At 42.9% G+C, this 57671-nt stretch carries 60 protein-coding genes (1 of these 60 only partly in view); 8 read left to right on the top strand and 52 right to left on the bottom strand.

Annotation, left to right across the window (positions count from 1 at the left end):
• On the top strand, window positions 1–183 hold the end of the coding sequence (locus ACEZ3G_RS01835; protein WP_432423773.1) for a VOC family protein. Its footprint begins 243 nt before the window's first position; 183 of the gene's 426 nt are visible here — the last part of the coding sequence; the start codon falls outside the window, past its left edge; it ends in the stop codon at window positions 181–183.
• 92 nt (window positions 184–275) lie between these two features.
• On the opposite strand, the gene ACEZ3G_RS01840 is transcribed toward ACEZ3G_RS01835, so the two are convergent.
• From ACEZ3G_RS01840 to ACEZ3G_RS01900, 13 genes are all read right to left on the bottom strand, one after another.
• The gene (locus ACEZ3G_RS01840) at window positions 276–4106 is read right to left on the bottom strand and encodes an Ig-like domain-containing protein (protein WP_432423774.1); all 3831 of its coding nucleotides are present in this window, start codon (window positions 4104–4106) and stop codon (window positions 276–278) included.
• A 306-nt stretch (window positions 4107–4412) separates the two neighbouring features.
• The gene (locus ACEZ3G_RS01845) at window positions 4413–5384 is read right to left on the bottom strand and encodes an aldo/keto reductase (protein WP_432423775.1); all 972 of its coding nucleotides are present in this window, start codon (window positions 5382–5384) and stop codon (window positions 4413–4415) included.
• Window positions 5381–5578 (bottom strand): hypothetical protein, encoded by a 198-nt coding sequence (locus ACEZ3G_RS01850; protein ID WP_432423776.1) that lies wholly within the window; start codon window positions 5576–5578, stop codon window positions 5381–5383. The genes ACEZ3G_RS01845 and ACEZ3G_RS01850 overlap by 4 nt, the downstream gene beginning before the upstream one ends.
• Window positions 5575–8991, bottom strand: a complete 3417-nt coding sequence (locus ACEZ3G_RS01855) for a HEAT repeat domain-containing protein (RefSeq protein WP_432423777.1) — start codon at window positions 8989–8991, stop codon at window positions 5575–5577. Before ACEZ3G_RS01855 ends, ACEZ3G_RS01850 begins: the two co-directional genes overlap by 4 nt.
• 20 nt (window positions 8992–9011) lie before the next feature.
• Window positions 9012–9869 carry an alpha/beta hydrolase gene (locus ACEZ3G_RS01860; RefSeq protein WP_432423778.1) on the bottom strand — a complete coding sequence of 286 codons (858 nt, stop codon included), beginning with the start codon at window positions 9867–9869 and terminating at the stop codon, window positions 9012–9014.
• A gap of 95 nt (window positions 9870–9964) precedes the next feature.
• Entirely contained in the window at window positions 9965–10975 is a 1011-nt protein-coding gene (locus ACEZ3G_RS01865; RefSeq protein WP_432423779.1) for a glycoside hydrolase family 43 protein, read from the bottom strand.
• Window positions 10976–11022: 47 nt separating this feature from the next.
• A complete protein-coding gene (locus tag ACEZ3G_RS01870) occupies window positions 11023–11640 on the bottom strand; it encodes a DUF2306 domain-containing protein (RefSeq protein WP_432423780.1) in 618 nt (205 codons plus the stop codon).
• A 5-nt stretch (window positions 11641–11645) separates the two neighbouring features.
• A complete protein-coding gene (locus ACEZ3G_RS01875; RefSeq protein WP_432423781.1) occupies window positions 11646–12017 on the bottom strand; it encodes a VOC family protein in 372 nt (123 codons plus the stop codon).
• Between the two features lie 208 nt (window positions 12018–12225).
• A complete protein-coding gene (locus ACEZ3G_RS01880; protein WP_432423782.1) occupies window positions 12226–13956 on the bottom strand; it encodes an alpha/beta hydrolase-fold protein in 1731 nt (576 codons plus the stop codon).
• A gap of 1212 nt (window positions 13957–15168) precedes the next feature.
• Window positions 15169–16053, bottom strand: a complete 885-nt coding sequence (locus tag ACEZ3G_RS01885; RefSeq protein WP_432423783.1) for a bifunctional 5,10-methylenetetrahydrofolate dehydrogenase/5,10-methenyltetrahydrofolate cyclohydrolase — start codon at window positions 16051–16053, stop codon at window positions 15169–15171.
• Between the two features lie 25 nt (window positions 16054–16078).
• Window positions 16079–17416 (bottom strand): signal recognition particle protein, encoded by a 1338-nt coding sequence (gene ffh / locus ACEZ3G_RS01890; RefSeq protein ID WP_432423784.1) that lies wholly within the window; start codon window positions 17414–17416, stop codon window positions 16079–16081.
• A gap of 193 nt (window positions 17417–17609) precedes the next feature.
• Window positions 17610–18083 (bottom strand): hypothetical protein, encoded by a 474-nt coding sequence (locus tag ACEZ3G_RS01895; RefSeq protein ID WP_432423785.1) that lies wholly within the window; start codon window positions 18081–18083, stop codon window positions 17610–17612.
• Between the two features lie 84 nt (window positions 18084–18167).
• Window positions 18168–19928, bottom strand: a complete 1761-nt coding sequence (locus tag ACEZ3G_RS01900; protein WP_432423786.1) for a hypothetical protein — start codon at window positions 19926–19928, stop codon at window positions 18168–18170.
• A gap of 106 nt (window positions 19929–20034) precedes the next feature.
• Between ACEZ3G_RS01900 and ACEZ3G_RS01905 the strand changes: the two genes are divergently transcribed.
• The 3 genes from ACEZ3G_RS01905 to ACEZ3G_RS01915 all read left to right on the top strand — a co-directional run bounded on the left by ACEZ3G_RS01905 (window position 20035) and on the right by ACEZ3G_RS01915 (window position 24074).
• Window positions 20035–20547, top strand: a complete 513-nt coding sequence (locus ACEZ3G_RS01905; protein WP_432423787.1) for an RNA polymerase sigma factor — start codon at window positions 20035–20037, stop codon at window positions 20545–20547.
• A 109-nt stretch (window positions 20548–20656) separates the two neighbouring features.
• A complete protein-coding gene (locus tag ACEZ3G_RS01910) occupies window positions 20657–21568 on the top strand; it encodes a FecR family protein (protein ID WP_432423788.1) in 912 nt (303 codons plus the stop codon).
• Entirely contained in the window at window positions 21549–24074 is a 2526-nt protein-coding gene (locus tag ACEZ3G_RS01915; protein WP_432423789.1) for a TonB-dependent receptor, read from the top strand. The genes ACEZ3G_RS01910 and ACEZ3G_RS01915 overlap by 20 nt, the downstream gene beginning before the upstream one ends.
• A gap of 25 nt (window positions 24075–24099) precedes the next feature.
• Here ACEZ3G_RS01915 and argS read toward each other — a convergent pair whose 3' ends face one another.
• Window positions 24100–25881, bottom strand: coding sequence for an arginine--tRNA ligase (gene argS, locus ACEZ3G_RS01920; RefSeq protein ID WP_432423790.1), 1782 nt, complete (start codon window positions 25879–25881; stop codon window positions 24100–24102).
• Window positions 25882–26002: 121 nt separating this feature from the next.
• On the opposite strand from argS, the gene ACEZ3G_RS01925 reads away from it, so the two are divergent.
• The gene (locus tag ACEZ3G_RS01925; RefSeq protein WP_432423791.1) at window positions 26003–26428 is read left to right on the top strand and encodes a hypothetical protein; all 426 of its coding nucleotides are present in this window, start codon (window positions 26003–26005) and stop codon (window positions 26426–26428) included.
• Window positions 26429–26454: 26 nt separating this feature from the next.
• Here the strand turns inward: ACEZ3G_RS01925 and ctlX are convergent, their stop codons facing one another.
• From ctlX to rpsL, 38 genes are all read right to left on the bottom strand, one after another.
• Window positions 26455–27384, bottom strand: coding sequence for a citrulline utilization hydrolase CtlX (gene ctlX, locus ACEZ3G_RS01930; protein ID WP_432423792.1), 930 nt, complete (start codon window positions 27382–27384; stop codon window positions 26455–26457).
• A gap of 15 nt (window positions 27385–27399) precedes the next feature.
• Window positions 27400–28314 carry a dimethylarginine dimethylaminohydrolase family protein gene (locus ACEZ3G_RS01935; RefSeq protein WP_432423793.1) on the bottom strand — a complete coding sequence of 305 codons (915 nt, stop codon included), beginning with the start codon at window positions 28312–28314 and terminating at the stop codon, window positions 27400–27402.
• A 98-nt stretch (window positions 28315–28412) separates the two neighbouring features.
• The gene (locus ACEZ3G_RS01940; protein WP_432423794.1) at window positions 28413–29699 is read right to left on the bottom strand and encodes a citrate synthase; all 1287 of its coding nucleotides are present in this window, start codon (window positions 29697–29699) and stop codon (window positions 28413–28415) included.
• A gap of 122 nt (window positions 29700–29821) precedes the next feature.
• Window positions 29822–31363, bottom strand: a complete 1542-nt coding sequence (locus ACEZ3G_RS01945) for a glycogen synthase (RefSeq protein WP_432423795.1) — start codon at window positions 31361–31363, stop codon at window positions 29822–29824.
• Between the two features lie 132 nt (window positions 31364–31495).
• Entirely contained in the window at window positions 31496–32788 is a 1293-nt protein-coding gene (eno, locus tag ACEZ3G_RS01950) for a phosphopyruvate hydratase (RefSeq protein WP_432423796.1), read from the bottom strand.
• A gap of 113 nt (window positions 32789–32901) precedes the next feature.
• The gene (carA, locus tag ACEZ3G_RS01955) at window positions 32902–34017 is read right to left on the bottom strand and encodes a glutamine-hydrolyzing carbamoyl-phosphate synthase small subunit (protein ID WP_432423797.1); all 1116 of its coding nucleotides are present in this window, start codon (window positions 34015–34017) and stop codon (window positions 32902–32904) included.
• 91 nt (window positions 34018–34108) lie between these two features.
• Window positions 34109–34642, bottom strand: coding sequence for a 50S ribosomal protein L17 (gene rplQ, locus ACEZ3G_RS01960; RefSeq protein ID WP_432423798.1), 534 nt, complete (start codon window positions 34640–34642; stop codon window positions 34109–34111).
• Window positions 34643–34709: 67 nt separating this feature from the next.
• Complete coding sequence (locus ACEZ3G_RS01965; RefSeq protein ID WP_432423799.1) at window positions 34710–35702, bottom strand: DNA-directed RNA polymerase subunit alpha; 993 nt, start codon at window positions 35700–35702, stop codon at window positions 34710–34712.
• 19 nt (window positions 35703–35721) lie between these two features.
• Window positions 35722–36327 carry a 30S ribosomal protein S4 gene (gene rpsD / locus ACEZ3G_RS01970; RefSeq protein ID WP_432423800.1) on the bottom strand — a complete coding sequence of 202 codons (606 nt, stop codon included), beginning with the start codon at window positions 36325–36327 and terminating at the stop codon, window positions 35722–35724.
• A gap of 91 nt (window positions 36328–36418) precedes the next feature.
• Window positions 36419–36811, bottom strand: coding sequence for a 30S ribosomal protein S11 (rpsK, locus tag ACEZ3G_RS01975; protein WP_432423801.1), 393 nt, complete (start codon window positions 36809–36811; stop codon window positions 36419–36421).
• A gap of 13 nt (window positions 36812–36824) precedes the next feature.
• Window positions 36825–37199: a 30S ribosomal protein S13 gene (gene rpsM / locus ACEZ3G_RS01980; protein ID WP_432423802.1), complete on the bottom strand. Its 375-nt coding sequence runs from the start codon at window positions 37197–37199 to the stop codon at window positions 36825–36827.
• Between the two features lie 2 nt (window positions 37200–37201).
• The gene (gene ykgO, locus ACEZ3G_RS01985; protein WP_073370549.1) at window positions 37202–37318 is read right to left on the bottom strand and encodes a type B 50S ribosomal protein L36; all 117 of its coding nucleotides are present in this window, start codon (window positions 37316–37318) and stop codon (window positions 37202–37204) included.
• A 20-nt stretch (window positions 37319–37338) separates the two neighbouring features.
• Window positions 37339–37554, bottom strand: a complete 216-nt coding sequence (gene infA / locus ACEZ3G_RS01990) for a translation initiation factor IF-1 (protein WP_013305172.1) — start codon at window positions 37552–37554, stop codon at window positions 37339–37341.
• Between the two features lie 95 nt (window positions 37555–37649).
• Window positions 37650–38996 carry a preprotein translocase subunit SecY gene (secY, locus tag ACEZ3G_RS01995; RefSeq protein WP_432423803.1) on the bottom strand — a complete coding sequence of 449 codons (1347 nt, stop codon included), beginning with the start codon at window positions 38994–38996 and terminating at the stop codon, window positions 37650–37652.
• Window positions 38997–39005: 9 nt separating this feature from the next.
• Window positions 39006–39458 (bottom strand): 50S ribosomal protein L15, encoded by a 453-nt coding sequence (rplO, locus tag ACEZ3G_RS02000; RefSeq protein WP_432423804.1) that lies wholly within the window; start codon window positions 39456–39458, stop codon window positions 39006–39008.
• A 10-nt stretch (window positions 39459–39468) separates the two neighbouring features.
• On the bottom strand, window positions 39469–39648 hold the full coding sequence (rpmD, locus tag ACEZ3G_RS02005; protein ID WP_432423805.1) for a 50S ribosomal protein L30: 180 nt from the start codon (window positions 39646–39648) through the stop codon (window positions 39469–39471).
• A gap of 11 nt (window positions 39649–39659) precedes the next feature.
• Window positions 39660–40184 (bottom strand): 30S ribosomal protein S5, encoded by a 525-nt coding sequence (rpsE, locus tag ACEZ3G_RS02010; RefSeq protein ID WP_432423806.1) that lies wholly within the window; start codon window positions 40182–40184, stop codon window positions 39660–39662.
• 9 nt (window positions 40185–40193) lie between these two features.
• A complete protein-coding gene (gene rplR, locus ACEZ3G_RS02015) occupies window positions 40194–40550 on the bottom strand; it encodes a 50S ribosomal protein L18 (protein WP_432423807.1) in 357 nt (118 codons plus the stop codon).
• A gap of 12 nt (window positions 40551–40562) precedes the next feature.
• Window positions 40563–41105 (bottom strand): 50S ribosomal protein L6, encoded by a 543-nt coding sequence (rplF, locus tag ACEZ3G_RS02020; protein WP_432423808.1) that lies wholly within the window; start codon window positions 41103–41105, stop codon window positions 40563–40565.
• A gap of 19 nt (window positions 41106–41124) precedes the next feature.
• Window positions 41125–41523 carry a 30S ribosomal protein S8 gene (gene rpsH, locus ACEZ3G_RS02025; protein ID WP_432423809.1) on the bottom strand — a complete coding sequence of 133 codons (399 nt, stop codon included), beginning with the start codon at window positions 41521–41523 and terminating at the stop codon, window positions 41125–41127.
• A 68-nt stretch (window positions 41524–41591) separates the two neighbouring features.
• The gene (rpsN, locus tag ACEZ3G_RS02030) at window positions 41592–41861 is read right to left on the bottom strand and encodes a 30S ribosomal protein S14 (protein ID WP_047246265.1); all 270 of its coding nucleotides are present in this window, start codon (window positions 41859–41861) and stop codon (window positions 41592–41594) included.
• Between the two features lies 1 nt (window position 41862).
• The gene (gene rplE, locus ACEZ3G_RS02035; RefSeq protein WP_432423810.1) at window positions 41863–42414 is read right to left on the bottom strand and encodes a 50S ribosomal protein L5; all 552 of its coding nucleotides are present in this window, start codon (window positions 42412–42414) and stop codon (window positions 41863–41865) included.
• A gap of 2 nt (window positions 42415–42416) precedes the next feature.
• Complete coding sequence (rplX, locus tag ACEZ3G_RS02040) at window positions 42417–42731, bottom strand: 50S ribosomal protein L24 (RefSeq protein WP_432423811.1); 315 nt, start codon at window positions 42729–42731, stop codon at window positions 42417–42419.
• A gap of 10 nt (window positions 42732–42741) precedes the next feature.
• Window positions 42742–43110 (bottom strand): 50S ribosomal protein L14, encoded by a 369-nt coding sequence (gene rplN, locus ACEZ3G_RS02045; RefSeq protein ID WP_149274837.1) that lies wholly within the window; start codon window positions 43108–43110, stop codon window positions 42742–42744.
• Window positions 43111–43112: 2 nt separating this feature from the next.
• Entirely contained in the window at window positions 43113–43373 is a 261-nt protein-coding gene (rpsQ, locus tag ACEZ3G_RS02050; RefSeq protein ID WP_432423812.1) for a 30S ribosomal protein S17, read from the bottom strand.
• Window positions 43374–43386: 13 nt separating this feature from the next.
• Window positions 43387–43578: a 50S ribosomal protein L29 gene (gene rpmC, locus ACEZ3G_RS02055; RefSeq protein ID WP_432423813.1), complete on the bottom strand. Its 192-nt coding sequence runs from the start codon at window positions 43576–43578 to the stop codon at window positions 43387–43389.
• A 12-nt stretch (window positions 43579–43590) separates the two neighbouring features.
• Window positions 43591–44016 (bottom strand): 50S ribosomal protein L16, encoded by a 426-nt coding sequence (rplP, locus tag ACEZ3G_RS02060; protein ID WP_432423814.1) that lies wholly within the window; start codon window positions 44014–44016, stop codon window positions 43591–43593.
• A 19-nt stretch (window positions 44017–44035) separates the two neighbouring features.
• Window positions 44036–44758 (bottom strand): 30S ribosomal protein S3, encoded by a 723-nt coding sequence (gene rpsC, locus ACEZ3G_RS02065; protein ID WP_432423815.1) that lies wholly within the window; start codon window positions 44756–44758, stop codon window positions 44036–44038.
• Window position 44759: 1 nt separating this feature from the next.
• A complete protein-coding gene (rplV, locus tag ACEZ3G_RS02070) occupies window positions 44760–45167 on the bottom strand; it encodes a 50S ribosomal protein L22 (protein ID WP_432423816.1) in 408 nt (135 codons plus the stop codon).
• A gap of 3 nt (window positions 45168–45170) precedes the next feature.
• A complete protein-coding gene (rpsS, locus tag ACEZ3G_RS02075) occupies window positions 45171–45449 on the bottom strand; it encodes a 30S ribosomal protein S19 (protein WP_138656055.1) in 279 nt (92 codons plus the stop codon).
• A gap of 13 nt (window positions 45450–45462) precedes the next feature.
• A complete protein-coding gene (rplB, locus tag ACEZ3G_RS02080; protein ID WP_432423817.1) occupies window positions 45463–46287 on the bottom strand; it encodes a 50S ribosomal protein L2 in 825 nt (274 codons plus the stop codon).
• 9 nt (window positions 46288–46296) lie between these two features.
• Window positions 46297–46587, bottom strand: a complete 291-nt coding sequence (gene rplW, locus ACEZ3G_RS02085; RefSeq protein WP_432423818.1) for a 50S ribosomal protein L23 — start codon at window positions 46585–46587, stop codon at window positions 46297–46299.
• Between the two features lie 6 nt (window positions 46588–46593).
• Window positions 46594–47223: a 50S ribosomal protein L4 gene (rplD, locus tag ACEZ3G_RS02090; RefSeq protein WP_432423819.1), complete on the bottom strand. Its 630-nt coding sequence runs from the start codon at window positions 47221–47223 to the stop codon at window positions 46594–46596.
• A complete protein-coding gene (gene rplC, locus ACEZ3G_RS02095; protein WP_432423820.1) occupies window positions 47223–47846 on the bottom strand; it encodes a 50S ribosomal protein L3 in 624 nt (207 codons plus the stop codon). The genes rplD and rplC overlap by 1 nt, the downstream gene beginning before the upstream one ends.
• A 229-nt stretch (window positions 47847–48075) precedes the next feature.
• Entirely contained in the window at window positions 48076–48381 is a 306-nt protein-coding gene (rpsJ, locus tag ACEZ3G_RS02100) for a 30S ribosomal protein S10 (RefSeq protein ID WP_007094989.1), read from the bottom strand.
• An 11-nt stretch (window positions 48382–48392) separates the two neighbouring features.
• Window positions 48393–50522, bottom strand: a complete 2130-nt coding sequence (fusA, locus tag ACEZ3G_RS02105) for an elongation factor G (protein WP_432423821.1) — start codon at window positions 50520–50522, stop codon at window positions 48393–48395.
• A gap of 3 nt (window positions 50523–50525) precedes the next feature.
• A complete protein-coding gene (rpsG, locus tag ACEZ3G_RS02110; protein WP_432423822.1) occupies window positions 50526–51002 on the bottom strand; it encodes a 30S ribosomal protein S7 in 477 nt (158 codons plus the stop codon).
• A gap of 23 nt (window positions 51003–51025) precedes the next feature.
• Window positions 51026–51400, bottom strand: a complete 375-nt coding sequence (rpsL, locus tag ACEZ3G_RS02115; RefSeq protein ID WP_031445118.1) for a 30S ribosomal protein S12 — start codon at window positions 51398–51400, stop codon at window positions 51026–51028.
• A 408-nt stretch (window positions 51401–51808) separates the two neighbouring features.
• On the opposite strand from rpsL, the gene ACEZ3G_RS02120 reads away from it, so the two are divergent.
• From ACEZ3G_RS02120 to ACEZ3G_RS02130, 3 genes are read left to right on the top strand one after another with little or no spacing between them, the layout of a single operon-like run.
• Window positions 51809–55036: a SusC/RagA family TonB-linked outer membrane protein gene (locus ACEZ3G_RS02120; protein ID WP_432423823.1), complete on the top strand. Its 3228-nt coding sequence runs from the start codon at window positions 51809–51811 to the stop codon at window positions 55034–55036.
• 29 nt (window positions 55037–55065) lie between these two features.
• The gene (locus tag ACEZ3G_RS02125; RefSeq protein ID WP_432423824.1) at window positions 55066–56712 is read left to right on the top strand and encodes a SusD/RagB family nutrient-binding outer membrane lipoprotein; all 1647 of its coding nucleotides are present in this window, start codon (window positions 55066–55068) and stop codon (window positions 56710–56712) included.
• 20 nt (window positions 56713–56732) lie between these two features.
• Window positions 56733–57671, top strand: a complete 939-nt coding sequence (locus tag ACEZ3G_RS02130) for a hypothetical protein (protein WP_432423825.1) — start codon at window positions 56733–56735, stop codon at window positions 57669–57671.

The raw sequence follows: 57671 nt of genomic DNA on the forward strand, positions 1-57671 counted from the left end.
TGGGATACTTTTCAGGTTTTTGCAAAAGAACTTGAAGCAAAAAGAATCGATTTCATCATCAAGCCCTATGTGCGTTTTGAAGGACAGGTCGGCGAACAGGCAACCATGTTCTTTTTAGACCCTGCAGGAAACGCCTTGGAATTCAAGGCCTTTAAAGATATTGGACAATTGTTCGCAAAATAGCGAAAAACGTTCTAAAATGAATTTTGTAAAAATCCGTCCGTCTTATACCGCTTCATAAATAATCTTTTTTTTGCGAAAACCTCGACCATGGATTATCTGTTTACAATAAAGGCCTTGGCATCTCGGTGTCCATCCGACTCAAAAGTGATATAATAAACCCCATTGGAAAGGGTGCTAACATCGATTTCCTCAAAAGCACCATGTTCCATGTCAAAAACCTTGCCCGCCAATTTTTGTCTAAGGCTATTGAACAACGTGACACTTACTTCGGTCGATTCGTATGTCCGTAAATCAACATTCAATTGACCTTCGGTCGGGTTAGGGTAAATGATAGGCTCAAAATCAGCTTCTTCCAATTCTTGAACGGTTATTTCAGAAATGTCGGTAAAACTGCCTTCAGTAGTCGTTACCGTTATCGAAACCGAACCTTCGGAAAGCGCAGTTACGTTTCCTTCTGCATCTACCGTGGCAATGTTTTCATCACTCGTCGACCATACCACGGAGCCGTTGTCGGCATTAGCCGGCGATATCGTTGCATTCAAACTTAAGGTCTCACCAACATATAAAACTGCAGTGGCCAAAGAAACACTCACTCCAGTAACGTGCACAACGTTATTATTCACATTAACAACTGTTGTCGCACTAAAACCACCATCATTGGTCGTAACCATAATTGAAGCGGTACCTTCAGAAACGGCGGTCACCAAACCATTGCCATCGACCGTAGCGATACTTGCATCACTGGTAGACCATACCACGGAGCTATCCGTGGCATTTGACGGGGCGATTATTGCCGTAAACCCTATGGTCTCATCTTCTGCCAATGTTACCTCATCAGAAGCCAAACTGACCCCACTTACTTGTACAATGCCATCAGAAACCGTAATTTCCCGAGTTGCGGTAAATCCTCCATCATCGGTCGTGACCGTGATTGTCACCGTACCTTCCGCTATTGCGGTTACGCGTCCGTTTGCGTCGATTGCGGCAATATTGGGATCGCTTGTACTCCATGATACCCCCGTATTACTGGCATTGGTCGGGTCTATCAAAGCGGTCAAGTCAACATTTTCCCCAACATTCAAAACAAGTTCACCCGATGAAAGGGATACACCGGCAACCGCAATAGTACTTAAACTCGTAAACCTCCATCTCATGAAATCAGAGCCGTCGTTCAAATAAGTCTTTATACTCGCGCCGCTCGAGGTCGAATTATTCTCAACCCCTAGATATAGGCCATTGCTCTTGCTTTTGATCGCATATTCGTCGTTTCCTAAATATTCAACGGCCCATAATTGATTGACATTACCATGGTACGGGTACTGCAAGACATTAGTTCCCGAACTTTGTCCATCTTGTTCTACATCCAAATAATAGCTACTATGTTCCGCCTCGATCGTAAAAAAGCCACTTTCCGCTGACTCGAACATAAATTGCTGGCTAGTTGCCCCACTCAAGTCAGACTGTATAATATCGGCCAAAGATTCGGTTGAGGAATCGAAAACATCCATCACCAAACCACTTCCTACGTTTGTCAATCGATAACTTCCCTGTTGTATACTTGTGGTACCAGTATTTGGGTTCAACTGATCGATCCACTCCTCTATCAGCGCAACCGCTTTTTCATCCACTAAATTCTTGGCCAGCGGCGGCATCATTATTGTGGTATTCACCGAATTCGTCCTATGGTATAGTATTGACTTCGAGGCATCTCCGGGCACGAGTATTTTTTCACCTTGAACACCTATTGGTGTGTTTGTGCCAGCGGTCAAAAGACCGGTTTGTTCCAAAGTATTGAACAATCTTAGGTCAAACTGCGCTCTTTCACCTGATCTACCCGGACGATGACAGTAGGCACAGTTAAGGTCTAGATAAGACCGTGCTTTTTCATCCAAGGTCGCCGTTGGATCGTTCATGGCTTTGTGTGTTTGATATTGTGCCGCCTTGGCATCGTCGATACTTTCATTCAATATGCCCAAATGGCTCAGCGTGACCAATTGGTTTGCATCGATACCTGTTTTATCATAAACGATATTTTTGTTGAGATATCTCGTTCTAGGGCCTAAACTACCACCGGTATCATGGCAGGCAAAACATTCGGGGCTATTGGGGTAATGCCATACCTGGGTTCGCGTGCTACCATCTTCTTTGGTAACCGTTATTTGCTCATCCAAACTGTCGTACAATAGAACAGCATCTGTGCCTTGTTCGTTCCATTTATAAACTAAATAGTAATAAGATTCGTCTTCAGCCTTTATGACCAGTCTTGTTTCCAATCTTCTGATTACAGAAGGATTGCCCTCATCAACCGGCAGCTCAAGATGCTTGATCAAAACTGAGCCCACAGGAAATTCCCAATCGCCGTTCTCCGAAAACTCAATTTGCTCTTCAGGGGTATCATGAGTTCCATCGTTCGGTATTGCCATCCATCGTCTTTTCAAGGCCCCATCAGACCAGAATGCCTCTGTCATGTCATAAGGGATAACCCCATCATTTGGTGTCAAAGTCAACAGGTCTTCAAATATTCCAGTTTGTGACAAAAGCAGTGGAACTTCCGAAAAATTCCCAGAGTTCTGGGTAAGTCTGTATAAGTAAACACCATCGCCCTCACTCAATAAATACAATTCACCACTTTGATCCTCTCCAAAAGAGATGATATCGGTCGGTGAAAACTGGGTCAAAAACTCGTATTCACCCGTTGCGGTGTCCACCGCCCAAATCTCTTCGCCCACACCATAATCTGCGCAGATATATTTACCGTAGAAATCGGGCATTTCATTGCCTCTATAGACAAACCCACCAATAATGGCGTTGGCATCGGCACGTGGAAAGGCGACCAAGGGATGCTCATGGGGCATACCATTGTACATGGTTGTACATTGACTTGAACCTCCGGCAATATTCCCCTCAAATATGGGCCAACCATAATTCTTACCTTTTGAAACAACATTTATTTCTTCATGGGTATTCTCACCGATCTCACCGATGTACATTATTCCTGTCTCGCGGTCTTTGGTCATTCTATGCGGATTTCGGTGTCCTAACGTATAGTATTCCTCAAAGTTCTCGCCAGTAGGGCTCAAAAACGGATTATCATTTGGAATAAAATAGCCCACCCCTGAAAGCTCATCGCTAAATCGTGAAGCTTCGGGCATTTTTCGAATAGGTGCATGACTACGCACGGGATCCATATCGACATCGATACGCAATACCCCACCATCCAAATTGCCAGCTATATCTTGAGGTTTACTGTAGGCACATTGATCTGCGGTGGCAATATATAAGAAGCCGTCATCGCCAAAGACCATTCCACCACCCCTATGTGTCGATCCGTACATTCTCATCTTCATCATTGTCAGGTCTGAGCCCGGCACCATTTCATAGGTTACGGGATTTACCTCGATTCTCTTCAAGATTAGAAAACTGCCCCAATAATCTTCAAGGTTGCAGCCAAAGCCACTCAAAAACGCATTGGGATAATGTCTCCCTTGAGCGTCTTTGGTCGTGTACCACATATACATATGGTTCTTACCTGCTTGACCAAACTCCGGATGAATGGCCAGACCCAAAAAGCCACCATCCCAAACAATACCCACCTCATCGGAAAAATCGGCTACCAAATTCTTGCTACTAACGGCATCATCATTTTGGAACCAATACACAATACCATTACGCTGCCCCACCACCAATACATTAGTGTTCGGTATTGGGGAAAAGGTAAGCGGCGAATCAAAACTAAGGTTCGGAAACGCAATTCGATAGGGCTTGTCACTCGTCGGCTGATCCGGAAATATTCCGTTCAAAAATTTACCCATAGGTTCGGGCGAAGTTAAACCAGGACCGGCAAAAAAAGGGATAAAAGACAGAAGACCTATGGCCAAGCCAAATACAAAGAGTCGTTTAATATGTGGGGTAATTATACTCATTTCTTTTATTTAGAAAAATACTTACAGGGTACAACGAACCCTGACTTGAATCGACGAAATTACCACACCTGTTAATGGCCGAAAATGATTTTTGTCATATTGCATCGATTTTCGATATTGTTCGTTCCGTTTTTCGACATACGCCTAAAATCATCGTTATAAGACCAGTATATAAAATAATATACAGCTGAAATTGAAGATTTTCAGGTAGGCACAAAGAATTGTTGGCCTCGATCGCATCAGTGTAGTAATTGTGAGGTACTAATCAAGAGTTCAATTAGCAGGCTGCGCTTTTTTAGAAGTAAATTATTGCGACCATTCGGTGGGTTTGCGATCCCAACGATGTTTTTTTAATTCTTGAAGTAGCTCATGGGAAAGCCCTTGCCCATCACTAATGGCCGTATTGGCCAATACGTTACGGGCCTTTCGCATTCCGGGAATCATGGTACCGACCGTTTTATTCATTGTAATAAAACGCAATGCCATTTCGGCCATAGTCATTCCTTCGGGAATCAACGGTCTCAAGGCGTCGGCATGTTCGACGCTCGAATTGAGGTTCTCGGGCACGAAATATGTACCTCTCCAATCCCCTTCGGGAAAAACCGTTTCTTTGGTCAACGTACCGGTCAAAGTGCCTTCATCAAACGGTACCCGAGCGATGACACCGATATCCATTTCATCACATAAAGGAAACAGTTCGTCTTCAGGGTTTTGGTCAAAAATATTGTATATGACCTGTACGGCATCTAACTTTCCCGTCTTTAGTGCTTTGATTCCATTTTCGGGTTCCCACCGATTTACGCTTACGCCCATTGCGGCAATTTTACCGGCCGCCTTTAAATCATCAATGGCGCGCTGCCATTCTTCTCGGTTGCTCCATCCGTCATCCCAGGTGTGGAACTGCATCAAATCTATCTGTTCAAGACCAAGGTTTTTCAAGGTCTTTTCGGTAAATTCAATAATATGTGAAGTCGGATAAGATTCTTCAAATGTGTACTCAGGTTTTGCCGGCCATTGGAAATTTTTGGGAGGAATCTTGCTGGCCGTGTATAACTTTTTATTCGGATGCCTTCGTACCAATTCACCTAATAGTTCTTCGCTATGACCTTCACCGTAACCCCAGGCCGTATCAAAGAAATTGACACCATTTTCAACGGCCAGATCCAACGATTCGGCGGACTGAATATCGTCAGATTCCTTCCACCCTGCCATGCCCCACATGCCATAGCCCACTTCACTTACCTGCCAATCGACCCTACCAAATCTTCTGTATTTCATTCTTCTTTGTTTCTTTTAATAAATTTTTCCCTGACCACGACATAAATCGCATATAATGCTCCAAAAACAACACCGTTGATTGACTTTTCCATTACCATTTCCTTGCCAAAATCACCTTCGATAATCAAAGCGATGGTTATAAAAAGAACAATGGCCACCAATACCTGAATGACAATTTTTTTCGCCTCCATCATAGGTTTTCTTTCTTAAGACTGGCCAAATATTCGATAACATCGCGTATCTCACGTTTTGTCATGGCACCGGCCATTGAAGGCATGCTGGACATGGAATTTTCACGTTTGCTGATCCGTTCCAAGGCAATTTCCATGGGTTCGGCATCATTCGTACGTAATATGAGTTCGCGGTCGGTTTCCTCGATTAGCACTCCGATTACCTCCTGGCCATCTTTGAGCGTGACAGTCACCGTACCAAAACCTGGTGCCAATCTCGCACTAGGATTGATCAACGCCTCCAACAATTGTTCCCTATTCAGGGTATTTCCGATATTGTCCAATGGAGGGCCTACCTGCCCACCGGCACCTCCCACCGAGTGGCAACGCACACATTGTCCGGTCGAATTATTATTGAAAAAATTGCGGCCCTGCCACCACTCACCACCTTCGAGGGTTTCTTTAAATGCTTCGACCGTGATCCCCGTTGATTTTAAAGCGCCCAAATCGGCAATCAATTTTTCGGATCCAGAAGCTTCGACGGCTTCAATCAAATCTAAAATTACAGCCGAGGATAGCTTTTCTGATTTGGCCTTGGCAATCATCTGGCCCAATACCGGTTCGGTTTTCGTCAATGGCATTTCGCCCAGTACTCCTAAAGCTTTTTGCTGCTCACGTATTGAGCCGTTGACAAAGACTGGATCTATGATTGCCGGTAAATCTTCCTTGGAAACATCTAGTTTTGTTACCAATCCCAGGGCCGTAGTGCGCACGTTGAAATCAGGGTCCTTCATCCCCGCCTGCATGGCTGATTTGATATTGTCGTAATTCAAATTACCCAAGGCCTCCAGCATGGCCGAACGAACTTTCGGCGATTTATGGGCTATCATAATTCTCCGCAATCGGTCGTTATGCGATTCAATTCCCAAAGCGCTCAAGGTTTTCGAAACCGCAACGAGGATATCCTCATCGGCTTCCAACAAAAATTCTGGAATAAGCCCTTCGATCTTTTGTCTTACCGGAGCGGCATCACGTTCTATCTCACCACGATACCGCCCATCTACGCGATCAAGTACCGACGGAGAGGCCCAAGTACCTACCGCCGCCAGAGCCTCACCTTTCAAATGGGCAGGCACCCCCGCCCGTTTTGCAAAAGCAACTAGGTTGTTCAGCTCTTGTTCACCACCTACCCTCAAAGCCGCATTAATTGCCCTTCGCAATAATGGTTCAGAGGTAAATCTTTCTTCGTTCAAAACAGCGGCCAGATCCGGCAAAGCTTGCTCAATGGACCAATCATCATTAATGGCACGTGCCGCCTCGGTAACGATAAATTCGTCTTCATCTTTAAGGAAGCGTGTAATCTCTGGGCTTTGCATTCGACGCAGTGCCAGCACCGCAGCGATACGGAGACTACGGTTGCCGTTCCCTTCCAAAGCGACGATCGGTGATTCTTCGCCGATTCTAGAAAGTGCCAAGACAGCGGCATGTCTCAAATAATTATCCTCATCATTGTTGGCCGCCAACATATCCAAGAGTGGCTGAACCGCTTCTTTATGCTTTATTCTTCCCAGAGCTTGGGCCGCAAAAAACTTCACACGGGCATTCGAGTGTTTAAGCAAGGGTATAAACGAAGCCCCGGCATTGGCATACTTCACATCTCCCAAAACCTTGGCCGCTTGAGCGATAATCTCAGAATCTCCATTTTCAAGAAGATCCAATAGAATTTCGGCAAGGTCATTATCAGTGCCCGCAAGCTGCCCGATACCCCAGATACTATGTATCTGTGCGTATTGATCGTTCGACTTTTCAAGTACTTTTTTAAAAGTCTTAAAACCTTTGTTTCCTCGCTTCGCCAATTCAAATTGTGCTTTTTGGCGAATGCGCATATCGGCATGTGAAAGCAATTGGGCCAAATCGTCACGTGATTGATCCGAATAATCAAGGGTCATCAACCTTTCTGTTTCTTTCCTTTCCGCTTCCAGGTCGTTATTTTCATCGGAAACATCCAATTTCCAGACACGTCCATAATTTTTGGTATTCCAACCATTGATCCAATCGGCCAAGTACAATGCCCCATCAGGTCCGAAACGTATTCCGGTGGGCAACACACCGCTCAAAATATCTTCTTCACCATCGAGTTCAAACGTTGCACCTTTTTGTTTGAGCCCGAAAGACCATATATGGGAATTGGTGGGGTTACCCACGAACTCGACCAAAAAGAATTTGTCGAGCCATTTTTTTCCAAGTGCGGTTCCAGGATTGTATATCATTCCAGTAGGACCGTTGTGGTAGTTCTGGATCGGGGGTAGAATATAGGCTGCCTGTCCCTCCCATCTTGGAACATATAGTTTTTCGTCCATCCAAACATTATAGCCATTGTTCATCGGATCGGTATATTTTCCGTATTGCCAATTGGCACGCCAACCCGCATCATGACCTTCCACGATATGCACCAAACGTTCGCTTTCACCCCTGTGGTCACCGTCGTTGTCGGAAGAAATGATATTGCCATAGGCATCGAACACGAACTCATGGGTGTTTCTGAGTCCGGCGGCAAATACTTCGAAATCGCTTCCATCGGGATTTGTCCTGACTATAATTCCTTGATTCGGATACTTATGATTCGTACCATCGGGCAAGGTAATATTGGCCCCAATGTCGCCAATACCCCAGTAAATTTTTCCATCAGGACCTTCAATCGCCCCGGACATGCCATGACCGCCAAACCCGATGTGGACCGCAAAACCATGAGCTAGGGAAGTTTTGGTATCCAAGACCTCATCATCATTTGTGTCGACCAATCGCCACATATCTGGGCCGACCCCTACAAAAACATCATCATCACGAACAAGCAACGCCCCGGCGCAATCGGTAATTTCTTCACTGAAATCATTAAGAATACGGGTCGATTTATCGGCCAAGCCATCGTTATTGACATCATCTAAACGCCAAACCTCCTCTTTTTCAACGGCTAGATCACGCCAATCGTGAATGGTGTCATTGTTCAAATCGGGAAACCACTCATTCTCCCCACTTTTTTCAGGCGCAAAAGTTTCCCTTAAAAAATTGCGCCGATCCTCAACGGTCTGCCAAGAGATGGAAGGGGTCATCCATTGGCGATAGCCACGAATATCGAATTCTGAATTCTTTTGACGATTGGTACGGGTCAAATAGATACTGCCTTTGTTATCGACCGACATTGCCACGGGATCGGGCGCCAATGAATCGGATGCCCAAAGTGTCAGATCTAATCCTTCGGCCACTACTGCCGGAGTATTTTCGCGAATTTCCTTGGCCCTCATCATGCCCGTAAGGGAATCTTCATAAATGACCAAAGGGGTTTCTTTGGGAAGCTTGGGCGTATTGTTACATGAAAGCGCCAAAATCGAGATGAGAAAAAGTGATACTGAAAACCGCATTATTGATATATATTTCATTAGTAATTTTTAATAAGTTCTTAGTGTTGATGAAAGGCGTCGGAAACAAATGAAAGCACCGTCGGAAGGGCATCACGCCAATACGTCCAGCTATGGCCGCCATCGCGGACGCGATATTCATGCGGTATCTCTTTTTTCTTCATTGCAATATGCACCAAACTGTTTCCTTCGTATAGAAAATCATCATCGCCACAGTCGATATACCATCGCACGGACTTAATATCATCAACGGGAACGCTTTCAATGAGATTCAGCGCACTATGCCTTTCAAAATATTCTTTTAACTCGGCATTGGTGTACTTTTCATTGCGTCGTTCGAATTGTTGCTTCAATTGGTCAATAGTAAGCGGCCCTACATATGCACTAAGCGGACAGGCAGAGGAAAAAAGCTCGGGACGATGTAAGGCATACATAAAAGAACCTCCCCCACCCATCGATAGGCCGGCCACGGCGCGGTATCTTTTTTCACCTTTGATACGGTATTTTTCTTCGACATGTGGCATAAGTTCTTCAAAGAAAAAATCCTCATACTTCCAATCGCCAACATTGAAATAACCCATACGGCCCGTATCAGCATCGGGCATTACTATGACCATGGGCGTTGCAGTACCATTTTTAATCGCTTCATCGGTTATTCGTAAAACCTCTCCAAATTGTACCCAGCCCGTATGGTCATCGGTGGCACCGTGCAAAAGGTACAGTACCGGATAGCTTCGCTCGGAAGTATCATAATCGGGTGGCAGGTAAACGGCATATTTGCGCTCACCATTTAAAATTTTACTGTGCATTGACCTATTGTCGAATACCTTGCCAGATTGTGCCAAAAGGGAAATGGGCACTGCCATTAACAAAATCAGTACGGCCGTTAAATATTTCATATTAAAGTGTTTTGAGCAATCAAGCTAACAAGATACTAAAGAAAAAGATATAAGGCGTTTAGAAATGGTGCGCATTTAATGACCTGATCCATGTATCAACGCACTCCTTTGAAAGTCATCTTTACCGGTTTGATCATGCCATCGGCATTGAACTCCATTTTATCCATACAGGTGACGCGATGGTCACGGTCTTCGTTCGGTATGGGTCTACGATGATAGACCATGATCCATTCATCGGTACCGGGTTTGTTGATAACGGAATGATGCCCGGCACCGGTGGCAATGTCGCCCTCTTTTGATTCCAATACAGTTCCGATCCGATTAAAAGGACCCATAGGGCTATCCGACATCGCATAAGCAACCTTATAGGAACCTTCGCCCCAATTACCCTCGGACCACATAAAATAGTAGATGCCCTTTCTTAAAAACATAAAGGGCCCTTCCACATAGCCTTCAGGGGTAATTTCCTTAAAAAGCTCTCCGTTTTCCCAGGGAATGAATCCGGTAAAATCATCATTCAGTTTTCCCAGATTGCAATGACTCCATCCCCCGTAGAAGAAATAATAAGTACCATCGACATCCTTGAACACAAATTGGTCGATTGGCTGGGCATCGTTGTAAAAATCGGAAATCAAAGGTTTGCCCAAATAATCCTCGAACGGCCCTCCCGGACTATCCGCTACAGCGACCCCGATACCCCCATAATGGTTGATATCATTGTTCGGGTCATAAGAAGATCTACCCGGTCTTTGAATATCATTGGCCCCAAAAAATAGAAAGTATTTGTCATTTTTTTCAATGATCGAAGGTGCCCAAAGGGCCTGTCGCAACCATTTGATTTTGGTGGTGTCGAGAATGTTTTCATGTTTTTGCCAATTCACCAAATCTTTAGAGGAAAAAGCATCGAAATGCAGTTGTTTGTCGTAGTCGTCGGAAAAAGTCGGATACACCCAATATGTACCATCAAAAACCGCCCCTTCGGGATCGGCATACCAACCCTCGAAAACGGGGTTACCCGAAGTAACGTCGGAACTTTCGGCCGTTACTATTTTATCTTTTTTTGGGGAATCCTTACATCCAACCGTAAAGAAAAAAATGATTAGCATTGTACAAATCGCGGTTCTTGAAAACATAATCAATCCATGGTTAAACATTAATCGATGATAAGGCCCTTTCTGTGAACCCAAAAATAGGCAAAGACAATATTGGGCACCCAACAGAGCCACGCCACAAAGCGATAGGCCTGTTCAAAATCACCCAGCCCCAATACCAACAATGGCAACCAAATGCGCAGGGTTACGGCGGCAAAACATGCGGCATAACTGTAAATCATCAAGCCCTGGTGCAATTGTAAATCTTTGTTTCGCACCGCGAAATACGCCTTGATCGAGGTATATAGCCATAAGAGGCCCAAACAGATAAAACCCAAGGAGGAAATTATTCCACCAGTTGCGTAAAAAGCGATATAAATGGCACAGACACTACTGATAATGGCCGAAATCACATATATCTTACCAATGTTTCGATGGCGTTTTAGATTGGCATTCCGTAATTTTTTACTGAACTGTGCCCAACCGATCAACAGCGCAACACCGCCAAAAAGTATATGGCCATAGAACCCGATATTCCAAAGTAAATTAGACAGTAAGGCCTCATCTTTCGAAGCCAAAAGTCCGAATTCGCGATCTATCACGAAATACAATAAGGGGTAAAGCCCAATGACAATCGCCAAAAAAACAAAAACGAACCATGCTACTTTATTCGTACCCATCTTTCTTAAACATGTTGGTCGACCAAAATGGTATTGCCATCAGGGTCGGTGATCACAAAACTTGCCGGTCCGGTAGTGGATTCATCGGCCTCACTGGCAAATTGAATGCCGTGGTTCTTTAAGTTTATTTGAATATCGCGCACATCGTCAAATGATTCCAATTTTTGGGCGTTTTCATCCCATCCTGGATTGAAGGTCAAAATATTGTTTTCGAACATACCCTGAAACAAGCCTACAAGGGCATTTTCGTTTTTCATAATGAGATAATTGCGTTCCATAGACCCCGCAAATACGGCAAAACCCAATTTCTCGTAAAAATCTTTTGAAACGGCCAAATCTTTGACCGCCAGGCTAATGGAAAATGCACCTAGTTTCATACATAAATGTTTTAATTTTTAATGGATGACCGCAAACGGTCATAAATAAACACCCGGTCAGGTCGAGCGCAGTCGAGAACTCATTTAAAATACATTAAGTTCAACTACCTCTCGACTACGCTCGAGGTGACACTAAATTATGATTGACGGCGGACAATCATATAATTTTTTGGGAAACGTTTCTATCCTCCATTTTTCAATTAACGCGTCATCGGTATCGCCAACTTGTCAAATCGGCACCCTTGGGAGCACTCTCGGCAATGCGTTTCATTATTTTAGGCACGTACATGCTATTATAACGTAGTCGACTTATGGCATTTGGCTGTTCGGGGTCACCGTTCCAACAGTGTTCGGCCCGATCGCCATAAAGCACTTCACCTGCGTAATAGGGCTCTGTTGTACTTTCCAAAAAATCTTCCATTAAATATACGGCATTGTTCAGGTAATAATTATCCATATCACCACAGTAGATATGGATCTTGCCCTTTAGGTCGTCACCGAGTTTGTGCCAATCACGCTCTAAGATATGTCGCAGGTCGTAATTCTCTTTCCAATATTCAGCTACCCTATGATCAATGTCACCGGTCATTTTGTCCCATAGCCTGACGGGATATCCGTCTTCGCCCTGAGGAGAATAAGTGGCTTCCCAAATATCCCATTGTTGCCCTGATCGCGATCTGTCGCCCAAAACCAGTTCTAAATGATTGCCTTCGCGCAAAGTCGATTGAACCTGCCCCAAATAATTGCGATGACTCGGCACTTCCAACTTTTTGTGCGCACTTTTATAGTAATAGGCATTGTCATCTTCATAAATATTGGTCAGGCAGTATGCCCTAAAATCGATTGGGTCGGGGCATGCGGCAAAACATCCGTTATATTCCTCGGGATATTTTACCTGTACCGCCAAGGCTTCCCAACCTCCTGTAGAACCGCCGTATAAAAAACGTGACCAACCTTCGCCGATACCCCGGAATTTTTTTTCGATATATGGAATAAGCTCATAGGTAATGGCATCGCCATAAGGGCCTTGGCTCGCCGAATTCACCGCATAGGAATCGTCGTAATAAGGTGTCGGATGTTGGATCTCGATTATCAACATGCGCGGAAAATCAGGTTCGTTCCAACGCTTATAAAAATCGTAGGCTTCCTGTTGCTGAATGATGTTATAACCCTCTAAATCAAAACGCTCAGAATATTCGGGTTCCAAATCGGAATCTGGTGGTGTGGTTCGGAATCCTCCAAAATCAGAAGGGAAATGTCCATGAAAAACCATAAGCGGGTATTTGGCCTCAGGGTGTTCTTCAAATCCCTTGGGCAACAAAACATGAGCGCCCAAATACATATCCCTTCCCCAAAATTCGGAGAGTTTTTCGGATCTGATCTTTATATGTTTTACCCATTCGGTGTCTTTGGGCTCTTCGATCGGGGGAATGACCTGATCCATTACCACATCTACATTTTGAATACCCTTCTCGCCCACATTTATCTTGAAAGGCTTGCTATAGAGGTTTCCAGGAGAACGATTCCATTGCTGGCCTTCACCATTGTCCATGGGCAATTTTACCGTATGTCCGGTCGATAGGTCAAATGTCTCGTAAACATGGAGCAGAGCCTGTACGTTGTACTCGCCCGGCGGCACTTTGGAAAGGCTCTCATAAGGAAATCCGAAGATATCAGCGTCAAAGACCTTTTTTTCGCCAGACCTCATCTGGTCTACGTTCATACCGAAAACCAATTGTGTATTCAATCCATCGTTGATTTGAAAGCGGGGTTCTTCTTCATCATTGATCGATAGCATCAGCAACAATCTACCATCTTTGGCCTCGCCACTGGCATTTTCAGAAAAAGAAACATTGATGGAAAAATCAGTATCAGATTTCGATTGGCACGAAACCAAAAGAAAAAAGGTCAAAACAGCAAACTGTAGCATGGTTTTCATAACGGTCGGAATTTGTAGAAAAGGTAACAATTTAGAACGACAACGAAAATACCAAACCCTTAATTCTGACGTTTTAAGTTAAGGTGCCGTACCTATCGAATTGTCAGCGATGAAAAAACTGGTTTGCCTATTATAGTTTTTAGCACCATCATTGCAATAAGCAGTTGGAATACCTATGTATGGTGCTGGCAGTTGGATAGAATTTGGAGGCGGGGTAACTGAAGACCTTCTATTGGCTGACTATAATAATAGCTTGCAAAGGACACTCTCAAAAGCTATGATAGATGGATCTAAGAGGTACTTGCTTAATAAAATTCCAAGAAATGAACTTACTAAGCAATTTATTGGTCAGAATGCGAGCATGGCCTCAAAATATTTTCAGAATAACTACAAGTTAATATATTATGGCCCAAATAATTATACTATAATACCAAAATAACTTACTATTATGATTTACAATTATCTTTTATTAGGGGGTGGGTGTCTTTTATTCAGTTTTCTATGGTTTTATAAAATGCGGAACACAAAGGAATATGGACCAAATCAACTAATTGATGATTTTGCAAAAAAATATAGTCCGTTATTTGAGAAATACAAACAATGGGAAATAGGAGGTATCGACATTCTAGTTGCTATTGTTTTCATTTTTGGAATAATATCTATCTATAATGTTTTAGCAGTACTATTTGATATTCCAGTAGTTTTTGAGAGCTTTTATGATTTTTAATGAAGCCCTATGCATATTTTAAGAATAAATAATATTTACAAATTAGATATAAGTTCTTTCTTTAAAAATTTAATATTCTCGATGAGTCAAATGCTCGTTTTCACTATAATTTTTATTGCTGGTATTTCAAATGAGGGTTATTCACAAGAAAATAAGTACATAGTTGATGAGGTACCATTAAAAAAAGGTTAAAACAGAATACGGTAGCATGGTTTTCATAACGGTCGGAATTTGTAGAAAAGGTAACAATTTAGAACGACAACGAAAATACCAAACCCTTAATTCTGACGTTTTAAGTTAAGGTGCCGTACCTATCAAATTGTCAGCGATGAAAAAACCATTTTGCCTATTATTACTTTTCACCGCCATTATCGCAATGAGCAGCTGCGATTATGACGATAGCAACGATATAGACATTATCATTCCCGGAGATAGTACCCAGGCAAAGGAATCAAAGGACTCTCGCCTCGCCGGTATGGAACAAACTATTCGGAATTGCGGTGCCTTTCCCTGGCCAAAAGGGTGTTTTTCAACAACATGGCAATGGTCATAGGACCTACCCCCCCGGGCACAGGGGTAATATAGGAAGCCTTTTTGCTTACATTTTCGAAATCCACATCACCTGTAATATAGTATCCTTTTTCTTTGGTATCATCGGACACCCGTGTAATACCCACATCGATAATGACAGCATCATCCTTGACCATTTCGGCTTTTAAGAAGTTCGGCACGCCTAAGGCGGAAATGACAATATCGGCCTGTGAAATAATCTGTGTAATATTTTTGGTATGGCTATGCGTAAGGGTTACCGTGGAGTTTCCGGGCCATCCCTTTCTTCCCATTAAAATACTCATCGGACGGCCCACAATATGACTTCTTCCGATAACAACAGTGTGTTTTCCTTTAGTATCGACTTTGTAGCGTTCCAACAATTCAAGTATACCGAAAGGCGTTGCCGGAATAAATGTGCTCATGTCCAAGGCCATTTTTCCGAAATTCATCGGATGGAACCCATCAACATCCTTATCTGGATGTACGGCCATAATCACCTTTTGGGTATCTATTTGATCCGGTAACGGTAGTTGAACAATAAACCCGTCGATATCATCATTCTCGTTAAGTTCTTTGATTTTCTTCAAAAGCTCCTGCTCAGAAGTTGTACTGGGCATTTGCACCAAGGTCGATTCGAAACCCACTTGCTTGCATGACCTGACCTTGCTGCCAACATAGGTAAGGCTTGCACCATCATTACCCACGATTACGGCTGCCAAATGAGGGACCTTCTCTCCATTTTCCTTCATTTTCGCGACTTCGGCGGCAATTTCTTCCTTTATTTGGTTCGCTATTTTTCGGCCATCCAGTAACTCCATATGTACTTTACTTTTGTTTAGCTTATTATCTAAGTCCTTTCATTCCGCCCATCATCTGCATCATCTTTTTTCCACCGCCGCCCTGCATCATTTTCATCATCTTGCCCATCTGATCGAATTGTTTCAACAACTGGTTGACCTCTTGTACATCTCTACCGCTACCTTTGGCAATACGTTTTTTTCGACTGGCATTCAACGTTGAAGGGTTAGATCGTTCATCGGGTGTCATCGAATGGATGATCGCCTCGATATGTTTAAATGCATCGTCGTCGATATCGAGTCCTTTTAGGGCCTTTCCTGCACCGGGAATCATCCCCATCAGGTCTTTGATATTCCCCATTTTTTTGATCTGTTGGATCTGGCTCAGAAAATCGTCAAAACCGAATTTGTTCTTGGCAATCTTCTTTTGGATCTTGCGCGCTTCTTCTTCATCAAATTGCTCTTGCGCCCGTTCAACAAGCGAGATGACATCGCCCATGCCTAAAATACGATCGGCCATACGCGAAGGATGGAAAACATCGATAGCCTCCATCTTTTCGCCCGTGCCAATGAACTTGATCGGCTTATCCACCACCGATTTGATGGAAATGGCGGCTCCGCCCCGGGTATCACCATCCAATTTTGTTAAGATGACCCCATCGAAATTCAATACATCATTGAACGCCTTTGCCGTATTGACCGCATCTTGACCAGTCATGGAATCTACCACAAAAAGTGTTTCTTGGGGTTCGATGGCACTATGGATATTTGAAATCTCGTCCATCATTTTTTCATCGACCGCCAAACGGCCGGCGGTATCGATTATGACTACATTAAACCCTTCTGATTTGGCCTTGGCTATACTGGCTTTGGCAATGGCAACAGGGTCATTGTTCTCACGGTCTGAATAGACTTCAACACCGATCTGCTCACCAACGACATGCAATTGATCGATTGCAGCTGGGCGATATACATCGCAAGCGACCAACAATGGTTTTTTAGACTTTTTTGTCTTTAGGTAGTTCGCCAACTTTCCTGAAAAGGTCGTTTTACCAGAACCTTGCAATCCTGACATTAATATAATCGAAGGCGTGCCCGAAAGATTGATTCCTTCTGTTTCACCACCCATTAATTCGGTCAATTCATCCTTGACGATCTTGACCATCAGCTGGCCCGGTTGTAAGGTAGTCAGCACGTTTTGACCCAAGGCCTTTTCTTTGACCCTGTTCGTAAACTCTTTGGCTATTTTAAAGTTGACGTCGGCATCCAGCAAAGCCCTTCGGACTTCTTTGGTGGTTTCCGCTACATTGATCTCGGTAATCTGCCCATGCCCCTTTAATACGTGTAGGGCCTTATCGAGTTTTTCACTTAAATTATCGAACATCGCTCACATCATTTTTTGAAGAGACGCAAATTTAACAATAACCACGGGAAAGAACGGCGGATGTCATTAAAAATATGTTCTTTCGAAACAAGGCGGCAACGGGTTACGGCTTATTTGCTTTGAGCAACTTGAAAAACCAAAAAAGGGCATCCCATGGGGATGCCCTTTTATATGAAGTGGGGCGAAAAAGGTATTAATTTTTGGTAAAGGTCAAGAAATCGGTAGTGCCATCGCCACCACTGATATCATATAACTCTATGGTAGTCGAAGTGTACTTTTTGATTTCCCAGTCATCTGAAAGCTCTTCAAAGAGGACCGGCGAACTGAATACGATGTTAAAATCGACATCATTTGAACTACTATCGTCATTGCTATTGTCAGAACTTGTAATCGACCATGCACCCGATAGGGCCGTACTTCCATTGCTGACCGCCAAAACCCCATCTTCTTGAAATGTAAAAACATAACCGGCATAATCGGAGGTTTCATCTTTATCTGAATCAAAATAGTAGGTGATCTTCCAATCTCCATTGGCTATCGCCGCTTGGATCTGCGGAATATCGGAAGCGTCGACAATTGACATATTGTCGTCATCATCTTTTGTACACGATTTAAATACCAATACCATCAAGACAAGTAGTGTAAGATTTTTCAAAGTAGTTTTCATATCTTATTGTTAATTTTTATAATGCTCCTTTTTATTGTTAAGTTTTAAAATGCCCCGAGCTTTAAAGTCGGGGCATATATCAATTTATTTTTTCTCAAGTACAAGAATGTTCATTCCGTCAGCATCATTGAAGTGATGCATCTCCAACCTGTTTTCATCGACCTCGACAATCATGTAATCGTTCGCCAACGGATAGTAGTTGCTTTCAGCGTTAAAGGCGATTATCATTTCTAGCTTGCCGTCACTATTGCGATAGACCAACCAACTACCAGTTTCTATAGTTGTACCGTTCGCATTGGTCACAACGATCGTTCCGTCTTGTTTGAATTCAAAATCGTCGTAAGCGTAGGCCTGCGAAATAGGATCGCTATTAACGGATAGCAGGGCAACATTCCAAAGTGAATCGACAAAAAGGTCCCTGATCCACACTACGTCTCCATCAGCTTCATCATTGTCGCAATTGCGTTCCAAGATCAATTCGTAACCGGTACCCGGTATTTCGAACTTCAATCTGTCATCCCTTAAATCGCTCAACGGCCATTCGAAACTTACCCCAGGCTCGTCGCCCATGACTATGGCCATAACCAAGCGGCCCTGCTCGTTGGTAGTGATTTCCCAACTACCCTCGCTCATGACTTCTCCTTTACTCAAGGTTACGATACCCTCGGCCTCAAAACTGAACTCAAAACCTAAAAGTCTTTTAATTTCGTCACCTTCTACCTTGACCTTTTTAATGATCCAATCACATTCCCATAGGATCTCGCGCAAGGTATTCGGATCGTCGTTCAAAATATCACAGGCGTTCTCCATAATAATGCGATTGCCCTCGGTCGTAAATAGTTTTATTTTCTCTTCGGAAATCTCGTACACGAACCAATCGAGATTGAAGTCTACCAAGACATCGAATTCAAGTTTCAGCAATACACGATAATCCGATACATATGTACTCCATGCTCCAGTGATGTTGTTGCCCGCCCGATCGAGTACGTTCACCGAACCGTCTTCCTTAAAGTTCATGATGTATTCAAAGTACTGTTCGGTTTGAATCTGGTTGTCACGCACTACATCTCGGATCAACCACGGGCATTTTACCAAGAGGTTGTCCAACCTTTCTTCGTTAAAATCATCATCGTTGTAGTCATTGTCATCATCTTCATCACAAAGATCTTTGGCCTGTTCTATGGCCGCTGCCAATTCAACATTACTGTTTACGGTAACTTCGGTACCATCGTACATCACAAAAGCGACAGGAAATTGAATACTGATCAGATCGTTCTCACCAAGCCCCGCGAAGAACCTGCGCATTTCCATATCACTTTCAACGACAACACTGCCTGTCTGTACCGAATTAATATCCAAAGTGAAAAAAGTTACAGGATATACCACATCGATACATTCGATGTCATCATCGTCGCCACCCTCCAAGCATTTTTCTGCAAGCTCCTTAAGTTCAGTCTCACCATTTATTGTGAACTCAGAATAATCTGCCATGGTTATGGTAATCGGAAAAATAATATCCAAAAGATCATCATCGCCCTCAACAGCATCGAAAATTTCTTCGATCAAGCGGAGGTCATCTTTCGAATCAATCGTAATTTCCAATCCATTGACCTTTACGGTATACGGAAAACGAATATCGAAACAACTGGCCCCATCGACGATATTGTCATAAGAACCATCATTTGAAACGGTGCGTTCCATCAATTTAGCGGTGGCAGAAGTTGCCGACATCGCCTCACCTTCTTGAGGGTCATCGACATCATAGGTCTCTTTCTGACAAGAAGTGAACACCAAAGCTGTCGCAAGTAGGCCAACGTACAGCGAAGATTTAAAAAACTTTTTCATAACGATTTGGATTTTTTTGTTAATACGCTCTTAAAACAACGGAGTTTGAAAATACCCTACCCTATTCTCATTTTTTTCAAATATCTTTGATAAAAAACCAGCCCAGTTGAGCACCGAAAATACCGAAAACATATGTGAGGAACAGTTATTCAGTCAATTCTTCAAGACTAATTCTAAAACGATCTTCAACTATATTTATTATAAATTCGGCAATGAGGAAAAAGCTTATGATGCTGTGCAAGAAGCTTTTATGAAACTTTGGGAAAACTGCGCCAAAGTTTCCCCCTCGAAGGCCAAGTCGTACGTATATACAATTGCCAACAACCTCTATCTGAACGTCATAAAGGCCGGAAAAGTTCGAATGAAGTATGCCGACAAGACTTTGAAGGCAACGAACGAGTCGCCCGAATTCGTCATGGAGGAAAACGAGTTCAAGAAAAAATTGGACAAGGCATTAAACGATCTACCGGAGAATCAACGCACCACGTTCCTATTAAACCGCATCGATGGAAAGAAATACGCGGAAATCGCCGAAATGGAAGGCGTAAGTGTCAAAGCAATCGAGAAAAGAATGCACTTGGCACTGAAAACTTTGCGTGAACAAATAGATGGTATATAATGCAAATCAACGATTAAATGGGTATTATCATCTGATTTTCAAAAATTTACGAATATCACAGTAGGGTTTTTCCCTTTTTAGATGTTATAAAGGCACAAAGCTAAAGGTCATGCAAGAAAACTACTTGGCAAAATGGTTGAACAACGAACTCGATGAGCAGGAGTTAGAGGAATTCAAAAATTCCGAGGCATATGCTTCATATCAACGAATCGCTGAAGCTTCCAATAGGTTCGAAGCGCCCGATTTTGATGTTGAAGAAGCATTGATGGCCTTAAAGAACAAGCAGACCTTAAAAAGTACCAAAGTTGTTCAATTGCATCCGTACAAAAAGTTTTTGCGCGTGGCCGCAGCCATATTAGTATTGGTGACAGGTTCTTATTTTTATCTGAATTCGTTGGATGAAACTGTGAACACCCAATATGCCGAGAACAAAGAAGTACTGCTTCCCGATGCATCAGAGGTCATATTGAACGCTGATTCAGAAATATCGTATAGCGAAAAAAAATGGAACGATAAGCGAAATATTTCATTGGAAGGCGAGGCTTTTTTCAAGGTCGCCAAAGGGAAAAGATTTACCGTTTCGACCAAAGACGGTACGGTCGCCGTTCTAGGCACACAGTTCAATGTCGAAAACCGTAAGGGATTTTTTGAAGTTACTTGTTACGAGGGCTTGGTCAGTGTTACCTTTAACGGTCATGAGACCAAATTACCGGCAGGCACCTCATTCATGGCCATCAATGGAAAAATTGTTGAAGCCGATGCCCCTAATACCAAGGTTCCCGCGTGGATGAACAACGAGAGTACTTTTAAGAGCATTCCCCTGAAATATGTATTGAACGAATTTGAAAGACAGCACAACATTACGGTCGATACCCAAAATATAGACGGCGAGCAGCTTTTTACCGGCACCTTTAGCAATACCGATGTAGATTTGGCGTTGCAGAGTATAAGTGCACCTTCCCGAATAAAGTTTAAATTAGAGGGGAATAAAGTGCTGTTCTATGCTGAAAACGCACCGTAAAAACCTTTTATATACGCTTACCTTAACACTGCTTACACTGTTCGTAAAGAATGGCAATTCGCAGGAGACGGCCGTACCAAAACCACTAATCACTTACATTCAGAAGCTTGAGCAAGAATTCGATGTCAAGTTTTCTTACGTTGACCAAGATATTCGAACTATAGAGGTTATACCGTACGAAAGTTCGGTACTTGAAGAAATCTTGACCGATATCGAAAAACAGACCCAGATCAAGATTCAAAAACTCAACGAACGCTACTACACGTTGACAAGGAGTGTTACCGTCACTATTTGCGCCCTGGTATTGGATAATTTCGAACAAAATACCGTTCCCGGTGCGACAGTTGAGGTCTTGGGCACCGAAATTGCCATTGTTACCGATTTAGACGGAAACTTTAAACTTGAAAACATTCCTAGAAACGCCGTACTTCAAATTCAACATTTGGGTTTTAAGCCGCTTTTTGTCAATGCCGAAGAATTGATAAATTCGGATCCGTGTTCCACCCTGCTTCTTGCACAGAACTATCAGGAACTTGACGAAGTGGTCGTGGTCGAACTGTTGACTACAGGACTTGTAAAACAATCGGACGCAAGTATCGACCTGAACACGGCCGCTTTCGGAATTCTTCCAGGCTTGATCGAACCCGACGTGCTACAGACCGTACAGGCCTTACCCGGAATCAAAAGTATCGACGAAACGGTATCGGATATAAACATTCGAGGTGGCACCAATGACCAGAACCTTATTCTTTGGGATGGCATCAAAATGTATCAATCGGGGCATTTTTTCGGGTTGATATCAGCATTCAATCCCTATCTGAACGACAAGGTAACCATTATTAAAAATGGTACGAGTGCCCAATATGGTGATGGGGTAAGTGGGGTAATCAGTATGCGGACCATTGATGATATTTCGGAAAACATATTCGGAGGAGCCGGTGCCAATCTGATAAGTACGGATGCCTATTTACAAGTACCCATTAACAACAAACTGGCAGTTCAATTTTCAGCGCGCCGTTCATTGACCGATTTTTTGAACACGCCCGCTTATGAGCAATTTTCATCACGTGCTTTTCAAGATTCAGAGGTGACACGTAATAGCAGTTTCTTCTTTTACGATTTTGGAGGCAAGTTACTTTACGACATTAACGAGCGACAAAAACTCAGGTTCAGTTTTATCAATATCAACAATAAGTTGGATTATGACGAAACCAACCAAGATACTTCGCGCAGCTCACAAAGCGCATTAGATCAGACCAATTTGTCTTTCGGCGGAAACCTTCAAAGTACATGGTCGGATTCGTTCTCATCACACCTGAACATATATTCGACCCAATATGAATTGGATTCTAGGAACACAACGATCAACGGGCAGCAAAATCTATCACAGGTAAATAGGGTCTTGGAAAGAGGATTGAAATTCAATACTATCACAAATATCGGAAGCCATGTAAACTGGTCGAACGGGTACCAATTGAGTGAAACCGGTATTTTAAATTTTACAGAGGTATCACAACCTCCATTTAAAAGTGACATTCTCGAAGTAATGCACACGCATTCGTTCTTTTCCGAAATTGGCTATGAATCCAACAACAAGAATCTCTTGGCTCGCATTGGGGGCCGTATGAACTATTTTAATAATCTTGACACTTTTGACGAAATCGTCTTGGAACCTAGATTGAATGTCAGCTACTCGTTTACCGACCATTTCAAAGTCGAAGTTCTAGGAGAGTTCAAGAGTCAGGCTACCAACCAGATAGTCGATCTGGAGCAGAATTTCCTGGGCATCGAAAAAAGGCGATGGATACTCTCCGACGGTATTGAACTGCCCATTACAAAAAGCAAACAGGCCTCCTTGGGGTTCAACTACCAAAATCGGAACCTGTATATTGGTCTCGAAGGTTTTTATAAAGAGGTGGAAGGCATCAGTACAGAGACCCAAGGGTTCCAGAACCCCTTTCAATTCGGGGGAGAAATTGGCAAATATGAGGTCAGGGGATTGGAATTCCTCGTCAATAAAAAAACAGTTGATTATAGTATCTGGTTTAGCTATGCCTATAATTTGAACAATTATTATTTTGAGGATTTGCCTCCCAATACATTTCCCAACAATCTGGATATCCGCCATACCGTCACCTTGGCGGGCACATACACTTACGACAATCTCAAATTGGGGCTCGGATTCAATTATCGCACCGGAAAACCATTTACCGAACCATTGGAAGGAAATCCGATAAATACTGATTTTTTCCCGTATCGCATCAATTATTCCGAACCTAACAGTAGTCGTCTCCCTGAATATCTTCGGGCGGATATTTCGGTCATTTACGATTTTGATATTAGCCCTAGGGTACACGGATCCATGGGAGCTTCAGTACTTAACATTTCGAATCGCGCCAATGTTCTTGACACCTACTACCGGCTTAACGATCAAGATGAAATTGAAACAATACGGCGTGTTTCTTTGAACTTGACACCCAACATCAGTTTTAGGGTTAGATTCTGATCAAGCCTGATAATTAAATTGACCGTTACATTCTTTCTGGCACCTCTATACCCAAAAGCCTGAATGCGGATTTGATTACATCTCCCACATTTTTCGACAACTGCACCCGCAATACTTTCTTTTGCCTATCGGCCTCGCCCAAAATAGAAACCTGTTGGTAGAACGAATTGAATTCTTTGACCAAATCATAGGTATAATTGGCGATCAATGCAGGACTGTAATTTTCTGCCGCCAATTGAACAGTTTCAGGGAACAACATGATCTGTTTTATAAGTTCTTTTTCTTTTGGATGCAGCACCAACGTTTCTTCGATTTTCGCCGACAGGTCGACCTTCATATCTTTGGCCTTTCTAAGTATCGATTGGATTCTGGCATAGGTATATTGGATAAACGGACCCGTATTTCCTTGAAAATCAACTGATTCTTCCGGATTGAACAAAATCCGTTTTTTGGGATCGACCTTTAGAATGTAATATTTTAGCGCCCCCAGCCCAATGGTTTTATAAAGCTCTTGTTTCTCCGGTTCCGAATATCCTTCCAATTTGCCCAGTTCTTCGGCTAGTTCTGCAGCAGTTTTGGTCATATCCGCCATGAGGTCGTCGGCATCTACCACGGTGCCCTCGCGACTTTTCATTTTACCGCTTGGCAAGTCGACCATGCCATAACTCAGATGATACAGGTTTTCGGCCCAGGCAAATCCAAGCTTTTTGAGAATCAAAAAAAGTACCTTGAAATGATAGTCCTGTTCGTTACCTACGGTATAGACCATACCACCGATATCGGGGTAGTCTTTTACCCGTTGGATCGCCGTACCAATATCTTGGGTCATATATACCGCCGTACCATCCGACCTCAGTACTATCTTTTCATCAAGACCCTCATCCGTTAGGTCGATCCATACACTACCGTCTTCCTTTTTGAAGAACACTCCGTTTTTGAGACCTTCGGCTATAAAGTCCTTTCCCAACAGGTACGTATCGCTTTCATAGTACAACTTATCGAAATCGACCCCCAAATTTTTGTAGGTTTCGTCAAAACCTTCATAGACCCAACCGTTCATGGTCTTCCAAAGCGAAACCACTTTTTCATCACCCGCTTCCCACTTTTTAAGCATTTCTTGGGCCTCGATTAACGATGGCGCCTCTTTTTCGGCAATGTCCTTATTCTTTCCTTCACTGACCAGGGTATCGATTTCCAACTTGTATTGGTCATTGAATTTTACATAATAATTGCCCACCAACTTGTCTCCTTTCAATCCCGTACTTTCAGGGGTTGCGCCATTACCCCACTTTTGCCAGGCCAACATGCTCTTGCAAATATGAATGCCACGGTCGTTGATGATCTGGGTCTTATAGACCTTTTTTCCGGAAGCTTTCAAAATTTCGGCAACGGAATAGCCCAATAAATTATTTCGTATATGCCCCAAATGTAACGGCTTGTTCGTATTGGGGGACGAGTACTCGACCACAACGGCACGGGAATCGTCACATTCTACCAATCCGAAGTCTTCCACATCCTTGACCGAATCGAGAAAATCAAGGTAAAAACCGTCATCGATCACCAAATTCAAAAAACCCTTGATAACATTAAATCCCAAAACGGCTTCAACCTCGGTTTGCAGATATTGCCCGATTTGATTTCCTATTTGCTCAGGATTTCCCTTTATTTGGCGAAGCATTGGAAAAACCACAATGGTGATGTCTCCCTCAAAATCTTTTCGGGTGGGTTGAAATTCAACATTGAGAAGGTCTATTCCAAAAATGGATTTTACCGCTTCCCTGACCTTTTGCGCCAACACTTCTTGCATATTCTTCTAGAACAGTGGTTAAAGCTGCAAAACTACATATTTTTTATGCTTTGGGCGTTAAGTATCTCGACCTTGTGGGGTGTTTTCGCTAACTTTAAACGCGCTGGAAACCGAATGTCTTATGCTTCTCAATGTTTCTTACAACGACAGTGAAATTACCAAAAAGATAGATCGGGAGGTAGGCAAACCGTTCACCCTGAAAGAACGTTGGGCAATGAAAGGTATCGGATCGCCAAAATTATCCATAACGGAGACCAGCATCGAAATCAGAAATCTCCTCATTCTTGACAATAACCGCGATACCTGCAACATCGAAATACGCCCTGCAGGAATCATCGTTCGATTTCGTTCATTATTGGAAACCTTTACCTTGGTAATACCGTATTACAAATTGAAAATACATAAGGGCGATATTGCCGTGTACACGATCTATCGCGACACCTATTTCATCAAGGTGCGTTCAGACACCAAAGCAGTTCGAGAGTTTTTCAAAAAAATATTGGATCACAAAATAGGGAATACGCCCAATTTACCGGAAGACTTATGAGCAAAACCCGCAAACGTTGCCCACAATCATACCCTGGGCAAAAATACCTCGGCCATCATACAACGAGCACTACCCCCGCCACAAGTTTCAATTGTCTCTAAGGAGCTGTGAATTATGGCACAATGTTTTTCAATCTTCCTTATCTGTTCGTCGTCCAAGCTCTTAAAGGCAGCAGAGCTCATTACGAGATACCTTTTATCGTCAGCACCTAAAACTTGGAGCATGTTGCCGGCAAAATGGCACATCTGTTCTTCAGTAATCGAGATAACCTCCTTGTCGGTCTGTTTGAGATGATCCACAACATTCTTTCGCTCTTTTTTATCGTCGATGGAATCTAGACATATAATGGCGAAATCTTCGCCCAAAGCCATCATGACATTGGTGTGGTAAATCGGCAGGCGCTGGCCGTCGACGGTTTGGTAGGCCTTAAAAATCACCGGCATGCAATCAAAATCTTCGCAGAACTCAATGAATAATTCTTCATCTGCTCTTTCTGAAAGGGCACAATAGGCCTTTTGGTGTACCCGATCCATCAGAATGCTTCCGGTACCTTCCAAAAAGACACCTTCTTTTTCGGCAGACGTATAGTCCATGATACTTTCGATAGCAAAACCCTGTTCTTCAAGTATATCCAAAATATCATCGCGACGTTCGTTCCTTCTATTTTCTGCAAACATCGGATATAGCCCTACCGTTCCATTGGCGTGAAACGAAATCCAGTTATTGGGAAAAATACTATCTGGGGTATCGCTTTCCTTATTATCATCGATTACGATTACATTGACTCCCTTCTCCCTTAATTTGACAACAAAATTATCGAACTCTAACTGTGCCTTTTTATTTATGGTCTGGTTTTGCAGATCCATATCTTCCATAAAATAATTGTTGACCGCCGTCTGCTCGTTCATACGGAAGTTAACCGGACGGATCATCAAAATGGTATTCGTTATTTGCATGGTATCTAAAACGTATTATTCGCGAACCAAGGGCAAAGTGCTGCACCTTAATAAACCTTCTTGTTTTCCAATTTCAAAGTAGGGAATTTCCTCTACCGTAAAGCCTTGTTCCCGCAACCAATCGTTCAATCTCGTAAAGCCTCTTTCGGATACTACAACCTCAGGAGAAATCGAAAACACATTGCTGAACATCTGGTACATCTCGTCGGCAGTAATCTCAAATACGTTTTCCTTACCAAAGAAATCGACCAACCAGCGATACTCTTCTTCGACTAAAAAGCCATTTTTATGCAAAATGGCCTTGCCCTTGCCCAATGGTTGAAAGCAACAATCGAGATGCAGCGCATTTTCCTTGGCATTGGTATTACTTTTTCGCAATTCGAACGACTTGATCTTCTTATCGGGAAATTGCCTTGAAATGTAATCGACAGCGGCCTTGTTCGTTCTGGCCGTAATGTACTCTGAATAATCCTCTCCTGTATAAGTTCCAATGAAGATATATTCGTTCCACGGCATCACATCACCACCTTCAACGTGCACTTCGGCGGGAGGCACCAAAATGTTTTCTTCGTCGATTTTGTCCAAAACATGTAAAATCGCTTGAAACTCTTGCTCCCTATCTGGCAAGATGTTCGCCTCTATCAATTTGTTTCCGATGACAAAAGCAATATCGCGAGAAAAAATCTGATTACAATCCTTGATTACTTCGGGGCGAAAAACCTCGACGTTATATTTTCTAAAAACCTCGGCAAAGGCTTCCATTTCGGCGATCATATCGGCTTCCTTCGGATAGGTTCCCGCCAAGATATGTTCCAATGATTTGGGATCATAAGCCTCTTCTGGCATAGGTGTGGGACCAGGACTTTCAGCAGTACCTAAAACCACGGCCTTCAAAGACGAGACCTCGTCATTAATGTTCAAACTAAGCATAGGAAGATTTTACAGTTGAAAAATAGCATCGATGTAAAAGAAACCGTTCTTTGAGTAGTACAAAACAAAGAACGGTCAATTCGTGTTGTTCAGACAACCTATCTTAAATCGACCGATTTGAAAGGCCGATGATTTTCACCAATATAAATCTGTCGTGGCCTACCAATGGGTTCTTTTCGCAATCGCATTTCGCGCCACTGTGCGATCCAACCGGGCAATCTTCCCATCGCGAACATTACCGTGAACATATCGGTAGGTATTCCCAAGGCCCTATAGATAATTCCCGAGTAAAAGTCAACATTCGGGTATAGTTTTCTGTCAACGAAGTACTTATCTTCAAGTGCTTCTTTTTCAAGGCCCTTTGCAATTTCCAAAATAGGGTCTTCAATGCCAAGATCGCCAAGAACCTCATCGGCAGCTTTTTTGATTATTCTGGCACGGGGATCAAAATTTTTGTATACGCGGTGCCCAAAGCCCATCAATCGAAATGGGTCATTCTTGTCCTTGGCCTTGGCCATATATTTTTTCGTATCTCCACCATCGGCTTCGATAGCTTCCAACATTTCAAGTACGGCTTGGTTCGCCCCACCATGAAGAGGACCCCATAGGGCCGAAATGCCAGCGGATAGTGAAGCGAATAGACCGGCATGTGAAGAACCCACTATTCGAACTGTGGAAGTAGAGCAATTCTGTTCATGATCCGCATGCAGGATCAAGAGTTTGTCCAGAGCCTCAATCACTATCTCGTTTTTGGTATATTCTTTATTGGGCCTTTTGAACATCATCTTATGAAAATTCTCGACATAGCCCAAACTATCGTCCCCGTAGTCGAGTGGTAGTCCTTTTTTCTTTCTAAGAGTCCAAGCCACCAGTACCGGAAACTTGGCCAAAATACGAACAATCGCATGGTACATAGCTTGTTCGGAAGACACATTGACGGATACCGGATTAAATGCTATCAAGGCACTGGTAAGCGAAGTAAGAACCCCCATTGGGTGGGCCGATTTAGGAAAGGCATCCAATATTTTTTTCATTTCTTCATCGATATGGGACTCTTCCTTGATATCGTCATGAAACTTTGCCAGTTGTTCTTTATTAGGCAATTCGCCAAAAATCAGAAGATAGGCCACTTCAAGAAAATCGGCCTTTTCCGCCAGTTCTTCAATGGAATAACCGCGATATCTTAAAATTCCTTTTTCGCCGTCCAAAAAAGTAATGGCACTTTCACAACTCCCGGTGTTTTTATATCCGGGATCAATGGTAATCATTCCATTGGTCGCCGAGCGCAATGTTTTTATGTCTATGGCCAGTTCGTTTTCGGTTCCTTCAATGACGGGAAATTCGTACTTTTTCCCATTATACTCCAATGTAGCTTTGTCTGACATACTGATTATTTTCTTATTGTTTATTCTCTTGTAAATTTAAGAAAAACGGCCCACGTTAACAATTTGCGAGTTCCATTTATGGTATTATTAACAGCGATGTGAATCGAAGGTCGAAAAGAAAACTATGCGCTTATGGCATAAAGGTTTCTATAGTATTGATCGACCGATTTTTTCCAGGTAAAACGCATCTTTTTGGCATTCGCTTGAATAGCCTTCCATTGCTTTTTATCCGTGAGGTATATCCTTAAGGCCAATTCAAATGCTTCGACCATATTTTCGATTTTTTCGTCATAAGTGTTTCCAGTGAAACTAAAACCCGTTCTTAAGTGCTCGACGGTATCTTTCAAACCACCTGTTTCATGCACAAGACACGGGTTTCCATTGCGCATGGCCAACATTTGACTTATACCGCACGGTTCGAACAGACTGGGCATAAAATAAAGATTGGTTTCCAAATAAAGTGAATCTATCAAATCTTCGGATTGGCCATTCGTAAATATGAAATTCTTATGCTGGTAACTTATCTCACGAAAAAGTTTTTCATACTCGGGATCCCCTGTTCCCAACAGTATAAACACACCGTTTACCTTCTGCAATATTTTAAGAATCGAAACCAAAGCTTCGGGCGATCGCTTGAAAAAGTAAAATTTCTGCTCTGTCAGTCTGGCAACACTGGCCACGATAAATTCGGGCCTATTGTCAACATAATCCATAATCTTCTCTCCGGTATGGGCAAGAAAATCGGCCTTGTATTTTTTTGATTCATCTTGCAGCCATGAAAACAGCGCCCGTACAATATTTCTGTAGATCTTACCTTTTTTGGCAACCCTTATATTCTTATAGTTCGACCCATTTAAAATACCGAATAATCGACCTTCATTGTCAGCGGCCCTTAAATCTTTCTCTAAACCTTCACCGCCTATAAATTCAGGCGGATTGCTCGGTTTCAAGACGTCATCTTTATAAGTTGGGGAAACCGTATGCACCGCATCGGCCAATCGTATTCCAACGGCCATTAAATTGATGCAATCATGATATCTGTAATCCATTAATGGTTTGGGGTCAAAAGGTACGTTGGGAAACCAGTTCGCCAACGATGAGTAGTTGTTGGCAAAAGGTCGTATGCCTTGAATCGCCAGATTATGGATGGTATACACATAACGCATTTTTTTAAGCGATTTGTACTCGGGATGATAGGTCTTGAGAAACAAAAGCATGCTGGTATGCCAATCGTGCAAATGAACAATGTCCAACTCACCAAAAGCATCTTGTTTAATTGCTTCGGCTACTGCCGTGCAAAAAATGGTAAACTTAATATTATCGGTGTAAAAGGGCTCTTTGGGATCATCATGATAAATGTGCCCTATTTCGCCGCCTTGAATTTCGGGATGATGGACGACATAATGGCGAATGTTTTTAAACTCTTTTTTGGGCACTACCTCATATAACTCGGCAGTATATTCATTGCCCCTTAACAGCATGTTCAATTTGGCCCTCAATCGACCCCCTTGGTGCAATCTTGAGTACGAAGGAACTACAACATGTACTTCATCACCCCGTTCTGAAATCTCCCTTGGCACATCACGAACTACGTCGGCCATGCCACCTGCCTTACATTTAGTGATACCATCGTTTTCTGCAGCGACAAAGAGAAATCTGTTCATTCCCGTACTGATTTATTGAATAATAACAATATATACATTAAAACCAAAAGAAAGTAGGGTAACCACCATAAAAAAAATCCTTTCCTAACATATAAATCGGGAAAGGATTCCTTGATTGTTTTCTTTCTACTACTACCCTACCTTAAAGGCCCTTTGCTGCGGATAGTATGCCGTACTTCCCAATTCTTCCTCGATACGAAGCAGTTGGTTATACTTGGCCATGCGATCCGACCGTGAGGCAGAGCCAGTCTTGATCTGACCCGTATTCAAGGCCACTGCCAGATCGGCAATGGTATTGTCTTCTGTTTCTCCGGAGCGGTGCGACATTACCGAAGTATAGCCGGCATTTTTAGCCATGTTCACCGCCGCAATGGTTTCGGTCAATGTTCCTATCTGGTTTACTTTTATCAATATGGAATTGGCTATTCCTTGTTTGATCCCCCTTGACAATCGATCCACATTGGTAACGAAAAGATCGTCACCGACCAGTTGTACCTTATCTCCAATTTTTTCAGTTAAGACTTTCCAGCCCTCCCAATCGTTTTCATCCATACCATCTTCGATGGAAATAATAGGATATTTTGCACTGAGGTCGGCCAAATATTGTGCCTGTTCTTCAGAGGTTCTTATTACACCTTTGTCTCCTTCGAACTTGGTATAGTCATATTTTCCATCAATATAGAATTCCGCCGAGGCACAATCCAACGCGATCATGACATCATCACCCAGTTTATAGCCAGCCTTTTCTACCGCCTTTGCTATGGTATCAAGGGCGTCTTCGGTACCCCCTGCCAAATTGGGGGCAAATCCGCCTTCGTCGCCCACGGCGGTACTCAATCCCCTATCGTGAAGCACTTTTTTAAGGTTATGGAAAATCTCGGTTCCCATTTGCATGGCATGTGAAAAGTCTTTCGCCTTAACGGGCATCACCATGAACTCTTGAAAAGCTATCGGCGCATCTGAATGCGACCCTCCGTTTATGATGTTCATCATGGGCACGGGCAATGTATTCGCACTCACTCCGCCTACGTAGCGGTATAGCGACACTCCCAATTCGTTGGCGGCCGCTTTGGCCACCGCCAAAGAAACACCCAAAATCGCATTGGCGCCCAATTTTGATTTATTAGGTGTTCCGTCAAGGTCGATCATGGTTTGATCGATCAAGTTTTGCTCGAAAACCGACATGCCCAGAATCTCTTCTGCAATATTCGTATTTACGTTGGCAACGGCTTTACCTACTCCTTTTCCCATAAAGGTATTGCCCCCATCACGTAACTCAACAGCTTCATGTTCACCGGTCGAGGCCCCTGAAGGTACTGCTGCCCTTCCCATTATTCCATTCTCGGTGATTACATCGACCTCAACGGTCGGATTTCCTCTTGAATCTAAAATCTGCCTTGCGTGAACGCTCAAAATAATACTCATATGTATTTTTTTATGATTGGTTTTAAAGGGTATAAATATACGAAACGGCCTGTTCAATCATCTGCCGAGCTCTCGATATTGTGAACGAAATAACAAATTCTTAAAATACACTATTAAATTTGGGGAACCGACTTTATCATATCAAAAAATTGATCAAAAAGATAATCGGCATCATGCGGACCTGGACTTGCTTCGGGGTGATATTGAACGGAAAAAACAGCTTTGTCTTTCATTCTTATCCCTGCCACTGTCTTATCGTTAAGGTGAACGTGGGTTATCTCGAGATTCGAATTCTCCTCCGTTTCCTTTCTATTTATAGCAAAACCGTGGTTTTGAGAGGTAATTTCCCCCTTGCCGGTCAGTAGGTTTTTTACCGGATGGTTTATTCCTCGATGGCCGTTGTGCATTTTATATGTAGAAACACCGTTGGCCAATGCGATTACTTGGTGGCCCAAGCAAATACCGAACAAGGGTTTGTTACTAGCTATTATTTTTTTTGCTGTTGCGATCGACTCGGTAAGAGGCTCTGGGTCGCCGGGCCCGTTCGATATAAAATATGCATCGGGATTGAAAGCTGACATTTCTTCAAATGTGGCATTATATGGAAATACCTTGATATATGCATCTCTTTTGGCAAGGTTTCTCAAAATATTCTTTTTGATTCCAATGTCAAGCGCAGCAATCTTATAGGTGGCACCTTCATCACCGTAATAATAAGGGACATCTGTACTTACTTTAGAAGCCAGTTCTAAACCTTCCATACTTGGCACTTTGGCAAGTTCTTCCTTTAATTGGGCAACATTTTCAACATCTGTTGAAATTACGGCATTCATCGCTCCATGATCCCTGATATAGCTTACAAGCGCCCTGGTATCGACATCTGAAATCGCGAACAGGTTACTTTTATCGAGAAACTCTTTTAGACTGGCATCTGCGGCCGGTCGTGAATACGTATAACTGAAATTCTTACATATCAGCCCTGCAATCTTAACGGATTCGGATTCCACTTCATTCTTGTTGGTTCCATAGTTTCCAATATGGGCGTTGGTCATCACCATTAGTTGTCCATAATAGGAAGGATCCGTAAAAATTTCTTGGTAACCGGTCATTCCGGTATTGAAACATACCTCGCCAAAGGCCGTACCTTCTTTATCGCCAACGGCCTTTCCGTGAAATATGGTTCCGTCCGCCAGTAGTATTAAGGCTTTTTTTCTTTCTTGATACTTCATTTACCTTCAAAATTTAATTTTACAAAAAAACACAAAAAAAGGATAAACTAGAAAGTCTATCCTCTTTAATATATTAATATATTCAAATGTTCTATTCTTCCGAATCATCCGCCTTGGCCTCTGTTTCATTTTTATCAACGGACTTTGATTGCGTGGCAGGAACCGGAGGTGTAGCAGTTTTCGCCCCAGAACCCCTTCTACTTCTTCTCGTAGATTTCTTCTTTGGCTTGCCCGCATTATATAGCTCATTAAAATCAACAAGCTCTATCATGGCCATATCTGCGTTGTCACCCAAACGTGTGCCCAGTTTGATAATTCGCGTGTAACCTCCTGGACGATCACCGACCTTTTCGGAAACTTCACTGAACAGTTCGGCAACCGCATATTTGTCGCGAAGGTTTTTGAAGACTATTCTTCTGTTGTGCGTACCTTTTTCTACCGTCTGATTGTTCTCTGCCTTCGATTTCGTAATCAAAGGTTCGACAAACTGCTTCAGGGCCTTTGCCTTCGCAACCGTAGTATTAATACGCTTGTGCTCGATCAAGGAACAAGCCATATTGGCCAGCATTGCCTTTCTGTGGGCTTTCTTTCTTCCTAAGTGATTGACTTTTTTACCGTGTCTCATTATTGCTTATTTATCATCTTGCTGCCATACCCTAAAGTTGTATTAAAGGGGAGCAAAATATGATTATTTAATCTTTGTCCAATTTATATTTCGAAAGGTCCATACCAAAACTCAAACCTTTGTTGATAACAAGTTCTTCAAGTTCGGTCAATGATTTTTTACCAAAGTTTCTGAACTTCATCAAATCATTTTTGTTGAATGAGACCAAATCTCCCAAAGTATCGACCTCGGCAGCTTTCAAACAGTTCAAGGCGCGAACCGACAGATCCATATCTACCAATTTTGTCTTCAACAATTGACGCATGTGCAAAGATTCTTCGTCATAGGTTTCGGTCTGGGCAATCTCATCGGCCTCTAATGTAATACGCTCATCAGAGAACAACATAAAGTGATGTATAAGTACCTTGGCCCCTTCGGTCAAAGCATCTTTGGGATGGATCGATCCATCGGTAACGATTTCAAAAACCAATTTTTCATAATCGGTCTTCTGCTCAACCCTAAAGTTTTCAATACTATATTTTACATTCTTTATCGGGGTAAAAATAGAGTCGATAGCAATGGTGCCCAAAGCCGTACCAGACTTTTTGTTTTCCTCAGCAGGAACATATCCACGACCTTTGTCGATAACGATCTCCATATTGATGTTCACCTTGGAATCCATATTGCAGATGACCAAATCGGGATTCAAGACTTGATAACCCGAAATGAATTTTTGAAAATCGCCGGCGGTCAATTGATTCTTGCCACTTACGGAAATAGAAACTACCTCAGCTTCTGAATCATCGATCTGTTTTTTAAACCGAACCTGCTTTAAATTCAAGATCATCTCGGTAACATCTTCAACAACACCAGGAATCACAGAAAATTCGTGCTCAACACCATCGATGCGTACCGAAGTTATGGCATGGCCTTCCAATGAAGAAAGCAATACCCTTCTTAATGCGTTCCCAACAGTCAATCCATAACCAGGTTCCAAAGGGCGGAATTCGAATTTCCCTTCGAAATCTGAAGAATCGATCATTATAACTTTATCGGGTTTCTGAAAATTAAATAATGCCATATGAAATTAGTGTTCTGGGTTATTTTGAGTAAAGCTCGACTATTAATTGTTCCTTGATATTTTCAGGAATCTGCATTCTCTCTGGCACGGCTACGAAAGTGCCTTCCATCTTTTCAGAGTTCCATGTAATCCATTCGTAAACACTACTGTTGGCCGATAATGCATCATTGATCGTTTGTAACGATTTTGACTTTTCTCTTACGCCGACAACATCACCTGGTTTCAATGAATATGAAGGTATGTTCACCAACTCGCCATTTACGGTGATGTGCCTGTGCGAAACCAATTGTCTTGCACCTCTTCTTGAATTTGAAATTCCCATTCTGAAAACCACGTTATCTAATCGTGATTCGCACAATTGAAGCAATATCTCACCGGTAACGCCTTCTTTTCTTTTGGCATTGGCAAAAATATTACGAAACTGGCGCTCTAAAATACCATAGGTATACTTGGCCTTCTGTTTCTCCATCAATTGAATGGAATATTCCGATTTTTTACCACGGCGTCTATTTTGGCCGTGCATCCCCGGAGGGTAATTCTTTTTTTCGAAAGACTTGTCGTCCCCGAAAATCGCCTCGCCGAATTTACGGGCGATCTTACTTTTTGGTCCTGTGTATCTTGCCATTTTCTTTTAATTAAAGGTGTGATTATGAATTAAGGCTTATCCTTCGATAATCGTCTCTACACCTCGGTGAAATATATTAGTGATAGATAAATTAAACTCTTCTTCTTTTAGGTGGGCGGCAGCCATTGTGCGGCATTGGGGTCACATCGATTATTTCGGTTACCTCGATTCCTGAATTGTGAATTGATCGAATTGCCGATTCCCTACCATTTCCAGGTCCCTTTACGAATACTTTTACCTTACGAAGACCAGCTTCATGAGCCACTTTACTACAATCTTCCGCGGCTACTTGAGCGGCATAAGGGGTATTCTTCTTAGATCCCCTAAAGCCCATTTTTCCTGCGGATGACCAAGAAATGACATCTCCTTTTTTATTCGTTAGGGAAATAATGATATTGTTGAAAGATGCCGTTACATGTGCCTCGCCAACCGAATCAATGATGACCTTTCTTTTTTTGGTGGTCTTAGTACTTGCCTTTGCCATAATACCCTACTTATTATTTAGTTGCCTTTTTCTTGTTGGCAACGGTTTTTCTTTTTCCTTTTCGTGTCCTAGAGTTATTCTTGGTACGTTGGCCTCGCAACGGCAACCCAGATCTATGGCGAATTCCACGGTAACAGCCAATATCCATCAAACGTTTGATGTTCAACTGTGTTTCTGAACGTAGTTCTCCTTCAATGGTATATGAAGAGGCGGCATCCCTGATACGGCCTATCTCATCATCGTTCCAATCGGAAACTTTCGTGTCTTCACTAACTTGGGCTTTTGCCAAAATTTCTTGGGCCCTGCTTTTGCCTATTCCGAAGATATAGGTAAGTGCAATTACCCCTCTTTTATTTTTTGGTATGTCGATACCTGCAATTCTTGCCATAATTACCCTTGTCTTTGTTTAAATCTAGGATTCTTTTTATTGATAACATACAACCTGCCTTTTCGACGCACAATCTTGCACTCGGCACTTCTTTTCTTAACTGATGCTCTTACTTTCATCGTTTTGTATTTCTCCTTTCTTAGTATCTATACGTTATTCTAGCCTTGGTCAAGTCATAGGGGCTCATTTCAAGCTTTACCTTGTCACCGGGGAGCAACTTGATATAATGCATGCGCATCTTTCCTGAAATATGTGCCGTAACCACATGACCATTCTCCAGTTCTACACGAAACATTGCATTTGACAACGCTTCTATTATCGATCCATCTTGCTCTATCGCAGCCTGTTTAGCCATTTTTTAGTCTTTAGTTCCTAGTCGGTAGTCGGTAGTTCCTTAAATACTTATCACTGTATTTTCTATCGTCTAACGCCTACTATCTAATCGTCTATTTATGCTACTTTTCTGTTTTTGCCGGTTTTCATCAATCCGTCATAATGCCTGTTCAAAAGATAGGAATTTACCTGTTGTACCGTATCTATCGCCACACCTACCATAATCAAAAGTGAGGTGCCCCCGTAAAACAATGCCCATCCTGCCTGTACGTCCATCAACTTTACAACAAACGCAGGGAAAACCGCTAAAAGTGCTAAAAAAATTGCCCCTGGAAAAGTTATCAATGACATAATCTTATCCAAGAAATCACCTGTTTCCTTTCCCGGTCTTATACCCGGTATAAAACCTCCGCTTCTTTTTAGATCATCAGCCATTTTGTTCGTTGGAACAGTTATAGCCGTGTAGAAAAAGGTGAATATTATAATCAGAAAAGCAAATAACAAATTGTACGCCCAACCGAAAATATCGGCAAAATTAACCTGGATCCATTGGCCAGCTGCCGTATCGTCAAAAGCCCCACCGATCAACCCGGGAACGAACATGATCGCTTGGGCAAAGATAATGGGCATAACCCCGGAAGCATTCAACTTCAATGGGATATACTGACGTGAACCCATAATATTCTTCTCGTATCCCCCGGAAGCCGTTCTTCTTGCATACTGCACCGGAATCTGACGTGTGGCCATGACCAGCAACACACAGGCAAGAATTACCAAAAACCAGATAATAACCTCTATCAACACGAACATTAATCCGCCATTGTTATTGGCCGTTCTCGAAACGAATTCTTGAACAAACGACTGCGGCATGGTCGCGATAATCCCTATCATTATCAACAATGAAATACCGTTTCCGATACCCTTGTCGGTAATCTTTTCACCCAACCACATGGCAAACACACAACCGGTCACCAAAATAATGACCGCAGGAATCATAAAATCCAATCCTTTACCAAGAACAAATGCACTGTCAGGAACCCCGAACATGGTACCCAAACTATAGAGATATGCAGGTGCCTGAACGATACAGATTCCAATGGTCAGCCATCGGGTAATCTGGTTCTTCGTCTTTCTTCCGCTTTCACCTTCTTTATCCAATTTTTGAAGATAAGGAATGGCAATGCTCATCAATTGCACAACAATCGATGCGGAGATGTACGGCATGATACCTAGAGCGAATATTGAGGCATTTGAAAAAGCTCCGCCCGTGAAGGCGTTCAACAATCCAAAAATACCTTGATCCGTACTGGATGCCAATTGTGACAATTGAGTAGAATCTATACCCGGAAGTACGATCTGACAACCAAAACGGTAAACCAAAAGAAGACCCAAGGTCAGAATAATTCTGTTCCTGAGTTCTTCAATCTTCCAAATATTCGATATGGTCTCGAAAAATTTCTTCATAGTTTCTTCTTATAAACTTATCGCCTCCCCACCTGCTGCTTCAATAGCCGCTTTGGCGGTGGCAGTAAATTTATGTGCCGTTATTTTGAGCGAAGCTTTCAATTCTCCACCGCCCAGTATTTTGACCAGATCCTTTCGTTTGGCCAATCCGTTTTCTACCAAGGTATCAAGGTTTATAGCATCTTTTACGATTTTGCCATCTACCAATGCCTGAAGCTTATCTAGGTTGACACCTTGATACTCCTTACGATTAATATTGGTAAAACCGAACTTTGGCACACGTCTTTGAAGTGGCATTTGTCCGCCTTCAAAACCGATCTTTTTGGAATAACCCGATCTTGACTTGGCACCCTTGTGCCCCCTAGTCGCAGTTCCTCCCTTGCCAGACCCTTGGCCTCTTCCTACTCGCTTACCACTTCTGTTGACGGAACCTTGCGCTGGTTTTAGATTACTTAGATTCATCTGTTAATTTTTATGCTTCTTCTGTAGAAACCAAATGTTTAACTTTATTTATCATGCCAATAATGTTCGGCGTGTCGTCGTGCTCGACAACTTGACCAATTTTACGTAGACCAAGGGCTTCTAATGTCCGCTTCTGGTCTTTTGGCCTTTTGATACCGCTCTTTACCTGTTTTACCTTAATCTTCGCCATAGTATCGTTAATTATCCTTTAAAAACTTTTTCCAAGGAAATTCCTCTTTGTTGTGCCACGGTATGCGCTCCGCGCAGTTGCAGTAGTGCATCGAATGTAGCCTTGACAACGTTATGCGGATTTGAAGATCCTTGTGATTTTGAAAGTACATCGTGCACCCCTACCGATTCCAATACGGCCCTAACGGCACCTCCGGCAATAACCCCTGTACCATGGGAAGCCGGCTGAATATATACACGTGCACCGCCATACTTTCCCTTTTGCTCATGTGGCAATGTTGCTTTGTTCAAAGGAATACGAATCAAATTTTTCTTGGCATCCTCGATTGCCTTGGCAATAGCGGTGGCAACTTCTTTTGATTTTCCCAATCCGTGCCCTACAACTCCGTTTTCATCTCCAACTACAACGATTGCCGAAAATCCAAACGCACGGCCACCTTTGGTGACTTTGGTTACCCTTTGCACACCGACAAGTCTATCTTTAAGCTCTAAACCTCCCGGCTTAACCGTTTCTACATTTTTGTATTTCTGGTACATACTTTTATATTAGAATTTTAATCCTGCTTCCCTTGCCCCCTCGGCCAAAGCTCTTACGCGACCGTGATACAAATTGCCCCCTCTATCAAACGCAACCTTTTCGATACCTGCCTTCTTGGCCTTCTCGGCAATGGCTTTACCCACAGCTCCGGCAATTTCCGACTTGGTTCCTTTTACTTTGGCCAAATCTTTGTCACGAGAAGAAGCGGCCGCCAATGTCTTGCCTTCAATATCGTCTATAACCTGAGCATAAATTTCACTATTGCTCCTGAAAACAGCCAATCTTGGGCGATCCGCAGTTCCTGAAGAAACTTTACGTATTCTTCTTCGAATCCTATACTTTCTTTGTGTCTTCGACAGTTTCATAATACTATAATATTAAGCGGATTTACCTGCTTTTCTCCTTAATTGTTCTCCTACGAACTTCACACCTTTTCCTTTGTACGGCTCAGGTTTACGGAACGATCTTATTTTTGCCGCAATATGCCCCACTAACTGCTTGTCATGTGATGTAAGCTTTATTGTGGGGTTTTTTCCTTTCTCCGAAGTGGTCTCGACCTTTACCTCAGGGGCAAGCTCGAAAACTATATTGTGGGAAAAACCAAGTGCCAAATCCAATTTCTGTCCTTGGTTACTGGCCCTATAACCAACACCTACCAATTCCAATTCTTTGGTCCATCCTTTTGAAACACCTTCAATCATGTTCGAAAGCAATGATCTATAAAGACCATGTTTGGCCTTATGCTCCTTAGAATCTGAAGGACGAGCAACAACAACTTCACCATCCTCAGTTTTAATGGAAACCCCTGAATATTCTTGGGTCAACTCACCCAACTTACCCTTGACCGTCACCATATTCTCTTGAACATCTATGGTCACGCCCTCTGGTATCGTTATCGGATTATTACCTATTCTTGACATTTTCTATCGCTTTATTGTATTAATAGACGTAGCACAACACTTCACCACCTACATTCTCGTTCTTGGCCTGCTTACTGGTCATTACACCATGAGAGGTTGATACGATGGCTATACCCAATCCGTTCAACACCCTTGGCAAATCACTTGAACCGGCATACTTACGCAATCCTGGTTTACTCACGCGCTGCAATTTTTTTATAACAGGTTCCTTGGTCAACCTATCATACTTAAGGGCAATCTTGATTCTTTCCTGAACCTTGTCCTCTTCAAACTTATAGCTCAAGATATAACCTTGATCGAACAAGATCTTAGTTATCTCTTTTTTTACACCCGAGGCAGGTATTTCGACTACCCTATGGCCTGCACGGCTGGCATTTCGTATTCTTGTTAAATAATCTGCTATAGTATCTGTTACCATTTCTATTTTGTTTTGGAATCGGTTTCCAACTTCTTCAAGCCAGACCTAAAACCAGTTATAATTATTAATTACCAGCTTGCTTTTTTAACACCGGGTATCAATCCTTTATTGGCCATTTCCCTGAACATAACCCTAGAAATACCGAAAGTTCTCATATAGCCCTTTGGCCTTCCTGTCAACTTACATCTATTGTGCATACGAACTGGAGAAGCATTTTTCGGCAATTTCTGTAATGCTTCGTAATCACCGGCTTCTTTCAAAGCCTTTCTCTTCTCAGCATATTTAGCTACAGTTCTCGCCCTTTTTCTTTCTCGGGCCTTCATTGATTCTTTAGCCATACTATTTCTTTTTAAACGGTAATCCCAATTCTGTTAATAATGACTTTGCTTCCTTATCGGTATTTGCGGAAGTCACGAAGGTAATATCCATACCATTTATTCGATTGATCTTATCGATATTTATTTCAGGAAAAATTATCTGCTCAGTAACACCTAGACTATAATTGCCCCTTCCGTCAAAGCCCGTTGCACGTATTCCTTGAAAATCACGGACCCTAGGTAAAGCGGTGGTCACCAATCTATCCAAGAACTCGTACATTCTCTCCCCGCGCAAAGTAACTTTCGCCCCAATGGGCATACCTTTACGCAACTTGAATGCGGCAACGTCTTTTTTAGACATCGTCGGTATAGCTTTCTGGCCCGTTATCATTGACAACTCATCAACCGCATGGTCAATAAGTTTTTTATCGGCAACCGCAGCCCCAATACCTCTACTAACCACGATCTTTTCCAATTTAGGAACCTCCATTACGTTTTTGTAACCGAACTCCTCTTTCAACGCATTGACAACACGTTCGCTATATTCTTTCTTCAATCTTGCAACGTAAGCCATAACTATATTACTTCATTGGATTTTCTTGAAACTCTGACCTTAACGCCATCGCGCATTTCGTAACCTACCCTTGTAGTTTCACCTGACTTGGAATCGATCAACGCCAAGTTCGATATGTGGATCGGAGCTTCTTTTTTTATAATACCTCCCTGGGGGTTTTTAGCACTGGGTTTTTCATGTTTCGACACCATATTGGCACCTTCGACAATGGCCTTGTTTTTTGCTACATCAACCTTTACGACCTTACCTTCGGTACCTTTATGGTCACCGGCCACGATCCGCACGGTATCTCCTGTTTTGATTTTCAACTTTTTCATTATTGCTCTTTTAAAGTACCTCTGGGGCCAATGAAACAATTTTCATGAACTGCTTATCACGTAGTTCCCTGGCTACAGGTCCAAAAACACGTGTTCCTCTCATTTCGCCCGTCGGATTCAATAAAACACAGGCGTTGTCATCGAAACGAATGTAAGAACCGTCAGGCCTTCTAACTTCTTTTTTTGTACGAACAACTACTGCGGTCGATACAGCACCTTTTTTTATACCTCCGTTGGGGGTAGCTTCTTTCACAGAAACAACAATCTTATCACCAATTGAAGCATATCTTCTTTTTGTACCTCCGAGCACACGAATGGTCAAAACCTCTTTTGCCCCTGTGTTATCCGCAACCTTTAACCTTGATTCTTGCTGTAACATAATTATTTAGCTCTTTCTAAGATTTCTACCAACCTCCAACACTTAGTCTTGCTCAAAGGCCTGGTCTCCATTATTTTAACGGTATCGCCTTCATTACAGTCGTTCTTCTCATCGTGCGCAACATATTTCTTCGTTTTCAAGACGAATTTACCGTACATAGGGTGCTTCACACGTTTCACCTCTGCAACGACAATGGATTTCTCCATTTTATTGCTGGTAACGACCCCTATTCTTTCCTTTCTTAAGTTTCTCTTTTCTTCCATAAAGCAGAACCAGTTATTGGTTTTCCCTATTTGTTAATTCCGTTGCCAATCGAGCTACCGTTCTTCTAACCTTTCTAATTTGAAGGGGATTCTCCAATGGGGTCACAAAATGGGCCATTTTTAAATCTGCGTGCTGTTTTTTATACTCGGTAAGCTTTTGAGTTAATTCCTCGACCGACAATTCTTTGATTTCCTTGTTTTTCATAATTCCCGATTATTAATCCTCACCAGTATAATCCCTAGCAACTATAAATTTTGTCTTGACGGGCAGTTTCTGTGCAGCCAATCTCAATGCTTCTTTTGCAATGTCCATATTTACACCGGCAACCTCGAACATAATTCTACCCGGTTTCACCACTGCAACGAAATATTCGGGTGCTCCCTTACCTTTACCCATACGTACCTCCAATGGTTTCTTGGTAATTGGCTTGTCAGGGAATATTTTAATCCATAATTGACCTTCCCTTTTCATATATCTGGTAGCGGCAATACGCGCGGCCTCGATCTGACGCGATGTCAAGAAAGCCGAATCCAAAGATTTTATACCAAACATGCCGTTTGAAAGCAGATGACCTCTTCCGGAGTTACCCTTCATACGGCCCTTCTGCATTTTACGAAACTTGGTTCTTTTCGGTTGTAACATTGCTAAACTTCTTTTCTAATTATTTTCTGCGGCGTGGTTTTCTTCCACCGTCGCCTCGTTTTTCACCCTTTCCTGCTTGGCCCTTGGTCATACCGACCAATGGTGAAAGCTCTCGCTTACCGTAAACCTCACCCTTCATTATCCATACCTTTATACCCAACTTACCATAGGTAGTCTGAGCTTCTTGCAGTGCATAATCTATATCGGCCCTGAAAGTAGAAAGTGGAATACGGCCCTCTTTGTAAGATTCAGAACGCGCCATCTCGGCTCCGTTCAAACGCCCAGAAATCTGAATCTTGATTCCCTCCGCATTCATGCGCATCGCTGCGGCAATTGCCATTTTTATCGCACGTCGGAAGGAAATTCTGCTCTCGATTTGGCGCGCCACACTGGCGGCAACCAAATTGGCATCCAATTCAGGTCTTTTGATCTCATAAATATTGATCTGAACCTCTTTGCCCGTAATTTTCTTAAGCTCTTCCTTAAGCTTATCAACTTCCTGTCCACCTTTACCAATAATGATTCCCGGTCTTGCCGTTGTCACGGTAACGGTTATCAATTTCAAGGTTCGCTCGATGATCACCCGAGAGACGCTGGCCTTTGCCAAACGTGCATGGATGTATTTACGGATCTTATCATCCTCAGCTAGCTTATCACCATAATCATTGCCCCCGTACCAGTTAGACTCCCATCCTCTGATGATTCCCAGGCGATTTCCTATCGGATTTGTTTTTTGTCCCATTCTAGCTTTCTATATTATTGTTAGATCCCAGCACCAAAGTAACATGGTTGGAACGTTTTCTAATTCTATGCGCACGACCCTGTGGAGCCGGTCTCAACCTTTTCAACATGGTTCCGCCGTCAACACGAATCTCCTTGATATAAAGATCTGCATCCTCTACACTGGCATCTTCATTCTTGGCCTGCCAATTCGCAATTGCGCTCAGCAAAAGCTTTTCCAATCTTCTAGAGGCCTCTTTTGAATCAAATTTCAGAATTGCCAAGGCCTTTTCAACTTGTACCCCTCTGATCAAATCAGCGACCAATCTCATTTTTCTTGGCGAAGTAGGACAGTTGTTCAGTTTGGCAAACGCCATCTGTTGTTTCTCTGCCTTGATCCTTTCGGCCATTTGTCTTTTTCGAACTCCCATAGCTTACTTTTTACCTTTATTCTTTGCCCCCGCGTGACCCCTAAAAGATCGGGTAGGTGAAAATTCGCCCAGTTTATGCCCCACCATGTTCTCGGTAACAAAAACGGGCACAAATTGCCTCCCGTTATGCACGGCGATGGTCAAGCCTACGAAATCAGGGGTTATCATTGACGCCCTTGACCATGTCTTTATGACGCTTTTCTTGCCCGATGACGCATTTTGCTGGATTTTCTTTTCCAGACTATAGTGAACGTAAGGTCCTTTTTTTAGTGAACGTGCCATTTCTTTCTACTTTTTATTTCTTTCTACGTTCTAATATATATCTGTTCGTGCTCTTCGTCTTAGATCGGGTTCTATATCCTTTAGCAGGAATACCGTTTCTAGACCTAGGATGACCTCCTGAAGCCCTTCCTTCACCACCTCCCATCGGGTGATCGACCGGGTTCATGGCGACTGGCCTCGTTCTTGGCCTTCTTCCCAACCATCTACTTCTACCGGCCTTACCGGAAACCAATAACTGATGATCAGAATTGGAAATGGCCCCTACAGTCGCCATACAGGCCGAAAGAATCAATCTTGTCTCGCCTGATGGCATTTTTACCGTTACGAACTTGCCCTCTTTTGCCATTAGCTGCGCAAAGGTACCTGCACTTCGAGCCATGACGGCTCCTTGACCGGGGCGCAATTCAATGCATGAAATGATGGTTCCCAAAGGAATCTCACTCAGAGGAAGCGCATTTCCGATTTCCGGTGCGGCATTCGCTCCAGATGAAACCTTTTGCCCGACCTGAAGGCCGTTTTGAGCAACTATATATCTCTTTTCACCATCCTCATATTTCAACAAGGCGATAAAACCTGTTCTATTTGGATCGTACTGTATAGACTCAACCGTAGCAGCTACATCTTGCTTGTCTCGCTTGAAATCAATGATACGATACCTTCTCTTGTGACCTCCACCTTTTTGGCGCATGGTCATCTTTCCTTGACTGTTTCTACCTCCGGACTTTTTTAACGGAGCGAGCAAGCTCTTCTCCGGCTTATCAGTAGTAATCGCGTCAAATCCGTTTACTACTCTAAAACGCTGTCCAGGAGTTACTGGTTTTAATTTTCTAACTGACATTTGTCGTCTTTATAGATTGCTGTAAAAATCAATACTATCTCCTTCCGCTACATCAACTATCGCCTTTTTGATGGCGTTGGTCTTACCATGCTGCACACCTGTCTTGGTATATCTCGATTTTCTGGTAGGACCATAATTCATCGTTCGTACCTTCTTTACCGACACCCCATAGGTTGCCTCAACCGCATCCTTTATTTGAATCTTGTTCGCCCTCGGGTCGACCTCAAAACCATAACGATTGTACAACTCGCTATCAGCGGTCATCTTTTCGGTAATAATAGGCTTTATCAACACATTCATGGTTCTCTATTTTGTTAGGTTCTGCTCCAATCCTTCCAAAGCACCTTCCAATAAGACAATATTATTGGCATTTAGTATTTTGTAAGTATTTAATTCTGAGTTAGTTATGACTTCAGAATGCTTCAAATTTCGCGAAGACAAATATACACCATTATTTGAATCGCCCAAGACAAACAAAGATTTTTTGTTTTCGAGTCCCAATGATTTCAAAACACCTACAAAATCTTTAGTTTTCGGTGTGTCAAAATCGAAGTCTTCAATGACCAAAATCGCCTTTTCTTTTGTCTTGATGCTCAATGCCGATTTACGGGCCAATCGCTTCAAATTTTTGTTCAACTTTTGGCCATAATCCTTCGGCCTAGGTCCGAATATTCGTCCACCACCCCTAAAAACCGGCGACTTGATACTACCTGCACGTGCCGTGCCCGTACCTTTTTGTTTCTTGATCTTTCGTGTACTTCCGGCAATCTCACCACGTTCCTTAGACTTATGGGTGCCCTGTCTTTGATGTGCCAAATATTGCTTAACATCCAAATACACCGCATGATTGTTTGGCTCAATTGCGAAAACAGCATCAGAAAGGTCAGCCTTTCTGCCTGTTTCTTTTCCTTTTATATCTAAAACTGCTACTTTCATTATTGCCACCTTTGTATCGTTACGTATGCATTTTTATGCCCGGGAACACATCCCTTGACAACCAAAATATTCTTCTCGGGCACAACTTTCAAAACCCTAAGATTCTGTACGGTCACACGCTCTCCGCCCATACGGCCGGCCATACGCATTCCTTTGAACACTCGTGAGGGATCAGAACCTGCACCGATCGATCCAGGGGCGCGTAGACGGTTGTGCTGACCATGGGTAGATTGACCTACGCCGCCAAAACCATGTCGCTTTACAACCCCTTGAAAACCTTTTCCTTTCGAGGTGCCGACTACGTCGACAAATTCTCCTTCTACAAAAATGTCGACACCTAAAGTATCGCCTAACTTGTAATCACCCTCAAAACCTTGAAATTCAACGACTTTTTTCTTCGGAGATGTACCTGCTTTTTTGAAATGGCCATTTTCTGCCTTGTTCGCACGCCTCTCTGTCTTGTCATCGAAACCCAGTTGAAGTGCTCTGTAGCCATCAACTTCTTCGGTTCTGACTTGGGTAATTACGCATGGACCGGCTTCTATGACAGTACATGGAACGTTTTTTCCATTTTCGTCAAAAATGCTGGTCATGCCTACTTTTTTTCCTATTAACCCAGACATATTTAATTTATATTAATTAATGTTTAACTGTACTCTCAATTTGTTGACAAAAAAACAGGGCCAAAAACAATTCAACCCTGAATTCATTTTTGTTACCGTTTTTCCTTTGCACGCAGCTCGGGACATGTAAACGCTGAACATAAATCAGCTTTTCTTTCATTGCGACACTTCGACTTCGCTCAGTGTTTGTTGCGCCTCACTTTCCGGTTTATGGAAAGTCAAGTACTCACTAAACTTTTATCTCGACCTCGACCCCACTAGGAAGCTCCAACTTCATCAAGGCGTCGATCGTCTTCGATGAGGAACTATAAATATCCAAAAGTCTCTTATACGAACTCAACTGGAATTGTTCCCTCGATTTCTTGTTTACATGAGGAGACCGCAAGACCGTAAAAATCTTCTTGTGCGTTGGCAATGGAATCGGACCCGTTACCACCGCCCCGGTCGTTTTTACCGTTTTTACGATTTTTTCAGCAGATTTATCCACCAAATTGTGATCGTAAGATTTTAACTTTATCCTGATTTTTTGACTCATCTTTCTTAAAATTAAGCGGTTACGCCTTTGGCGGCCTTAATTACTTCTTCGGCAATATTCGATGGTGTTTCGGCATAATGCGAAAATTCCATGGTCGAGGTCGCCCTACCCGAAGACAAGGTTCTCAACGAGGTCACATATCCGAACATTTCAGACAATGGCACTTCGCCCTTGATGACCTTAGATCCCGCCCTATCGCTCATGTTCGAAATTGTTCCTCTTCGTCTGTTCAAATCACCGACGATATCACCCATATTCTCTTCTGGAGTAAGAACCTCTATTTTCATTATGGGCTCCATAAGTACGGAACGGGCCGCCCTTGCCGCTTCTTTGTATCCTAATTTTGCAGCAAGTTCGAAAGATAACGAATCGGAATCCACCGCATGGAACGAACCGTCTTTCAAGGTAACTTTCATGCTATCCATTTCAAAACCTGCCAAAGGACCGTTTTTCATGGCTTCCTTGAATCCTTTTTCAACGGATGGAATGAATTCCTTAGGAATATTTCCACCCTTTATCTCGTTGACAAACTCAAGTCCCGTAGTGGTCTCTTCACTAGCCGGCTCCATTGTAAACACGATGTCGGCAAATTTACCGCGACCACCTGATTGTTTCTTATAAACCTCCCTATGATTGGCAGATTGGGTAATCGCCTCTTTATACTCAACCTGAGGTTGACCTTGGTTAACTTCAACCTTGAACTCACGTCGAAGTCGGTCTACGATGATATCCAAATGAAGTTCTCCCATTCCTGAAATAATCGTCTGGCCGGAAGCTTCATCGGTTTTTACCTGAAAGGTTGGGTCTTCCTCCGCCAGCTTGGCGAGCGCCATTCCCAATTTATCGACATCGGCCTTGGTCTTCGGCTCTACAGCGATACCGATAACCGGATCAGGGAAATTCATACTCTCCAATACTATAGGATGTTTCTCGGAAGAAAGTGTATCCCCCGTTTTAATATCCTTGAATCCAACGGCAGCGCCAATGTCTCCTGCCTCGATAAATTCGATGGCATTCTGCTTGTTGGCATGCATCTGATAAATCCTTGAAATACGCTCTTTGTTACCAGAACGATTGTTCAACACATAGGAGCCTGCGTCCAAGCGACCCGAATATGCCCTAAAAAATGCCAATCGCCCGACAAAGGGATCCGTAGCAATTTTAAATGCCAAAGCCGAAAAAGGCTCTTTGGGATCCGGCTTTCTTTTAATTTCCTCTTCCGTATCCGGATTAATTCCAACAATGGCATCCTTATCCAGAGGTGAAGGCAAATATCTTACAACCGCATCCAACAAAAATTGAACACCTTTGTTCTTAAATGACGAGCCACATATCATCGGTATGATCGCACGATCCATGACAGCGGCCCTAAGCGCGGCATGAACTTCTTCTTCAGTAATCGAATCCTCGTCCTCAAAGAACTTCTCCATCAATTGTTCATCGTACTCCGCTACTGCTTCGATCAATGCCGCACGATATTCTTTGACTTCAGCTTCCATTTCTGCAGGAATATCGATTACATCGAAGGTAGAACCAAAGTTCTCATCATGCCAAACAATCGCCCTGTTCTTTGCCAGATCAACGATGCCTTTAAAGTCAGCTTCTTCACCGATCGGCAAGACTATGGGCACTGCATTTGACCCCAACATTTCTTTCACCTGATTACAGACCATCAGGAAATTCGACCCTTGGCGATCCATTTTATTCACGAAACCAATTCTGGGAACCTTATAGTTGTCGGCAAGTCTCCAGTTTGTTTCCGATTGCGGCTCGACACCATCAACGGCACTAAAAAGGAATACTAATCCGTCAAGGACCCTCAATGAACGGTTCACCTCAACAGTAAAGTCAACGTGACCCGGTGTATCAATAATATTAAAGTGATACCCCTTTGCGTCGGCAGTCGGTTTTCCGTTCTCGGTTGGAAAGTGCCATTCACAGGTCGTTGCCGCCGAAGTAATGGTAATACCACGCTCCTGCTCTTGCTCCATCCAGTCCATAGTTGCGGCCCCATCATGAACCTCCCCAATTTTATGGCTTACACCCGTGTAAAAAAGGATACGCTCAGTGGTCGTGGTCTTGCCTGCATCAATGTGGGCGGCTATACCAATGTTTCTTGTATATTTTAAATCTCTTGACATTTTTTAAAATCTAAAGTGGGAAAATGCTTTATTCGCCTCCGCCATTTTGTGGGTATCCACCCTTTTCTTTACTGCCGCACCTTCTTCTTTCGAGGCGGCCAAAATCTCGGCAGCCAACTTTTGCGACATTCCCTTTTCATTACGTTTGCGCGAGTAACTGATCAACCACTTCATTGCGGTAGAAATCTTTCTGTCAGGACGAATCTGCATCGGAATCTGAAATGTTGCCCCGCCAACCCTTCTACTTCTTACTTCAACGTGCGGCATAACATTCGACAATGCATCTTTCCACAATTCCAGCGCCGTCTTCTCATCGTCCGTTTTCTTTTCTTCCACAATGTCCATGGCATCGTAAAAAATACTGAAGGCGACCGATTTTTTACCATCCCACATCATCATATTGACAAATCGTGTGACCAATTGGTCATTAAACCTTGGGTCGGGCAACAGTGGCCTCTTTTTTGCCTGTTTTTTTCTCATTTCTGCTTCTTAAAAAGTTTTGATTACTTCTTCGGGCGTTTTGCACCGTACTTAGATCTTCGTTGGGTTCTACCGGCAACACCTGCGGTATCCAGAGCACCCCTTACGATATGGTATCTAACTCCTGGCAAATCCTTCACCCTTCCGCCCCTGACCAATACTATCGAGTGCTCTTGTAAATTGTGCCCCTCTCCCGGAATATAAGCGTTGACTTCCTTTCCGTTGGTCAACCTGACCCTGGCAACCTTTCGCATAGCCGAGTTCGGTTTTTTAGGAGTTGTGGTATACACCCTTGTGCAGACACCCCTCCTTTGAGGGCACGAATCCAAAGCAGCCGATTTACTCTTCTTGGTAATGGTGACTCTTCCTTTTCGTACTAATTGTGAAATTGTTGGCATACTATATTATATGTATAAACAAATACTACCCCGTTTTTAAGGGCTGGCAAATGTAAGACTATTTCACAATAATTCAAATCAAGAACGATTAATTTTATTTGATTTTTTAAACCGAATGTAATTTCCACTCTTTCGTATCTCCAAAATCGTTCAAAAGCAACTGGTTGAAAGATTATCAAAAATATTTTGGATTTAAGCCCTGATAAAGAGACATACTCAATTATTGGTTCATTTTTTTGTGTTATCAATAAATATTTAGCCAATTTTTAATGATATCAATATAACATCACAAAAAGGATCGAGAAAGTTGCATTACTAAAACTCAGTCTTAAAGTTTTATTAAAAAACCTTTGGATTATTAACACGAATTTTTGATTTTTGCCGATAGCTAATTCAAATAATTATAAAATGAGAACAAAATTCAATGGAATCTTAACGCTGCTATTGGCGTTTGTTGTGCAGATGACCTTTGCACAGGAGAAGACGATTACCGGTACGGTTACCGACCAAGATGGTCTGCCACTGCCCGGTGTAAACATCGTCGTTCAGGGCACCACAAGTGGTACCCAAACCGATTTTGACGGAAACTACTCCATTAACGGAGAAGTTGGCCAAGTACTCTCTTTTACCTATATAGGTCAAAAAGAGGTGCAGGTAACTATTGGCGCCAATGATACCGTTAATGTACAAATGCAGGAAGATGCCCAAGCCCTCGAAGAGGTTGTGGTTACTGCGCAAGGTATCAAAAGAGAGAAAAAAGCTCTTGGTTACGCCACCAGTTCCGTCGGCGAAGAGGCTCTTGAGCAACGAGCTGAAGGTGATGTTGCCCGTGTACTTGCGGGTAAGGCATCAGGGGTTCAGATTACCGCCGCCGGTGGTATGTCTGGTTCTGCTACCAGCGTTACGATTCGTGGTCTAAGTTCATTTAGCGGAAGTAACCAAGCGTTGTTCATCGTTGATGGTATTCCTTTTAGTAATGATACCAACAACAACGGCAATGACTTCCTTTCTGGAAATACCGGTTCTTCGCGTTTCTTGGATATCGACCCCAACAACATTGAGAATATTGAAGTATTAAAAGGCCTTGCAGCAACTACTTTATATGGTACCTTGGGTAAAAACGGTGTTATTCTGATCACCACCAAGGCGGGAGCAGCCAATGGAGGTGTCAAAAAGAACGAGATTTCTGTTAGCACTTCTTATTTTGTCAATGAGTATGCATCACTTCCGGATTATCAGCAATCATACGGTGGTGGTTTCGACCAGTCTTTCGGATGGTTCTTCAGTAACTGGGGGCCTAGTTTCGAAGAAGGCGGTACAGCAGGTTGGGGCGCACAGCCCGCAATCGATGCGAATGCTACCTTAGAGCACCCATACTCTACAACAGCAATTGCCGCCACAAGGGATGCCTTCCCAGAACTTCAAGGTGCTCGGTATGCTTGGAGACCTTACAGCTCGGTAGAAGACTTTTTCGCTCCAGGTTACGTGACCAACACCTCGGTTAACTTCTCGGGTGGTTCACAAGATGGCAATACCACTTTTAATGCCAACTTAGGACATCTAAACGATGTAGGTTTTACACCAGGAAACCAATTAAAAAGGGTTAACTTCTCAGTAGGTGGGCGCTCAAAGTTGAGCAATAAATTTACCATAACTGGGGCAATGAATTATTCGAGAACCGATTACGACACACCTCCAGTCTCTGCTAGTAGGGGTAACGGTGGTATCAGTTCGAACTCCATATATGGTGCTGTGCTTTTTACCCCGATAAGTGTTGACTTGATGGGTCTACCTTACGAAAATCCGGTAACTGGCGGTAGTGTCTATTATAGAAATGGCAATGATATTATTAATCCTCGCTGGGTAGCGGAACATATCAAGTTCAACCAGTTGACAAACCGTTTTTATTTTAACACCTCGTTAAACTATGAGTTAAGTGAGAATCTTGGTGTCACTTGGAGATCAGGCTTGGATTTCTATACGGAAAGAAACACGCAATTCTCTGATAAAGGCGGTGTCGAGTTTACATTTGATATTTTCGGTTTCTTGAACACGTTCGACAACAACAATACCATTTGGGACCATACACTTTCATTCAATGGAAATTATGATCTTTCAGAAAAGATAGGACTCACATTCAACCTAGGTGCCAATGCTCGATCAGATGCTTTTGACCTACAAGGTGTTGCAAGTACCGGTCAGCTAGTCTATGGTGTTAGAAGGCATTTCAATTACGAGAACCAACTGCCGATCCAATTTTCACGTAAAAGAAACATTGTAGGTGTATTTGGTGACGTTAGTTTTGATTACGACAACTATTTGTTCTTAAACTTTAGTGCAAGAAGGGACTGGGTATCTAACTTGATCAAAGAAAATCGTAGTTTGACCTACCCTGGTGGAAGTATTTCATTTTTACCCACCGCGGCCTTCAGTGGATTACAATCTGAAAATGGACTAAACTATTTAAAATTACGGGCCAGTTACGGTACTTCGGCGAACTTCCCAGAGGGTTACCCAACTGTTAGCGGTGTAGATCAGACAACTCAAGTTTCAGGTGGAACATTTGGACCGATAACTACAAACAGTATAAGTAATTTTAAAGCCAATCCAGACTTAAAACCCGAATTGTTAAAAGAGTTCGAGGTAGGTTTTGAAAGTAAGTTCTGGAAGAATCGCGTTTCGTTGGACGCTACTTATTATGATAGACGTACCGATGACCTAATCGTTTTTGAACCATTATCGCCATCGACCGGATTTACGATAACGCAAAATAATATTGGTCAGATCAGCAATAAAGGTATCGAAGCGGACCTTGGTATAGATCTATTCAGAAGTGAAGACGGTTTTAATTGGAAATCAAGTGTGAACTTCTTCACGAATAAGGAAATTGTTGAGGAACAAGAACAGGATATCATCTTCTATTCGGGTAATACCGCGCTTTTCATCGGGGCGAATGCCGCTATTAAAGGTGAGTCTTTAGGTACCATTGTCGGTACAGCATTCTTGCGCGACGAAGCAGGTAATCTGTTAACCAACGATGCCGGTAACTATGTCATTACCGAATCTGATTTGGATGGCAATGTGCCAATAATAGGTGATGCCGTTCCTGATTATACCATGAACTTCATCAACAGCCTGTCGTATAAAAATTGGAGTCTCGGTTTTCAGGTAAATCACATAAAGGGTGGTGACATCATGTCAAGTACTATTGCAACCTTGTTAGGTAGGGGCTTGATTGTTGAGACCGAAGATCGCCTGAACACCTATATCCTTCCTGGGGTAAATCAGAATTCAGGCCAGCCTAACGATATTCAGTTGAACAACTCAACGTACTTCTTTAGCAACCTTCTATTTGGCCCTGCAGAGGCTAAAATATACGATGCCTCCGTACTCAGACTACAAGAAGTATCCCTTGGGTATTCATTGCCTAAGAAAGCTTTGGAAAAAACACCTTTTGGGTCTTTGACCTTTACGTTACAAGGTTTCAACCTTTGGTATGACGCCTACAACACTCCTGATGGGGCCAATTTTGATCCCAATGTCGCAGGTGTAGGTGTTGGTAACGGACGTGGTTTCGATTTCTTGAACGGACCAAGTACCAGAAGGTATGGTATGAGCGTAAAGATGACATTTTAAAAAGTTGCTAATTAAAAAGTAAAGCTATTATGAAAAAAATAATAAAATACGTACTAGTGGTATTTTTAGCAGGAAGTTTTTTGAATTCCTGTGATACCACAGATCTTGAACTTAGGGACAACCCTAACATACTTACCAGTGGTGACCCTAACCTCTTGCTCAATTCGATGCAATTGGCATATAGAAATAATATGGCTACATTCAATAACATCGGTGGTGCCTTGACAAGGATTCATTTCATGGGCGGCAGGGATTATTTTAACAATTATCCGGGCGCCACGATGAACGGTGTGTGGAGTAATACTTATAGTAATCTTTTTGCAAACCTTCAGGCAATAGAAGAGGTAAACGATGCATCCGACATTAATTACGACTTTCACATTGCCGTGGGCAAAACCATGCAGGCTCATACTTTGCTTTTACTGGTCGATTTCTTGGGATCTGCGGCCTATACTGAAGCGGTCAATCCGTTAGAGTTTCCCGCGCCTCGTCTGGACGATGGCGCATCGGTCTATCAAGCAGCACTTGGTCTTTTAGATGAAGCCGAAGCCTTGATGAGCACCAACCCAAGCGCAACGGGTGCAACGGATTTCTTCTACGGAGGAGATACAGCCAAATGGATAAAAGCTATAAACAGTATTCGTCTAAAAGCTTATGTTACCACAAATGATGCTGCCGGTTTTAATGCCGTAATCGCTGGAAACAATTTCATCAGCAGCTCGGATGATGACCTTCAGTTTGAATATGGAACCAGCGAACTTCAGCCGGACACTCGTCATCCTGATTTCGCCAATGATTATACTCCCAGTGGAGCGAATATTTATCATTCGAACTGGACCATGGAAACCATGTTGCTCAAAGATGACCCGCGTATTCGCTACTATTACTATCGACAAGTAGATGGAACACCCGGTGCCAATGATATCAACGGAGATGCCGTAGATCCTGATGAGGAACTTCTTGCATGTTCGTTGGTGGTACCCCCGCAGCATTATCAAGATGGTGGATACACCTTTTGTAGCGTCGATAACGGCTATTGGGGCCGTTCGCATGGCAACGATGAAGGTACACCTCCAGATGGTTTTCAAAGAACTGCTTCGGGAGTTTACCCCGCAGGTGGACGTTTTGATGATAATAGCTTTGATGTTGTAGGCCTAGGTTTAGGTGGTGGCGGTGCAGGTATCGAGCCAATTATATTGGCCTCTACTATTGATTTTTGGAGAGCCGATATGGCTACAAGTGATGCCGATAAAGCGACCTTCATGCAAGCTGGTATGGAAAAATCGATAGCTAAAGTACAGACTTTCGCCGCTTTGGATGCCTCTTCCGATAAATCGTTCGAACCAAGTGAAAGCGATGTTACCGCTTACATTGATGGCATTGTTGCTGATTTCAACGCTGCAACCGGAGATGATAAGGAAAACATTTTTGCGGAGCAATATTGGATAGCACTTTACGGTGGAGCGGCTGAGTCTTTCAATTACTACAGGAAGACTGGTTATCCTACAACGGTACTACCAAGCTGGGAACCGAATCCTGGAGCATTCCCACGTTCGTTCTTGTTGCCACAAAATGAGGTGGTAACCAACCCGAATTTGACACAGAAAACCACGCTCACCGAGCAAGTGTTCTGGGACACTAATCCAGCGAGTCCGACTTTCCCGCCAGCGAATTAATAAACTAAAAAAAAGAGACAATGAAAATTAACTATAGAATTTTTACGGTACTTGCACTAACATCGCTATTGTTTACGGCTTGTGATGAAGGTGATGCTGTAGTTGACGACGTAACCGCAAATACCTTGAGAGGAGCGGTCTTAAGAACAATCAGTGTCAATTCTGATGAGTTGCCGATTGGAGATGCAAGCGGTAATTTTTCAGCGGATTTCGAGGTACAAGGTGGAGAAGCCGGTGAATTGGTTTCCGCAGTCGATGTGTTCGCTGGTTTTAAGGATAACAGTCCTTCAAACGGTCCTGGTGACGTTGGCGAAAGCTTGGTAGAGACCATAGACGCTTCTACTTTTGTTATGGGAGATAGAGGTGTACCGACTTTCTCCTATTCCATTACGCTTCCTCAATTATTGAGTGCGACAGGTGTTGCCGAAGATGCCCTCGATGGCAGTGATCAGTTCAGGATTCGTTTTGAGCTTGTCTTGACCGATGGTAGAAGATATTCTTTTGCGCAAAACTCGGGTACTTTGACAGGTTCTTACTATAGCTCGCCATTTTTATATTCGGCAACCATTGTATGCCCACCAAAGGCACCGACTGCCGGTGACTGGGTCGTGAACATGACCGATTCGTATGGCGATGGTTGGCAAACTGATACCGGTAATGGCGGTTCAGGCATTACTGTTACGTTAGATGGTAGTACGGTCATAGAGGTCGGCATGTGCTCTCCTTATGCAGGAGCTGCTGGAACTTTCTTAGGAGGTGGTGATTGTACCCCAAATGGAGGATCAAGCGCCTCTGCCACCGTTACAATACCTGTCGGTACACAAACTGCAGAATGGTATTTCCCTGGCGATAACTATGGCGAAATCGGTTTCGAAATCGTTACCCCTAACGGAAACGTTGTTGGCGGCTATCAAGGAGTTGAGGCCGGACCGATAACCATTGATTTCTGTAAAGATTAA

Origin of the sequence: Meishania litoralis, from assembly GCF_042611095.1 — a bacterium.
Taxonomy (GTDB): domain Bacteria; phylum Bacteroidota; class Bacteroidia; order Flavobacteriales; family Flavobacteriaceae; genus Meishania; species Meishania litoralis.

Coding starts and splice junctions, on each gene's coding strand:
- rpsM (WP_432423802.1), bottom strand. CDS start 37,199: ATGGCAAGAATTGCAGGTATCGACATACCAAAAAATAAAAGAGGGGTA.
- eno (WP_432423796.1), bottom strand. CDS start 32,788: ATGAGTATTATTTTGAGCGTTCACGCAAGGCAGATTTTAGATTCAAGA.
- ACEZ3G_RS01910 (WP_432423788.1), top strand. CDS start 20,657: ATGCAAGAAAACTACTTGGCAAAATGGTTGAACAACGAACTCGATGAG.
- rplQ (WP_432423798.1), bottom strand. CDS start 34,642: ATGAGACACGGTAAAAAAGTCAATCACTTAGGAAGAAAGAAAGCCCAC.
- fusA (WP_432423821.1), bottom strand. CDS start 50,522: ATGTCAAGAGATTTAAAATATACAAGAAACATTGGTATAGCCGCCCAC.
- ACEZ3G_RS02120 (WP_432423823.1), top strand. CDS start 51,809: ATGAGAACAAAATTCAATGGAATCTTAACGCTGCTATTGGCGTTTGTT.
- ACEZ3G_RS01945 (WP_432423795.1), bottom strand. CDS start 31,363: ATGAACAGATTTCTCTTTGTCGCTGCAGAAAACGATGGTATCACTAAA.
- rpsG (WP_432423822.1), bottom strand. CDS start 51,002: ATGAGAAAAAAACAGGCAAAAAAGAGGCCACTGTTGCCCGACCCAAGG.
- infA (WP_013305172.1), bottom strand. CDS start 37,554: ATGGCTAAACAGGCTGCGATAGAGCAAGATGGATCGATAATAGAAGCG.
- rpsC (WP_432423815.1), bottom strand. CDS start 44,758: ATGGGACAAAAAACAAATCCGATAGGAAATCGCCTGGGAATCATCAGA.
- rplV (WP_432423816.1), bottom strand. CDS start 45,167: ATGGGAGTTCGAAAAAGACAAATGGCCGAAAGGATCAAGGCAGAGAAA.
- ACEZ3G_RS01900 (WP_432423786.1), bottom strand. CDS start 19,928: ATGAAAAAGTTTTTTAAATCTTCGCTGTACGTTGGCCTACTTGCGACA.
- ACEZ3G_RS01895 (WP_432423785.1), bottom strand. CDS start 18,083: ATGAAAACTACTTTGAAAAATCTTACACTACTTGTCTTGATGGTATTG.
- rplP (WP_432423814.1), bottom strand. CDS start 44,016: ATGTTACAACCGAAAAGAACCAAGTTTCGTAAAATGCAGAAGGGCCGT.
- rpsH (WP_432423809.1), bottom strand. CDS start 41,523: ATGGTAACAGATACTATAGCAGATTATTTAACAAGAATACGAAATGCC.
- ffh (WP_432423784.1), bottom strand. CDS start 17,416: ATGTTCGATAATTTAAGTGAAAAACTCGATAAGGCCCTACACGTATTA.
- ACEZ3G_RS01870 (WP_432423780.1), bottom strand. CDS start 11,640: ATGGGTACGAATAAAGTAGCATGGTTCGTTTTTGTTTTTTTGGCGATT.
- rpsN (WP_047246265.1), bottom strand. CDS start 41,861: ATGGCTAAAGAATCAATGAAGGCCCGAGAAAGAAAAAGGGCGAGAACT.
- ACEZ3G_RS02130 (WP_432423825.1), top strand. CDS start 56,733: ATGAAAATTAACTATAGAATTTTTACGGTACTTGCACTAACATCGCTA.
- rplX (WP_432423811.1), bottom strand. CDS start 42,731: ATGAAAAAGTTGAAAATCAAAACAGGAGATACCGTGCGGATCGTGGCC.
- ACEZ3G_RS01940 (WP_432423794.1), bottom strand. CDS start 29,699: ATGTCAGACAAAGCTACATTGGAGTATAATGGGAAAAAGTACGAATTT.
- rpsQ (WP_432423812.1), bottom strand. CDS start 43,373: ATGGAAGAAAAGAGAAACTTAAGAAAGGAAAGAATAGGGGTCGTTACC.
- ACEZ3G_RS01840 (WP_432423774.1), bottom strand. CDS start 4,106: ATGAGTATAATTACCCCACATATTAAACGACTCTTTGTATTTGGCTTG.
- rpsK (WP_432423801.1), bottom strand. CDS start 36,811: ATGGCAAAGGCAAGTACTAAGACCACCAAAAAAAGAAAGGTCATCATT.
- rplF (WP_432423808.1), bottom strand. CDS start 41,105: ATGTCAAGAATAGGTAATAATCCGATAACGATACCAGAGGGCGTGACC.
- ACEZ3G_RS01925 (WP_432423791.1), top strand. CDS start 26,003: ATGCTTCTCAATGTTTCTTACAACGACAGTGAAATTACCAAAAAGATA.
- rplN (WP_149274837.1), bottom strand. CDS start 43,110: ATGTTACAGCAAGAATCAAGGTTAAAGGTTGCGGATAACACAGGGGCA.
- rplC (WP_432423820.1), bottom strand. CDS start 47,846: ATGTCTGGGTTAATAGGAAAAAAAGTAGGCATGACCAGCATTTTTGAC.
- ykgO (WP_073370549.1), bottom strand. CDS start 37,318: ATGAAAGTAAGAGCATCAGTTAAGAAAAGAAGTGCCGAGTGCAAGATT.
- rplB (WP_432423817.1), bottom strand. CDS start 46,287: ATGTCAGTTAGAAAATTAAAACCAGTAACTCCTGGACAGCGTTTTAGA.
- carA (WP_432423797.1), bottom strand. CDS start 34,017: ATGAAGTATCAAGAAAGAAAAAAAGCCTTAATACTACTGGCGGACGGA.
- rpsS (WP_138656055.1), bottom strand. CDS start 45,449: ATGGCACGTTCACTAAAAAAAGGACCTTACGTTCACTATAGTCTGGAA.
- ACEZ3G_RS01880 (WP_432423782.1), bottom strand. CDS start 13,956: ATGAAAACCATGCTACAGTTTGCTGTTTTGACCTTTTTTCTTTTGGTT.
- rplR (WP_432423807.1), bottom strand. CDS start 40,550: ATGAAACTGTCGAAGACACAAAGAAAGTATAGGATTCGAAGAAGAATA.
- ACEZ3G_RS01885 (WP_432423783.1), bottom strand. CDS start 16,053: ATGGAGTTACTGGATGGCCGAAAAATAGCGAACCAAATAAAGGAAGAA.
- ACEZ3G_RS01965 (WP_432423799.1), bottom strand. CDS start 35,702: ATGGCATTATTTAATTTTCAGAAACCCGATAAAGTTATAATGATCGAT.
- rplE (WP_432423810.1), bottom strand. CDS start 42,414: ATGGCTTACGTTGCAAGATTGAAGAAAGAATATAGCGAACGTGTTGTC.
- secY (WP_432423803.1), bottom strand. CDS start 38,996: ATGAAGAAATTTTTCGAGACCATATCGAATATTTGGAAGATTGAAGAA.
- rpsD (WP_432423800.1), bottom strand. CDS start 36,327: ATGGCAAGATACACAGGACCAAAAAGTAAGATCGCCCGTAAATTCGGC.
- ACEZ3G_RS01860 (WP_432423778.1), bottom strand. CDS start 9,869: ATGAAATATTTAACGGCCGTACTGATTTTGTTAATGGCAGTGCCCATT.
- ACEZ3G_RS01855 (WP_432423777.1), bottom strand. CDS start 8,991: ATGAAATATATATCAATAATGCGGTTTTCAGTATCACTTTTTCTCATC.
- ACEZ3G_RS01845 (WP_432423775.1), bottom strand. CDS start 5,384: ATGAAATACAGAAGATTTGGTAGGGTCGATTGGCAGGTAAGTGAAGTG.
- ACEZ3G_RS01915 (WP_432423789.1), top strand. CDS start 21,549: ATGCTGAAAACGCACCGTAAAAACCTTTTATATACGCTTACCTTAACA.
- ACEZ3G_RS02125 (WP_432423824.1), top strand. CDS start 55,066: ATGAAAAAAATAATAAAATACGTACTAGTGGTATTTTTAGCAGGAAGT.
- ACEZ3G_RS01865 (WP_432423779.1), bottom strand. CDS start 10,975: ATGCTAATCATTTTTTTCTTTACGGTTGGATGTAAGGATTCCCCAAAA.
- ctlX (WP_432423792.1), bottom strand. CDS start 27,384: ATGCAAATAACGAATACCATTTTGATGATCCGTCCGGTTAACTTCCGT.
- ACEZ3G_RS01935 (WP_432423793.1), bottom strand. CDS start 28,314: ATGCTTAGTTTGAACATTAATGACGAGGTCTCGTCTTTGAAGGCCGTG.
- rpsJ (WP_007094989.1), bottom strand. CDS start 48,381: ATGAGTCAAAAAATCAGGATAAAGTTAAAATCTTACGATCACAATTTG.
- ACEZ3G_RS01850 (WP_432423776.1), bottom strand. CDS start 5,578: ATGATGGAGGCGAAAAAAATTGTCATTCAGGTATTGGTGGCCATTGTT.
- rpmD (WP_432423805.1), bottom strand. CDS start 39,648: ATGGCGAAGATTAAGGTAAAACAGGTAAAGAGCGGTATCAAAAGGCCA.
- rplW (WP_432423818.1), bottom strand. CDS start 46,587: ATGAATGTGTTGATAAAGCCTATTATTACCGAAAAGATGACCGCTGAT.
- rpsL (WP_031445118.1), bottom strand. CDS start 51,400: ATGCCAACAATTTCACAATTAGTACGAAAAGGAAGAGTCACCATTACC.
- rpsE (WP_432423806.1), bottom strand. CDS start 40,184: ATGTACCAGAAATACAAAAATGTAGAAACGGTTAAGCCGGGAGGTTTA.
- rplD (WP_432423819.1), bottom strand. CDS start 47,223: ATGAAAGTAGCAGTTTTAGATATAAAAGGAAAAGAAACAGGCAGAAAG.
- rpmC (WP_432423813.1), bottom strand. CDS start 43,578: ATGAAAAACAAGGAAATCAAAGAATTGTCGGTCGAGGAATTAACTCAA.
- argS (WP_432423790.1), bottom strand. CDS start 25,881: ATGCAAGAAGTGTTGGCGCAAAAGGTCAGGGAAGCGGTAAAATCCATT.
- rplO (WP_432423804.1), bottom strand. CDS start 39,458: ATGAATCTAAGTAATCTAAAACCAGCGCAAGGTTCCGTCAACAGAAGT.
- ACEZ3G_RS01875 (WP_432423781.1), bottom strand. CDS start 12,017: ATGAAACTAGGTGCATTTTCCATTAGCCTGGCGGTCAAAGATTTGGCC.